The following is a 55,420-nucleotide window of genomic DNA, read 5'->3' as shown; positions in this document are numbered from 1 at the left end:
GGAGTCACGGCAACGCCTGTCACGACTGGTGCAAAAGCTGGAGGAGATGCGCGAGCGCGATCTAAGCCTCAACGTTCAGTTAAAAGATAATATTGCCCAGCTAAATCAGGAAATCGCCGTTCGTGAAAAAGCAGAAGCAGAACTGCAGGAAACCTTCGGTCAGCTGAAAATTGAAATCAAAGAGCGCGAAGAGACGCAAATTCAACTCGAACAACAATCTTCGTTCTTACGTTCCTTCCTTGATGCTTCACCCGATCTGGTTTTTTACCGTAACGAAGATAAAGAGTTTTCCGGCTGTAACCGTGCGATGGAACTGCTGACAGGGAAAAGCGAAAAACAGTTGGTGCATTTGAAACCTGCGGACGTTTACTCGCCGGAAGCCGCAGCGAAAGTCATTGAAACCGACGAGAAGGTGTTCCGTCATAATGTGTCACTGACCTATGAACAGTGGCTGGATTATCCGGATGGACGCAAAGCCTGCTTTGAAATCCGTAAAGTGCCGTACTACGACCGCGTGGGTAAACGCCACGGCTTGATGGGGTTCGGCCGCGACATTACCGAGCGTAAGCGTTATCAGGATGCGCTAGAACGCGCCAGCCGCGACAAAACAACCTTTATCTCCACCATCAGTCATGAGTTGCGTACGCCGCTGAACGGTATCGTCGGCTTAAGCCGAATTCTGCTGGATACAGAGCTCACCGCCGAGCAGGAAAAATATCTCAAAACTATCCATGTTTCCGCCATCACTTTGGGGAATATCTTCAACGATATTATTGATATGGATAAGATGGAGCGACGTAAAGTTCAGCTCGATAACCAGCCGGTTGATTTCACCAGCTTCCTGGCCGATCTGGAAAACCTCTCCGCACTGCAGGCGCAACAAAAAGGTTTGCGCTTTGTTCTTGAACCAACACTGCCGTTGCCGCATCAGGTGATTACCGACGGGACTCGCTTACGCCAGATCCTGTGGAACTTAATCAGTAACGCTGTGAAATTTACCCAGAAGGGCCAGGTGACTGTTCGCGTACGTTATGACGAAGGCGACATGCTGCATTTTGAAGTGGAAGACTCCGGCATCGGTATTCCACAGAATGAACTGGATAAAATTTTCGCCATGTATTACCAGGTGAAAGACAGCCACGGTGGCAAACCTGCAACCGGTACGGGTATTGGCCTGGCGGTTTCTCGTCGACTGGCGAAAAATATGGGCGGTGATATCACAGTCACCAGCGAACAAGGTAAAGGCTCGACCTTTACCCTGACGATCCACGCGCCGTCGGTGGCGGAAGAAGTGGATGACGCGTTTGATGAAGATGATATGCCTTTACCGGCGCTGAATGTGCTGTTGGTAGAAGACATTGAGCTGAACGTCATCGTTGCCCGTTCGGTGCTGGAAAAACTGGGCAACAGCGTTGATGTGGCGATGTCTGGTAAGGCAGCACTGGAGATGTTTAAGCCGGGCGAATACGACCTTGTATTGCTGGATATTCAGTTACCAGATATGACCGGGCTGGATATATCACGCGAACTGACGAAGCGTTATCCGCGGGAAGATTTACCACCGCTGGTGGCCTTAACCGCCAACGTGCTGAAAGACAAACAAGAGTACCTCAATGCTGGAATGAATGATGTGCTGAGTAAGCCGCTTTCTGTTCCGGCGCTAACCGCGATGATCAAGAAATTCTGGGATACCCAGGATGATGAGGAGAGCACGGTGACGACAGAAGAGAGTGGTAAATCAGAAGCATTGCTCGATATTCCCATGCTGGAACAGTATCTCGAACTTGTAGGACCGAAGCTGATTACCGACGGGTTAGCCGTGTTTGAGAAGATGATGCCGGGCTATGTCAGCGTACTGGAGTCGAACCTGACGGCACAGGACAAAAAAGGCATCGTTGAGGAAGGACATAAAATTAAAGGCGCAGCGGGTTCAGTGGGGTTACGCCATCTACAACAGCTGGGTCAGCAAATTCAGTCTCCCGATCTACCTGCGTGGGAAGATAATGTTGGTGAATGGATTGAAGAGATGAAAGAAGAGTGGCGTCACGACGTAGAAGTGCTGAAAGCGTGGGTGGCAAAAGCCGCTAAAAAATGACCCCGGCTAAACCGGGGTGCGCGAATACTGCGCCAACACCAGGGAAATCTTGGCTGCGCCGTAATTTTTTATGATAAGTAACAAAGGCACAGCACTGTTTTTCAGGCCGCATGCAGTTAAGATAGCAAATCTTAAATGATTTGTTACATGAATCAGTTAAATGTGTGATGTGTAGCGTTTTTATTAAAAAAATTAATGTGTTTCAGTCAATTGCGAAAGGATGATCACAATGAAGAAAATTGGCGTAGTTCTGAGCGGATGCGGCGTCTATGACGGTTCTGAAATTCATGAAGCGGTATTGACGTTATTAGCGATATCTCGCAGCGGCGCGCAGGCAGTTTGTTTTGCTCCAGATAAGCAGCAGGTTGATGTCATCAACCATTTAACCGGTGAAGCAATGGCGGAAACGCGCAATGTGTTGATTGAAGCGGCGCGTATTACGCGTGGTGAGATCCGTCCTCTGGCACAGGCTGATGCCGCCGAACTTGATGCGTTAATTGTGCCGGGTGGATTTGGCGCGGCAAAGAATTTAAGCAATTTTGCTAGCCTTGGTAGTGAATGCAGCGTAGACCGTGAGTTAAAGGCGCTGGCGCTGGCAATGCATCAGGCCGGAAAACCGCTTGGCTTTATGTGTATTGCACCGGCAATGTTGCCGAAAATCTTCAATTTCCCGCTGCGTTTGACTATCGGTACAGATATCGATACCGCAGAAGTGCTGGAAGAGATGGGCGCGGAGCATGTGCCATGTCCGGTAGATGATATTGTCGTTGATGAAGACAATAAGATTGTCACCACGCCTGCGTATATGTTGGCACAGAACATTGCGGAAGCAGCAAGTGGCATTGATAAGCTGGTTTCCCGCGTACTGGTTCTGGCGGAATGAGCAAACGCCGCATAACGGCGTTCGGTTTCGTTCGCCGTTTCATTCTGCGGTTACTGATTGTCCTCGTTGTGCTCTGGGGCGGGGGTATAGCGCTGTTTAGTATAGCGCCAGTCCCGTTCTCTGCGGTGATGGCCGAGCGTCAGCTAAGTGCCTGGCTGCATGGCAACTTTCGTTACGTGGCGCATTCTGACTGGGTCAGTATGGATCAAATCTCGCCGTGGATGGGGCTGGCGGTGATTGCCGCAGAAGATCAGAAATTTCCCGAGCACTGGGGTTTTGATGTCGCTTCCATTGAGAAAGCCCTGGCGCACAACGAGCGCAATGAAAACCGCATTCGCGGCGCATCAACAATTTCGCAGCAGACAGCCAAAAATCTCTTTTTGTGGGATGGGCGAAGCTGGGTAAGAAAAGGGCTGGAAGCCGGATTAACACTGGGGATAGAAACGGTCTGGAGCAAAAAGCGCATCCTGGCGGTTTACCTGAATGTCGCCGAATTTGGCGAAGGTGTGTTTGGCGTCGAGGCTGCGGCACAGCGTTATTTCCATAAATCCGCCAGCAAACTTACCCGTTCGGAAGCAGCGTTACTGGCGGCTGTATTACCCAATCCACTTCGTTTCAAAGTTACTGCACCTTCGGGCTACGTGCGTAGCCGTCAGGCGTGGATTTTGCAGCAAATGCATCAGTTAGGCGGTGAGTCGTTTATGCAACAACACCAGCTGTATTAGGCTTCGCGCGAGGAGAGGGCGAGCTTTTTGCTGTCACGCGGTTGCGCCTCTTTTTGCAGAGCAACAGCTAACGCTGGTTGAGTGATAAAACGTCGCCACAACCGCTCTTGCTTACGCAGACAACACCACTTCGACCAGGTCGCCAGTGGAATCAACGTGCTTTCACCAATGTTGTCACAGACGACAGGGATAATTTCTGACTCACTGATGCGGTGGCAGAGGATATTCTGCGGCTTCAGCGACATCGTCACGATGTGGTTATTCTGCAAATAACGCTTTAACTGTTTCAATAACTGACGCAGTTGCGCGATATCTTCTTCGTAATGGCATTGTTTAGCAAATTCGCTCAGTGTAATAGACGGTTTGCCATCAAAATCGGCAATGACATCGTAGACATAACCGGTTCCGCAATCAGTCTCAACCGTACCGTGATAGCGCGGAATACCGCTCCAGTCTTTCAAACGACGACCAAGATGCGCATAGTACTTTAACTCACGGCGGATCTCTTTATCACCACCGTCGCCACGGTGGTAGACAATTTTAATACAGCGTTGGGCATCTTCCGGATGCGCATAACATTTTCGATGTCTTCCGGTGCCCAGGGGACTTTGTTCAGATAAGCGAATCATGCTATCTCCTGGAGGTATTTTCTGACTGTCTCCAGTATGAGGGCTTAACTTAAACAAAACCTAAACAAGCTTTTTTAAGGTTTTCTTAAGGTTTTATACTTACAAAAAAGCGCACGAAATGTACAATTTGCGAGAAATGGGGATATTTGGGGGTTGTGCTTTTTTCGTACGTTAGGGCGGAAGGGGCGTGTCTGGGGGGATTAAGCGTCAGAATGACGAAGATTAATCTTCGTCAAAACCTGAGTTAAAGAGGGCGATGACGGCGGCCAGCGCCTCAACTTCCTGCGGACCGGTCGCTTCGACTTCAATCTGTCGTCCTTTGGCAGAATCCAGCATCAACAGCGCAATAACGCTGTTGGCTTCAGCCTCGGTGCCTTCGTCATTACGTAAAAGCACTTCGGCGTCAAAACCCTGCATTAATTCAAACAGTTTCATAGCAGGCCGGGCATGCATGCCCAGCTTGTTAGTGATTTCGACAGTTTGTTTGACGGTCATGGTTTACGTTTTTCCAGCGTGCGATGACGTGACTGGACGTTTTTACCGCGTGAGCGGAAGTAGTCAGCCAACTGTTCTGCAATATACACCGAACGGTGTTTCCCGCCAGTACAACCAATGGCGACCGTCAGGTAGCTACGGTTGTTGGTTTCCAGCATAGGTAACCATAGCTCAAGATAGCTACGCGTCTGGTAGATAAAATTGTGTACTTCTGTGTGCCTATCGAGGAATGCGGCGACAGGTTTATCAAGGCCCGTCATCGGACGCAGTTTCGGATCCCAGTGTGGGTTCGGCAGGAAACGTACGTCAAAGACGTAATCCGCGTCGATAGGAATACCGTGCTTGAAGCCGAAGGATTCAAAGACCATTGTCAGTTCACGCTCGCGTTTACCCAGCAGGCGGGTACGCAGCATTTCTGCCAGTTCATGAACGGACATTTCAGATGTATCGACAATCAGATCCGCCCGTGAACGCAGCGGTTCCAGCAGATCGCTTTCTTTGTCGATAGCACTTTCCAGCGACAGGTTTTTGCTGGAAAGCGGATGCAGGCGGCGCGTATCGCTGTAACGACGAATCAGCGTGTTACGATCGGCATCGAGAAACAGGAGTTGCGGTGAGAAAGCATCAGGCAGATTGCTCATCGCCTGTTCGAATATTTCTGGCGACTCTGGCATATTGCGGACATCAATGCTGACGGCGGCAGAAATCTCGCGATCGGCCAGAGTCCGAGCCAGATCGGGTAACAGCACTACGGGAAGGTTATCCACGCAGTAAAAACCCATATCTTCCAGCGCCCGCAGGGCGACAGATTTGCCTGACCCTGAACGTCCGCTGACGATCATCAGTACCATGTACTGTTTCTCCTCACAACGTCTAAAAGAGACATTACAGAATAACTACGTTTCATCCGGAGTACCTTCGGTATCCGTAATGATTTGATACAGCTCTTCATCGCTCTGGGCTGCACGTAAACGGCGGCAGATAGTTTTGTCCGCCAGACGTTTCGCGACCAGCGAAAGAGTGTGCAGGTGCGTTTTGGTTTGGTCTGCGGGTACCAACAGGGCAAAAAGTAAGTCTACCGGCTGGTTATCTATGGCATCAAAAGCAATGGGTGTTTCTAGCTGAACGAAAACGCCAACCGCGCGTAGGGTATCTTCTTCCAGTTTGCCGTGCGGAATGGCAATGCCATTACCAATACCGGTACTGCCCATTTTTTCCCGCGTCAGAATAGCTTCAAAAACCACCTGCGGCGGCAGGCTAAGTTGTTTTGCCGCCAGTTCGCTGATGATTTCCAGGGCGCGTTTTTTGCTCTGACAGTGGACGCGGCTTCGCGTACATTCCCTGTTAAGAACACTGCTAAGCTGTAGAGTTGTATCATTATTTGTCATAATTTCACCTAAGAATCTGCCCACTCAAACAGTGGGGCAGATTCGGAGCATTAACCGTACAAATGGCCTGTTGTGCCATACAACAGGCCGCCATGCACTTGCTAATTGCCCGGACAATTAGTGTTGTTTCAATTTATCTTTATGCTTGGTTAGCTGACGTGCCAACTTATCAATTAAGCCATCAATGGCGGCGTACATGTCCTGACCTTCCGCGCTGGCATGAATTTCGCCACCGTTAACATGCAGTGTTGCATCTGAGGTGTGGGTGACTTTCTCCACTTTCAGAACAACATAAACCTGGTTGATTCGGTCAAAATATTGCTCAAGTTTGGCAAACTTTGAGGTGACAAATTCGCGCAGGGCCTCGGTGATCTCGACGTTATTTCCGGTAATGTTGAGCTGCATAGTGTCTTCCTTATCGGTTGGGTCAAACGAGCTGTTTACGCTGGTTTGACGGCGGAATGGATAAAGACTCTCGGTACTTCGCAACAGTGCGGCGTGCCACCATGATACCTTGTTCTGACAACAAAGAGGTTAACTTGCTGTCGCTCAACGGTTTCGCTGGGTTTTCCGCCGCGATTAATTTCTTCACCAGTGCACGAATCGCCGTGGAAGAGGCTTCGCCACCCCCTTCGGTATTGACGTGACTGGAAAAGAAATACTTCAGTTCAAAAATGCCTCGTGGACTATGCAGGTACTTTTGCGTGGTCACGCGAGATATCGTCGATTCATGCATCTCGACGGCCTGGGCGATATCAGCCAGCACCATCGGTTTCATATATTCTTCGCCTTGCTCAAAGAAGGCTTGCTGTTGTTCAACAATACAGCGACTGACGCGCAGCAGCGTATCGTTACGGCTTTCCAGGCTCTTAATCAACCATTTAGCATCCTGCAGATTGCTGCGGATAAACTGACTGTCGCCATCGTTACGTGCGTTATTGCACATTGAGGCGTAATGCTGGTTGATTTGCAGACGTGGAATACTGTCGCTGTTCAGTTCAACCGTCCACTGGCCGTTATGCTTACGCACCAGCACATCAGGGATGACATATTCCGGTTCACCGGTCTGGATCGACTGGCCAGGACGTGGATCGAGTGACTGGATCAGATTGACGGCTTCTTTCAGCACATCTTCTTTCAGACGCGTGACGCGCATTAATGAGCGAAAGTCGTGATTGGCCAGCAGATCGAGATGATCGCTAATGATCAGTCGAGCTTCTTCCAGCCACGGCGTGGTTTTATCGAATTGGGAAAGTTGGATCAGCAGACAGTCACGCAGATCTTTCGCCGCCACACCGACCGGATCAAAACGCTGGATGCGTTTCAGGACTGCTTCAACTTCATCGATGTCGATCTCTTCATCGCCCATACTTTCGAGAATATCTTCCAGCGGGACGGTCAGATAACCGGTGTCATCAACGGCATCGACGATGGAGGTGGCGATAGCGCGGTCAGTGTCGGAAAACGGTGTCAGCTCGACCTGCCACATCAGATAATCCTGCAAGGTCTGCGTCGTTTCGCCCTGATAGACCGGCAGCTCGTCGTCGATGTAGTCACCGCTGGTGCCTGATGGCGTACCGGCGGTGTAGATGGTATCCCAACTGGCATCGAGCGGCAGCTCTTCCGGCATCTCTTTTTGTTCGAGCGCGTCAGCGGTATCCAGCGTTTCGCTGTCTGGCGTTTCGTGAGTGTCGATTTCATCATGAGTGTCGATTTGCTCAAGCAATGGATTACTTTCCAGCGCCTGCTGTAGCTCCTGCTGAAGTTCCAGCGTGGACAACTGCAACAGACGAATCGCCTGTTGTAGCTGAGGCGTCATTGCCAGTTGTTGGCTAAGCCTGAGTTGCAAACCTTGCTTCATGTTCAGAATCGTACTCTCCTGCTAAAACATCGCAAACTTCTACCCTATCAGAGTCTGAAGTCTTCCCCAAGGTATACACGCTTAACATGTTCATCTTGTAAGATTTCTGTCGGCGTGCCATGAGCGATTAAATGCCCCTGACTGACGATATAAGCGCGTTCACAAACAGCCAGCGTTTCACGCACGTTATGGTCGGTGATAAGCACGCCCAGGCCGCTGTCGCGCAGGTGTTCAATGATACGTTTGATGTCGATAACCGAGATCGGGTCAACCCCGGCAAATGGTTCATCGAGGAGGATAAATTTCGGATTCGCAGCCAGTGCGCGCGCAATTTCTACACGACGGCGTTCACCACCGGAGAGCGATTGCCCCATGCTGTCGCGTAAATGCTCAATGTGGAACTCTTCCATCAGCTCGTTCGCGCGATCTTCACGCTGTTCAGCGGATAAGTCGTCACGAATTTGCAGTACCGCCATCAGGTTATCGTAAACGCTGAGGCGACGGAAAATAGAGGCTTCCTGCGGCAAATAGCCGATACCGCGACGCGCACGCGCATGCAGCGGCAGCAGGCTGATATCGTCGTCATCAATAATAATGTTGCCCGCATCGCGCGGCACAATGCCAACGACCATATAGAAAGTGGTCGTCTTACCGGCACCGTTTGGCCCCAGCAGACCGACAATCTCCCCGGAGTTGACGGTCAGGCTGACGTCTTCCACCACGCGGCGGCCTTTATAGGCTTTTGCAAGGTTCTTTGCAGTTAAAGTTGCCATAACGAATTAATTACCCTTCTTCTGTGCCGGGGTCTGGCCTTTGTTGTTTTTGTCCTGCAACTGTGACGGCACCAGAACGGTGGTCACACGCTTACCTTTGTCACTGAAAGCCTGCATTTTCTGCTCTTTCACCAGGTAAGTGATCTTATCGCCCTTAATGTTGCTATCGACCTGCTGCAGATAAGCATTACCCGTCAGAACGACAAAATCTTTTGCCAGTTCGTAGTGCATCTGGGAAGCGTGACCTTCAACGGGTTTACCGTTGTCCTGCATCTGGTAGAACGTTGCCGGTTTACCGTAGCCGTCAATCACCTCTTTACCTTGTTCGCCGCCCGGACGGGTAACGACCACTTTATCGGCATTAATTTTAATGGTGCCTTGAGTCACGACGACATTACCGGTAAAGGTAACCACGTTGCCTTGCATATCAAGAGATTGCTGGTCCGACTCAATGTGGATCGGTTGGTCAGTATCTCCGGTAACGGCAAATGCCGGAATGCTGGCGGCCAGAAGTGAGCTGGCAAGCACAAGATTAAGGCTGAGTTTGTTTGTTTTGAATTTCATAGGATGTTCTAACCTTTTCAATCAGCTCGGCATTCTTGCTGCGTAAGTTGCCGCGCATTTTCAGACCGCTGGAGTTAAATGTTGTTCCGTATAACGTGACGAGGTCTTCAGAGGTAACATCCTGCGTCACCAGATTGATCTGCGCGTTATCCGTCGTGATTCTGCGAAGTTGAGAGTCCGGCACGAGTGCGTTGACTTCAACGTGTCCATATAAATAGAGCATCCGGTCATTGGTTAGCTTGGCTTTATCTGCTTTAACCGACCATGTCGGGATTTTATCCTTATCAAACGTGGTAAGTACGGGTTGCGTAAACCACGAAACGGCCTGATCGGAATAATATTCAACGTGTTGAGCAATCAATCGATAGCTTAGGGCTCCTTCTGGGTTATAGACGAGCGTGTCCGTATGCTCGCTTTTATAGGTGGGATCATTGTTGTTGACGACCACCTGGGCGGTATCGTCTTTCTCGGTCATGTTAACGCCGATCATCACCAGAACCGCCAGTGATAGCACAATGATAACCCAACGTCTGGCTTTACTCATATCGATTGCCCTTTGGCTTCATCCAGTTTGCCCTGCGCCAGAAGTAATAAGTCGCAAACTTCACGAACCGCGCCACGACCGCCAGCAATGCGCGTCACGTAATCAGCGCGCGGAATCAATAGCGGATGCGCATCGGCTACGGCCACGCTTAAGCCCACTTTTTCCATCACTGGCCAGTCGATAAGATCATCACCAACGTAAGCCACGTTTTCTGGCGCAATCGCCAGTTTTTCCAGCAGATCGCCAAAGGCGATAAGCTTGTTTGATTGCCCCTGATACAGATGAGTGATCCCTAACGTTGCACACCGATCTTCTACCAGTTTAGCCTTTCGTCCAGTAATGATGGCGACTTCAATATCAGAGGTGAGCGCACAGCGGATACCGTAACCGTCACGAACATTGAACGCTTTCAGCTCTTCGCCATTGTTACCCATATAAATCAGACCATCTGACAATACGCCATCAACGTCGAGGATCAGCAGACGAATGTTCTCTGCTTTTGCCATCACATCGGCGCTAACAGGGCCGTAACAGGTCGCAAGCGACGCACCTGCTTTACTCATTGTTGTTTATCCTTGAATCTTTACACTACGCCAGCACGCAATAAATCGTGCATATGTAACACACCGAGTAAATGGTCGCCATCGGCAACCATTACGGAAGTGATATGGCGGGACTGCATTAAGTTCAGCGCCTCAACGGCCAGAATGCCAGGACGTACACGAATTCCCCCCGGCGTCATCACATCGGCAATACCTAACTGACGGACATCCACGCCCATATCGAAGACACGGCGTAAATCACCGTCGGTAAAGATGCCTTCAATCATCATATTGTCATCGCAAATGACGGTCATACCAAGATTTTTGCGGGTGACTTCCAGCAGCGCATCGCGCAGGCTGGCCGTTTTCTTGACATGCGGGATCTCGTCGCCCGTATGCATAATATCGCTGACGCGAAGCAGAAGTTTACGACCAAGTGCGCCGCCTGGATGCGAAAGTGCAAAATCTTCGGCGGTAAAGCCGCGCGCTTTCAACAAGGCGACGGCGAGCGCATCTCCCATGACCAGCGTCGCGGTAGTACTGCTGGTTGGCGCCAGCCCTAACGGACAAGCTTCTTTTGCTACTTTAACACACAGATGCACGTCTGCTGCGCGTGCCATGCTGCTCTCCGGACGACCGGTGATGCAAATTAACGGTACATGCAGGCGTTTGAGTACCGGGATTAAGGCCGTGATTTCGCTGGATTCACCTGAGTTAGAAATCGCAATGACCACGTCCTGCGGGGTGACCATGCCTAAATCGCCATGTGCGGCCTCACCGGGATGGACGAAAAATGACGGAGTACCGGTGCTGGCAAAGGTTGCTGCCATTTTGCGCCCAATGTGTCCCGATTTACCCATTCCCATGACCACGACTTTACCTTTACACCAGAACATCTTTTCACAGGCGAGCGTGAAATTCTGATTGATGTATTGATCAAGCTCTGCCAGGCATTCACGTTCAATCGCCAGGACTTCTTTACCTGCTTGCTGAAAGTCAAAACCCGGTTGCAACTCTACGTGCGACATAATGCGTTTCCAGTTATTCAACGAGTATTGGCGATAACCAGTACAACATCGCCAGCCATACGACAAATCCGCCTGTTAATAATACCCCAACACTACGGCCAGATTGCCGGGAGCGTCGCCAGCATAGCAACGCAAAAATAATACTGACCAACAGCATCACGCTGCAGTCACGGCTGTACGCCAGTGGGTTAACCTCCCCGGGCGTTATCAGCGCGGGTAAACCCAGCACGATGACAATATTAAAAATGTTTGCGCCAATGATATTACCGACAGCAATGTCGTTTTCACCTTTGCGAAAACCTGCTATCGCGGTTGCCAGTTCCGGCAGACTAGTGCCGATAGCGATTGCCGTCAGACCAATGGTCAATTCGCTGATGGCAAAGTAATTCGCCAGTACGGTGGCGTTGTCAATCACCATCCGCGTTGCTACCGGCATGATAATCAATGCAATGCCGAGCCATAAAAACGCGACAGGTAAACCGCCTTCGCGCGGTAGCTCTGCAAGCTGTTCTCTGGTCAGGCTGTCAGTCCCCTGACGTTCTGCCTGACGTGCAAGTTTAACAATGAACAGCAGCCATAGCACAGCCAGAAAGAGGAGAAAGATACCATCGCTGCGACCAAGTTGTCCGTCATAGAGTACGGAACCGGCCACCACACTGACTAATAACATTAATGGTAATTCACGGCGCAGAACATCGGAATGGACGGTAAAAGGGCGCACCAGCGCAGCCAGACCGAGGATCAGTAAAATATTGATTATGTTTGAGCCGAGTGCTGTGCCGACGGCTAAATCTCGTTGTTCATGCAGCGACGCGGCAAGCGAAACGATTATTTCTGGAAGTGACGTACCAATACTGACCACCGTCATGCCGATGATCAGCGGTGGGATGCCAAAAGTGCGGCAAAGAATAGAGGCGGCAAATACCAGACGGTCGGCACTGTAAACGACCAAAAGTAAACCAACAATTAACAGTGCCGTAGCTAAAAGCATCTAACGTCCTTTCTTCAGGTATACTCGCCGGTCCGCTGAAGATTTTCAGAAAGCCGTAATGAATTCTTAATTTTGACTTTATGCGGCTAAAAAGTAAAACAAATGCCAGCTTTCGCTAACCGCGGCGGGTAATATTCTGTAAATATGTTGGGTTCAAGGTTAAATTGAGCGCCATGCTTAGAAAATCAACGCAAGACAAAGGGTGAATTATGGAGCAGTCTGTGGCGAATTTAGTCGATATGCGCGATGTCAGTTTTACGCGTGGCAATCGCTGCATCTTCGATAATATTTCCCTGACCGTGCCGCGAGGGAAGATCACGGCGATTATGGGGCCATCAGGCATCGGTAAAACGACGCTACTCCGTCTGATTGGTGGGCAAATCGCGCCAGATCACGGCGAGATCCTTTTTGATGGCGAAAATATTCCGGCGATGTCTCGTTCGCGCCTGTATACCGTGCGTAAACGGATGAGCATGTTGTTTCAGTCCGGAGCGCTGTTCACCGATATGAACGTTTTTGACAACGTCGCCTATCCACTGCGTGAACATACCCAACTTCCCGCGCCATTGTTGCATAGTACGGTGATGATGAAGCTGGAAGCCGTGGGGCTGCGCGGAGCGGCTAAACTTATGCCATCGGAGCTTTCAGGCGGGATGGCGCGTCGTGCGGCGCTGGCGCGTGCAATTGCGCTGGAGCCGGATCTCATCATGTTTGATGAGCCGTTTGTTGGGCAAGATCCCATCACTATGGGCGTCCTGGTGAAGCTGATTTCCGAGCTGAACAGCGCGCTGGGCGTAACCTGTGTGGTGGTTTCTCACGATGTGCCGGAAGTCTTAAGTATTGCGGATCACGCCTGGATCCTGGCAGACAAAAAGATTGTCGCTCACGGTAGCGCCCAGGCGTTGCAGGCGAATCCTGATCCTCGCGTACGTCAGTTTCTGGACGGGATTGCTGACGGACCAGTTCCGTTCCGCTATCCTGCCGGCGATTATCACGCTGATCTTTTACCAGGGAGTTAAGCCACTCATGCTGTTAAATGCGCTGGCGTCGCTCGGACATAAAGGGATTAAAACCCTGAGAACGTTCGGGCGGGCCGGGTTAATGTTATTCAATGCGCTGGTCGGCAAACCGGAATTTCGCAAACATGCGCCGCTGTTGGTGCGTCAGCTCTATAATGTCGGCGTCCTGTCGATGCTGATTATTGTGGTTTCTGGCGTGTTCATCGGAATGGTGCTGGGTCTGCAAGGTTATCTGGTGCTGACCACTTATAGTGCGGAAACCAGTCTGGGGATGCTAGTGGCCTTGTCGCTGCTGCGCGAACTGGGGCCGGTGGTCGCAGCACTGCTGTTTGCCGGACGTGCCGGTTCGGCGTTAACTGCGGAAATCGGTTTGATGCGCGCCACAGAGCAGCTCTCCAGCATGGAGATGATGGCCGTGGACCCACTGCGCCGCGTCATTTCCCCACGTTTCTGGGCTGGGGTAATTTCACTACCGCTGCTGACGATAATTTTCGTCGCCGTGGGGATCTGGGGCGGATCGCTGGTTGGCGTCAGTTGGAAAGGCATTGATAGTGGGTTCTTCTGGTCGGCAATGCAAAACGCCGTCGACTGGCGTATGGATCTGGTCAACTGTCTGATTAAGAGCGTGGTGTTCGCTATTACGGTGACGTGGATTTCGTTGTTTAACGGTTATGACGCCATCCCGACCTCTGCCGGGATTAGCCGGGCAACCACTCGTACCGTTGTCCACTCGTCTCTGGCCGTTCTGGGGCTGGATTTTGTGCTGACCGCATTGATGTTTGGGAATTGAGTTCATGCAAACGAAAAAAAATGAAATTTGGGTGGGTATCTTTTTATTAGCAGCACTGCTGGCGGCGCTGTTTGTTTGCCTGAAGGCGGCAAACGTGACGTCAATGCGAACTGAACCGACCTACACGCTTTATGCGACGTTCGATAATATCGGCGGCCTGAAAGCGCGCTCTCCGGTCAGTATTGGTGGTGTTGTCGTAGGCCGGGTTGCAGATATTACGCTGGACCCGAAAACCTATCTACCGCGCGTGACGCTGGAAATTGAACAACGTTATAACCACATTCCTGATACCAGTTCGTTGAGCATTCGTACTTCCGGTTTGCTTGGGGAACAATATCTGGCATTAAACGTCGGTTTTGAAGACCCGGAACTGGGGACTGCTATTCTGAAAGAGGGGGATACGATTCAGGACACCAAATCTGCGATGGTTCTGGAAGATCTCATTGGTCAGTTCCTTTACGGCAGTAAAGGTGATGACAATAAGAATAGTGGCGATGCGCCAGCCGCTGTGCCAGGTAATAATGAAACCACTGAACCTGTGGGTACAACGAAATAATTTCAGGAGAACCGACGCATGTTTAAACGTTTAATGATGGTCGCTTTGCTAATGATTGCACCGCTGAGTGCGGCAACCGCGGCAGATCAGACCAATCCGTATAAGCTGATGGACGAGGCGGCACAGAAAACGTTCGATCGCCTGAAGAATGAACAATCGCAAATTCGGGCTAATCCGGATTACCTGCGTACCATCGTCGATCAGGAACTGCTACCGTACGTACAGATAAAATACGCCGGTGCGCTGGTACTGGGTCAGTACTACAAAAGCGCGACCCCAGCCCAGCGTGAAGCCTACTTTGCCGCTTTCCATGAGTATCTGAAGCAGGCTTACGGTCAGGCGCTGGCGATGTATCACGGTCAGACCTATCAGATTGCGCCAGAACAGCCGTTGGGTGATAAAACCATTGTGCCTATCCGTGTCACCATTATTGACCCGAATGGCCGTCCACCGGTACGTCTCGATTTCCAGTGGCGTAAAAACTCTCAGACTGGCAAGTGGCAGGCTTATGACATGATTGCCGAAGGCGTCAGCATGATCACCACGAAACAAAATGAGTGGGGGACTTTACTGCGCACGAAAGGCATCGATGGTCTGACCGCACAACTGAAGTCTATTTCTCAACAGAAAATCACCCTGGAAGAGAAAAAATAATGAGCGAGTCACTGAGCTGGATGCAGACGGGTGACACCCTGGTATTGACCGGAGAGCTGGATCAGGACGTTCTGCTGCCGCTGTGGGAAATGCGTGACGAAGCGGTGAGGGGGATTACCCGCATCGATCTTAGTCGAGTGTCCCGCGTTGATACGGGTGGACTGGCGTTGCTGCTCCATCTGATCGATCTGGCGAAAAAGCAAGGCAACAGCGTGACGCTTCAGGGGGTAAACGACAAGGTGTATACCCTGGCAAAATTGTATAATTTGCCGTCTGATGTCCTGCCTCGTTAATTTTTTTCAGGCTGAATAAGGCGTTACCCGCCAGTCCGGCAAACCTACCAGTAAGTCGAGCCTTGTCTGATTAATCAGCAAGGCTTTTTGCTTATTTATGACAGCGCAACTTTGCTCTAAGATGTTTCGCTGGTTTATTAACTGATGAATGAAGATCCCATGGAAAATAATGAAATTCAGAGCGTGCTGATGAACGCTCTTTCCCTCCAGGAAGTCCACGTTTCCGGCGATGGTAGCCACTTTCAGGTTATTGCCGTGGGTGAGATGTTTGATGGCATGAGCCGGGTTAAAAAACAGCAGACGGTTTACGGTCCGCTGATGGAATATATTGCGGATAACCGCATTCATGCTGTGTCGATCAAAGCGTATACCCCTGCGGAGTGGGCGCGCGATCGCAAACTGAACGGCTTTTGAGCTATGGGCGATACGCCGGTAGCGGATATGAATTGTTAACTGAGAACATACTAAATGGATAAATTTCGTGTTCAGGGGCCAACGAAGCTCCAGGGCGAAGTCACAATTTCCGGCGCTAAAAATGCTGCTCTGCCTATCCTTTTCGCTGCACTGCTGGCGGAAGATCCGGTGGAGATCCAGAACGTCCCGAAACTGAAAGACGTCGATACATCAATGAAGCTGCTTAGCCAGCTTGGCGCCAAAGTAGAACGTAATGGTTCTGTGCATATCGATGCCCGTGACGTTAATGTCTTCTGCGCGCCTTACGATCTGGTTAAAACCATGCGTGCCTCTATCTGGGCGCTTGGGCCGCTGGTGGCTCGTTTTGGTCAGGGGCAGGTTTCTCTGCCTGGTGGTTGTACGATTGGTGCTCGTCCGGTTGATTTACATATTTCCGGCCTTGAGCAATTAGGCGCGACCATCAAACTGGAAGAAGGTTACGTTAAAGCTTCCGTCGATGGCCGTCTGAAAGGCGCGCACATCGTGATGGATAAAGTCAGTGTTGGTGCAACCGTGACCATCATGTGTGCTGCAACCCTGGCGGAAGGCACCACAATTATTGAAAACGCGGCGCGTGAACCGGAAATCGTCGATACCGCGAACTTCCTGGTTACGCTGGGCGCGAAAATTAGCGGCCAGGGTACCGATCGTATTGTCATCGAAGGGGTAGAACGTTTAGGTGGCGGCGTTTACCGCGTCCTGCCGGATCGAATTGAAACCGGTACTTTCCTGGTTGCTGCGGCGATCTCTCGCGGCAAAATCGTCTGCCATAACGCCCAGCCAGATACCCTTGACGCTGTGCTGGCGAAACTGCGTGACGCCGGGGCGGACATTGAAGTGGGGGAAGACTGGATTAGCCTGGATATGCACGGCAAACGTCCGAAGGCCGTTAACGTACGTACTGCGCCGCATCCGGCGTTCCCGACCGATATGCAGGCCCAGTTCACGCTGCTGAACCTGGTGGCAGAAGGAACCGGATTTATCACCGAAACGGTCTTTGAAAACCGCTTTATGCACGTACCTGAGCTAAGCCGTATGGGCGCGCATGCCGAAATTGAAAGCAATACCGTTATTTGTCACGGTGTTGAAAAACTTTCCGGTGCACAGGTAATGGCAACCGATCTGCGTGCTTCAGCAAGTCTGGTGCTGGCTGGCTGCATTGCAGAAGGTACTACGGTTGTTGATCGTATTTATCACATCGATCGTGGCTACGAGCGCATTGAAGACAAACTTCGCGCGCTTGGTGCTAACATTGAGCGTGTGAAAGGCGAGTAATCGTCTGATAGCTGGCAGCCCCGTTCGCGGGGCTACCGCCAGGCTACTCATTTTTGCGGTTTGGTGTAGCTGCGCATCAACTGCGATCTGTCGATAAACTCATGGGTCAGCGGGTCATGATAGCGTGATGGCCAGATAACCCAGGGATCAGTTCCTAATGCTTTCGCAATAATCATCTCTCCTTTCGGCCAGGGACGCGATAATGCATTCGCCAGTGTCGAGGAACTCAAACCATTTCTGCGAGATTCCGCCGCCATTGACGTTCCTCTTTTCCGCAAACCCGCAATGATATCGGCGGGATGCCAGTCAATAAAATTATTCTCCATCTTTCCTCACTCCTTAAGTTAGTCGCTTACTTTCAGAACATGCACTCCGGGTAACGCCACTATACTCCTGATGGCGCATTGTTCTAAAAAGTTCCTGTAAGGAGTGTGAATATTCAGAATATATTAAGATAAGTTATCTGTATTTCAGACAATTTTGCGATTGATTGAGGTTTTTTTGGAGTTTATTAGAATTATCCCGCGCAGTACGCGGGATAACAGGAAGGGATTAACGATCGCGTTGAACAGCGATGTGTGCGAGGCCGATTAACGCCTCTCGCCATGGGGTATCCGGCAACACTTGCAATGCAGCAATGGCTTTGTCTGCTTCTTCTTCCGCACGCTGACGTGTCCATTCCAGAGAGCCGCAAGCGTTCATTGCTTCCAGAACCGGTTCCAGAAGATGTCGACCGTTCCCTTGTTCGATGGCGGAACGGATCATCTGTGCCTGTTCTGGTGTGCCATGATGCATCGCATGCAGCAGCGGCAGCGTCGGTTTACCTTCGTTCAGATCATCACCGACATTTTTGCCCAACTGTTCGCCATCGGCATTGTAATCGAGCAAATCGTCGATCAGCTGGAAAGCCGTGCCGAGGTAACGACCATAATCTTGCAGGCCTTTTTCCTCTTCCGGCGTACAGCCTGCCAGAATACCGGAACACTGAGCAGCAGCCTCGAACAGACGTGCGGTTTTGCTGTAAATAACACGCATGTAGTTCTCTTCGGTGATGTCCGGATCATTAACGTTCATCAGTTGCAAAACTTCACCTTCCGCGATGACGTTTACAGCCTCTGACATCACTTCCAGCACTTTGAGCGAGCCGAGGCTGGTCATCATCTGGAACGCACGGGTATAAATAAAATCGCCTACCAGCACGCTGGCAGCGTTACCAAAGGCGGCGTTGGCGGTAGCTTTACCTCGGCGCATATCTGATTCATCCACAACGTCGTCGTGTAGCAGGGTCGCCGTGTGGATAAACTCAATTAGGGCAGCAATGGTGACATGTGCATTCCCCTCATAACCAACAGCTCGTGCAGCCAGTACAGCAATCATCGGACGAATACGTTTACCGCCGCCGCTGACGATGTAATAGCCTAACTGATTGATCAGTTGGACGTCGGAATTAAGCTGCTCGAGAATTGCTGCATTAACACCCGCCATATCTTGCGCGGTTAACTCATTGATTTTTTCTAAATTCATCGCAAAAGCCGGGCTTTTCGCCCCGATTACCTTACTGTGAACAGAGGCAACTTAGGGTTTATGGTTAGGAATATAGAGTGATTGTACTGAAAAAATGGCACAGATAAACGTTACCGTACAAGTTGTGTTTTTTTTCTTCGTGTATTGACTGTAGCACTTGTCAAAGGCGTGCGTTTTGCGTAATATTCGCGCCCTATTGTGAATATTTATAGCGCACTCTGAATCATTGAAAAGGTGTGCGCGGAAGCGGAGTTTTATATGTACGCGGTTTTCCAAAGTGGTGGTAAACAACACCGAGTAAGCGAAGGTCAGACCGTTCGCCTGGAAAAGCTGGACATCGCAACTGGCGAAACTGTTGAGTTCGCTGAAGTGCTGATGATCGCAAACGGTGAAGAAGTCAAAATCGGCGTTCCTTTCGTTGATGGCGGCGTAATCAAAGCTGAAGTTGTTGCTCACGGTCGTGGCGAGAAAGTTAAAATCGTTAAGTTTCGCCGTCGTAAACACTATCGTAAGCAGCAGGGCCATCGTCAGTGGTTCACTGATGTGAAAATTACTGGCATCAGCGCCTAAGACCTGAGGAGAGATTTCAAATGGCACATAAAAAGGCTGGCGGCTCCACACGTAACGGTCGCGATTCAGAAGCTAAACGCCTGGGCGTTAAGCGTTTCGGTGGCGAATCCGTTCTGGCGGGTAGCATCATCGTTCGTCAACGTGGTACCAAATTCCACGCTGGCGCTAACGTAGGTTGCGGTCGTGACCACACTCTGTTTGCTAAAGCAGACGGTAAAGTGAAATTCGAAGTTAAAGGCCCGAAAAACCGTAAATTTATCAGCATCGAAGCTGAATAAGTTTTTCGCGTCCCGGTAACGGATGAAAGCCCCGCAACACGTTGCGGGGCTTTTTACATTCGATAACCGGTAAAATGCGCATGGTGCGGCGTTAATCCGCAAATGCGCTTTGCAGGGAATACGGTATGAAGCAGCAGGCAGGCATTGGCATTCTTTTGGCGCTCACCACAGCAATTTGCTGGGGGGCGTTGCCAATCGCAATGAAGCAGGTGCTGGAGGTGATGGAGCCTCCGACAATCGTGTTTTACCGTTTCTTGATGGCGAGTATTGGTCTTGGTGCCATTCTTGCGGTGAAGAAGAGGTTGCCGCCATTACGCGTGTTTCGTAAGCCACGCTGGTTGATTTTGTTGGCAGTGGCGACCGCTGGGCTGTTTGGGAACTTCATCCTGTTCAGCTCATCCTTGCAATACCTGAGTCCGACCGCTTCGCAGGTGATTGGGCAACTCTCGCCAGTTGGCATGATGGTTGCCAGCGTATTTATCCTGAAAGAGAAAATGCGCAGCACTCAGGTTGTGGGGGCATTGATGCTCCTGAGCGGCCTGGTGATGTTTTTTAACACCAGTCTGGTCGAGATATTTACAAAGCTCACCGATTATACCTGGGGAGTTATCTTTGGGGTCGGTGCGGCGACGGTCTGGGTGAGTTATGGCGTGGCGCAAAAGGTTTTATTGCGTCGGCTGGCCTCACCGCAGATCCTGTTTTTACTGTACACTTTATGTACAATTGCGCTCTTCCCTCTGGCAAAGCCAGGGGTGATAGCGCAGCTTAGCCACTGGCAGCTCGCATGTTTAATTTTTTGCGGACTGAATACCTTGGTAGGATATGGCGCCCTGGCGGAAGCGATGGCTCGCTGGCAGGCAGCGCAGGTGAGTGCGATCATCACGCTCACCCCACTGTTTACGCTGTTTTTTTCAGATCTTTTATCACTGGCCTGGCCCGATTTCTTCGCCAGACCGATGTTAAACCTTTTAGGTTATCTCGGTGCGTTTGTCGTGGTTGCGGGCGCGATGTATTCCGCCATTGGTCATCGTATTTGGGGCGGATTACGTAAGCATACAACGGTGGTATCGCAACCCCGCGCAGGCGAATGATTTACGGAGAATAAAATGAAGTTTGTTGATGAAGCATCGATTCTGGTCGTTGCAGGTGATGGCGGTAATGGTTGCGTGAGCTTCCGCCGCGAAAAATATATTCCGAAAGGCGGCCCGGATGGCGGCGACGGCGGTGACGGTGGTGACGTATGGATGGAAGCCGACGAGAACCTGAACACGCTTATCGATTATCGTTTTGAAAAATCTTTCCGTGCAGAGCGCGGTCAGAACGGCGCAAGCCGCGATTGTACCGGTAAGCGCGGTAAAGACGTGACGATTAAAGTGCCGGTAGGTACGCGTGTTATCGATCAGGGCACTGGTGAAACCATGGGCGATATGACCAAACACGGTCAGCGTCTGCTGGTTGCCAAGGGCGGCTGGCACGGTCTGGGCAATACCCGTTTCAAATCGTCCGTTAACCGTACACCACGGCAGAAAACCAACGGTACGCCGGGCGATAAGCGCGAGCTGCTGCTGGAGCTGATGCTGCTGGCTGATGTCGGTATGCTGGGAATGCCAAATGCCGGTAAATCGACATTTATCCGCGCTGTCTCGGCGGCTAAACCGAAAGTAGCGGACTATCCGTTTACTACGCTCGTACCAAGCCTTGGCGTGGTACGTATGGACAACGAGAAGAGCTTCGTTGTTGCTGATATCCCGGGGTTGATTGAAGGCGCAGCGGAAGGCGCAGGTCTGGGCATTCGCTTCCTGAAGCACCTGGAACGTTGCCGCGTCCTGTTGCACCTCATCGATATCGATCCGATTGACGGCACCGATCCGGTTGAAAACGCGCGTATTATTATCAGCGAGCTGGAAAAATACAGCCAGGATCTGGCGGCGAAACCACGCTGGTTAGTCTTCAACAAGATCGACCTGCTGGATAAAGCAGAAGCTGAAGAGAAAGCGAAAGCGATCGCTGAGGCGCTGGGCTGGGAAGATAAATATTATCTGATCTCTGCGGCGAGCGGACTGGGCGTGAAAGATCTCTGCTGGGATGTGATGACCTTTATCATTGAAAACCCGGTCGTGCAGGCAGAAGAAGCGAAACAGCCAGAGAAAGTCGAATTCATGTGGGATGATTATCACCGCCAGCAGCTTGAAGAGATTGCTGAAGAGGATGATGAAGACTGGGATGACGATTGGGACGAAGACGACGAAGAAGGCGTTGAGTTCATTTACAAGCGTTAATCACTGATGACAAACGCCAAATAAGCCTGATGCGCTACACTTATCAGGTCAGGCCTACAAGATGATTGCAATATATTGAATTTGCACGATTTTGTAGGGCGGGTAAGGCGTTCACGGCGCATCCGACATAAACAAAGCGCGCTTTGTCAATAATCTGAAACCCCGGCCATGTGCCGGGGTTTCTTTTTGACTAATTGTTCTGATAAATATCTTTATACAAACGGCTTTCAAAACGTACCAACGGAATACGGCGATTACGCTGATCCGCGGGTTCTACTGCATAACCAGAAAGATATTGTACGAACGCCATTCGTTGCCCACTTGCTGTGGTGATGAATCCTGCCAGGTTATACACGCCCTGCAACGAACCTGTTTTCGCTGAAACTTTACCATCTACTCCCGCTTGATGCAGACCTGCACGGTACTGCAACGAACCATCGTAGCCTGCCAAAGGTAGCATTGAGATAAAGTTAAGCTCATTGTCGTGTTGGGCAATGTATTGCAGCACCTGCATCATGGTGGCTGGTGCAATCAGGTTATGCCGTGAAAGCCCGGAACCATCTGCAATAATCGTGTTGCCAATATCCACACCCGCCTGCTTACGCAGGATCTGACGCACGGCGTCCGACCCGGCCCGCCATGTCCCAGGGACATTAAAGCGCGCATGACCAATCATGCGAAAGACGGTATCGGCGATCATGTTGTCGGACTTTTTCAGCATAATCTTAAGCAGATCGTGCAAAGGGGCCGACTGTTTACTGGCAACCACCGTTCCTGGGTCGTTAACCTGCGTTTGTCGCAGTAGCGTGCCGGAATAGGTAATGCCTGCCTGTTTTAACTCATCTTTCAGAATCGCTCCGGCGTAGCTGGCGCCATCCTGTACGGCAAAAGCCAACGGGAGCGGCTCTGAACGTTGTGGTAGGCATCCGGTTAACGTAAAGCGGTTAAGGTCGCCTGGCACCACATCCAGCTCGCAATATTGCGCTTCGGCTGAACCTCGGGGGAGAGTGCGTACCTGGCTGAACATCGTTACAGGATAATAAGAGGCCACGCGAACAAAGGCTATATCACCGGGTTTTTGGGCACTGTAGAGCGAGACGGAAAAGCAATTGCGGTCAACAATGGCGGCGGCAGGCGGGGCGCTAAAGCATTGTGTCATATCGTTCCAGGGCCAGCCGGGGGCTTTATCGTGACTGGCAAAAATGGACGTGTCTATGAACACATTGCCCTCGATTTGGGAGACGCCTGATTTTTTCAGGGTCGCCACCATATTACGAATATCCTGACGTTTTAGCGTCGGATCGGCACCAAATCGCGCCACTAAGTCACCCTTGAGTACGCCGTTTTCCACATTGCCTTTGGTTTCAAGCGTCGTGGTAAAACGAAAATCGGGGCCAAGTTGAATCAACGCCGCCAGCGCAGTGATCACCTTCTGCGTACTGGCGGGCAGCGCCATTTGCTGACTATGATAATCAATAGCAGGGGCAGACGCGCCGACTTTTTGCACCATCAGGGCAAGGTTGGCGCCAGCGGGGAGTTGAGTAATGTACTCATCTACATTCGCGGCCTGAACACTGAACGCTATACAGCTGGTCAATCCGATGATAAATCTGGAAAATCGCATAATCTCGCGCTAACAACCTGGAATCGAGCCGTCATACTACGGCGCAACGCCCTATAAAGTAAACGATGACCCTTCGGGAACTTCAGGGTAAAATGACTATCAAAATGTGAATTATTGCTGGCCTGGGACCTGTTCCCGGGTCGGTATTTTTTTGCTTCTGGCCCCGACGAGGAGTTGTGCCGGGCATGCCGAACAGCCGGGGCGAGTGGAGACTCTCCCCATCAGGAATATTCAAGAGGTATAACAAATGCAAGCTATTCCGATGACCTTACGCGGCGCTGAAAAATTACGCGAAGAGCTGGATTTTCTGAAATCTGTGCGCCGTCCTGAAATCATTGCTGCTATCGCGGAAGCGCGTGAGCATGGCGACCTGAAAGAAAACGCCGAATACCACGCAGCGCGTGAACAGCAGGGCTTCTGCGAAGGCCGTATCAAAGATATCGAAGCTAAGCTGTCGAACGCGCAAGTGATTGATGTCACCAAAATGCCCAACAATGGGCGCGTTATTTTTGGTGCTACCGTAACGGTTTTGAATCTGGATTCTGACGAAGAACAGACTTATCGCATCGTTGGCGATGACGAAGCTGACTTTAAACAAAACCTGATTTCTGTAAACTCGCCTATTGCTCGTGGCCTGATTGGCAAAGAAGAAGATGATGTCGTGGTCATCAAAACGCCGGGCGGCGATGTAGAATTTGAAGTAATTAAGGTGGAATACCTGTAAGAATTACCCAATACTCAAAATGTTGATGTATTGTAAAGAAAGGAAAAAGGCCGCTATGCGGCCTTTTATCAACGAACAGAGCGTGGCATTTTGCTCTCCTGCTTGCGGAAAATCCCTCGTTTTACACAGCAAATGTGTGTAACTTTAGGATAATCTTAGCGTGGCAGCGAGATTTTACGTTCTTTAGTTGGACGATAAAGCACCAGCGTTTTACCGATGACCTGTACATTACAGGCGCCGGTTTCGCGCACGATAGCTTCCACGATCAAGGTTTTAGTTTCGCGATCTTCAGTGGCGATTTTCACCTTGATGAGTTCATGGTGCTCTAACGCTTGTTCAATCTCGGCCAGCACCCCTTCGGTCAAACCATTACTGCCAAGCAGAACAACTGGCTTGAGCGGATGTGCCAGACCTTTCAGGTGCTGTTTTTGTTTAGTACTCAGATTCATCGTATTTTTTTGCTTACGTTGGGATTGAAAACGGGTCATTCTACCGCCATCTCCCATATATCGCCAAATAGGTGCGTAAAAATTTACGCAATTGGTTACGATGAGTTATCCCAATGGGAAAGTTAAATGACAGGTAAGAAGCGTTCTGCCAGCTCCAGTCGCTGGCTTCAGGAACACTTTAGCGATAAATATGTTCAACAGGCACAGAAAAAGGGGTTACGTTCCCGTGCCTGGTTTAAACTTGATGAAATACAGCAAAGTGACAAACTCTTTAAACCGGGAATGACGGTTGTCGACCTTGGTGCTGCGCCAGGTGGTTGGTCACAATATGTGGTCACCCAAATTGGCGGCAAAGGCCGTATCATCGCTTGCGATCTTTTACCTATGGATCCTATCGTTGGTGTGGACTTTCTTCAGGGCGATTTTCGTGATGAACTGGTGATGAAAGCACTGCTGGAGCGCGTAGGCGACAGCAAAGTCCAGGTTGTCATGTCCGATATGGCACCAAACATGAGCGGAACACCGGCGGTGGATATCCCCCGTGCCATGTATCTGGTGGAACTGGCGCTAGAAATGTGTCGTGATGTATTAGCGCCAGGTGGCAGTTTTGTAGTGAAGGTGTTCCAGGGCGAAGGTTTCGATGAGTATCTAAGGGAAATTCGCTCCCTGTTTACGAAGGTCAAAGTTCGTAAGCCGGACTCTTCTCGTGCACGTTCGCGGGAAGTGTATATTGTAGCGACCGGGCGTAAACCCTAACCGGGAGATTTCAGACGAAAGTTTGAAAGATGCTGGATATAGAGTATCCTGACGCTGTTTTTAACACAGTTGTAATAAGAGGTTAATCCCTTGAGTGACATGGCGAAAAACCTAATACTCTGGCTGGTCATTGCCGTTGTGCTGATGTCAGTATTCCAGAGCTTTGGGCCCAGCGAGTCTAATGGACGTAAGGTGGATTACTCTACCTTCCTACAAGAGGTCAATAACGACCAGGTTCGTGAAGCGCGTATCAACGGACGTGAAATCAACGTTACCAAGAAAGATAGTAACCGTTATACCACTTACATTCCGGTTCAGGATCCGAAGTTACTGGATAACCTGCTGACCAAGAACGTCAAGGTTGTCGGTGAACCGCCTGAAGAGCCAAGCCTGCTGGCTTCTATCTTCATCTCCTGGTTCCCGATGCTGTTGCTGATTGGTGTCTGGATCTTCTTCATGCGTCAAATGCAGGGCGGCGGTGGCAAAGGTGCCATGTCGTTCGGTAAGAGCAAAGCGCGCATGCTGACGGAAGATCAGATCAAAACGACCTTTGCTGACGTTGCGGGCTGCGACGAAGCAAAAGAAGAAGTTGCTGAACTGGTTGAGTATCTGCGCGAGCCAAGCCGCTTCCAGAAACTCGGCGGTAAGATCCCGAAAGGCGTCCTGATGGTCGGTCCTCCGGGTACCGGTAAAACGCTGCTGGCGAAAGCGATTGCAGGCGAAGCGAAAGTTCCGTTCTTTACTATCTCCGGTTCTGACTTCGTAGAAATGTTCGTCGGTGTGGGTGCATCCCGTGTTCGTGACATGTTCGAACAGGCGAAGAAAGCGGCACCGTGCATCATCTTTATCGATGAAATCGACGCCGTCGGCCGCCAGCGTGGCGCAGGTCTTGGCGGTGGTCACGATGAACGTGAACAGACTCTGAACCAGATGCTGGTTGAGATGGATGGCTTCGAAGGTAACGAAGGTATCATCGTTATCGCCGCGACTAACCGTCCGGACGTTCTGGACCCGGCACTGCTGCGTCCTGGCCGTTTCGACCGTCAGGTTGTGGTTGGTCTGCCAGATGTTCGCGGTCGTGAGCAGATCCTGAAAGTTCACATGCGTCGCGTACCATTGGCACCCGATATCGACGCGGCAATCATTGCCCGTGGTACTCCTGGTTTCTCCGGTGCTGACCTGGCGAACCTGGTGAACGAAGCGGCACTGTTCGCTGCTCGTGGCAACAAACGCGTTGTGTCGATGGTTGAGTTCGAGAAAGCGAAAGACAAAATCATGATGGGTGCGGAACGTCGCTCCATGGTGATGACGGAAGCGCAGAAAGAATCGACGGCATACCACGAAGCAGGCCATGCGATTATCGGTCGCCTGGTTCCGGAACACGATCCGGTGCACAAAGTGACGATTATTCCGCGCGGACGTGCATTGGGTGTGACCTTCTTCCTGCCTGAAGGCGACGCAATCAGTGCCAGCCGTCAGAAACTGGAAAGCCAGATTTCTACGCTGTACGGTGGTCGTCTGGCAGAAGAGATCATCTACGGGCCGGAACATGTTTCTACCGGGGCGTCCAACGATATTAAAGTTGCGACCAACCTGGCACGTAACATGGTGACTCAGTGGGGCTTCTCCGAAAAACTTGGTCCGCTGCTGTACGCGGAAGAAGAAGGTGAAGTGTTCCTCGGTCGTAGCGTGGCGAAAGCGAAACATATGTCCGATGAAACTGCGCGTATCATCGACCAGGAAGTGAAGTTACTGATTGAGCGTAACTACAATCGTGCGCGTCAGTTGTTGAACGACAACCTGGATATTCTGCATGCGATGAAAGATGCGCTCATGAAATATGAAACCATCGATGCACCGCAGATTGACGACCTGATGGCACGTCGCGATGTACGCCCGCCAGCGGGCTGGGAAGAACCAGGTGCTTCTAATAATTCTGGCGACAATGGTAGTCCAAAGGCTCCGCGTCCGGTTGATGAACCGCGTACGCCGAACCCGGGTAACACCATGTCAGAGCAGTTAGGCGACAAGTAAGTTCCCGCATCAGATGACTGTATTTGTACCGAAAACCCCGGGGCGTGCTCCGGGGTTTTTTCTTATCAATTCATACCAGGGATAACACCATGAAACTCTTTGCCCAGGGCACTTCACTGGACCTTAGCCATCCTCACGTAATGGGGATCCTCAACGTCACGCCTGATTCTTTCTCCGATGGCGGCACGCATAATTCGCTGATTGATGCGGTGAAACATGCGAATCTGATGATCAATGCTGGCGCAACGATCATTGACGTTGGCGGCGAGTCCACACGTCCAGGGGCTGCGGAAGTGAGCGTTGAAGAAGAGTTGCAACGTGTTATTCCTGTGGTTGAGGCAATTGCTCAACGCTTCGAAGTCTGGATCTCGGTAGATACATCCAAACCAGAAGTGATCCGTGAGTCAGCGAAAGCAGGCGCTCACATCATTAATGATATCCGCTCCCTTTCCGAACCCGGCGCCCTGGAAGCTGCCGCTGAAACTGGTTTGCCAGTTTGCCTGATGCATATGCAGGGAAACCCAAAGACCATGCAGGAAGCACCAAAGTATGACGATGTCTTTGCCGAGGTAAATCGCTACTTTATTGAGCAAATAGCACGTTGTGAACGGGCGGGTATCGCAAAAGAGAAATTGTTGCTCGACCCCGGATTCGGTTTCGGTAAAAATCTCTCCCATAACTATTCATTACTGGCGCGCCTGGCTGAATTTCACCATTTCAACCTGCCGCTATTGGTGGGCATGTCTCGAAAATCGATGATTGGGCAGCTGCTGAACGTTGGGCCATCTGAGCGTCTGAGCGGTAGTCTGGCCTGTGCGGTCATTGCCGCAATGCAAGGCGCGCACATTATTCGTGTTCATGACGTCAAAGAAACCGTAGAAGCGATGCGAGTGGTGGAAGCCACTCTGTCTGCAAAGGAAAACAAACGCTATGAGTAATCGTAAATATTTCGGTACCGATGGGATTCGTGGTCGTGTTGGGGATGCGCCGATCACGCCTGATTTTGTGCTTAAGCTGGGGTGGGCTGCGGGTAAAGTGCTGGCGCGCCACGGCTCCCGTAAGATCATTATTGGTAAAGACACGCGTATTTCTGGCTATATGCTGGAGTCGGCGCTGGAGGCGGGTCTGGCGGCTGCCGGTCTTTCCGCACTCTTCACTGGCCCGATGCCAACACCGGCCGTGGCTTATCTGACGCGTACCTTCCGCGCCGAAGCTGGGATTGTAATTTCTGCATCACATAACCCATTTTATGATAACGGGATCAAATTCTTTTCTATTGACGGCACCAAGCTGCCGGATGCAGTTGAAGAAGCCATTGAAGCTGAAATGGAAAAAGAGATTAGCTGCGTTGATTCGGCAGAACTGGGTAAAGCCAGCCGTATCGTTGATGCCGCGGGTCGCTATATCGAGTTTTGCAAAGCCACGTTCCCGAACGAACTTAGCCTCAGTGAACTGAAGATTGTGGTGGATTGTGCAAACGGTGCGACTTATCACATTGCGCCGAACGTGCTGCGCGAGCTGGGAGCGAATGTTATCGCTATCGGTTGTGAGCCGAACGGCGTAAACATCAATGCCGAAGTGGGCGCAACTGATGTTCGTGCGTTACAGGCGCGTGTGCTGGCTGAAAAAGCGGATCTCGGTATCGCCTTTGACGGTGACGGCGACCGCGTGATTATGGTTGACCATGAAGGCAATAAAGTCGATGGCGATCAGATCATGTATATCATCGCGCGTGAAGGTCTTCGTCAGGGCCAGCTGCGTGGTGGCGCTGTGGGTACATTGATGAGCAATATGGGGCTGGAACTGGCGCTGAAACAGTTAGGTATTCCATTTGCTCGTGCGAAAGTGGGCGACCGCTACGTACTGGAAAAAATGCAGGAGAAAGGCTGGCGCATCGGTGCCGAGAACTCCGGTCATGTGATCCTGCTGGATAAAACCACTACCGGTGACGGCATCGTTGCTGGTTTGCAGGTGCTGGCGGCGATGGCGCGTAACCATATGAGCCTGCACGACCTTTGCAGTGGCATGAAAATGTTCCCGCAGATTCTGGTTAATGTGCGTTACACCGCAGGTAGCGGCGATCCGCTTGAGCATGAGTCAGTTAAAGCCGTGACCGCAGAGGTTGAAGCTGCGCTGGGCAACCGTGGACGCGTGTTGCTGCGTAAATCTGGCACCGAGCCGTTAATTCGCGTGATGGTAGAAGGTGAAGACGAAGCGCAGGTAACCGAATTTGCGCATCGCATCGCTGACGCGGTAAAAGCAGTTTGATTCGATAGCTAACTGGCTAAAAAGGCGGCGATTGTCGCCTTTGTTCTTCTTAAGCACATCGGTTTTGCTGTTTTTTTCCGCAGTTGATACAATGCGATAAAATTGCCCTTGCGAAGGTCATTCGCTTTGGTTAGTATTCACACCCGCTTCAGTGGGAAAGATTAAAAACTCCCGCTTTATTGGTTGAAGCATTGGTACGCGGCAACTCCGCAAGGAACAGGTTGATTATGTACGAAGCTCTTTTAGTAGTTTTCCTTATTGTAGCAATTGGCCTTGTAGGTCTGATCATGCTGCAGCAAGGTAAAGGCGCTGATATGGGAGCCTCCTTCGGAGCAGGCGCTTCTGCTACGCTGTTTGGTTCAAGTGGTTCTGGTAACTTCATGACCCGCATGACGGCGCTGCTGGCAACGTTATTCTTCATCATCAGTCTGGTGCTGGGTAACATCAATAGCAACAAAACCAATAAAGGTAGCGAATGGGAAAACCTGAGTGCGCCGGCGAAAACCGAACAAACTCAGCCAGCTGCTCCGGCTAAGCCGACCAGCGATATCCCGAACTAAAAAGTAGTATCCGTGCCGAGGTGGTGGAATTGGTAGACACGCTACCTTGAGGTGGTAGTGCCCAATAGGGCTTACGGGTTCAAGTCCCGTCCTCGGTACCAAATTCCAAAAAAGAGACGCTGAAAAGCGTCTTTTTCGTTTTTATTGATCCATCCTGAATGTCATCAACTTGATCAATTTCCGTTGTCTTTCGAACGTCAAAACGAATCGGCGCACAATAGTGCGTTTAGCTTCAGTTTGCATGCGACAAGCGATATTAATGAACTCATGATATTGCCCAGCTTTGCTGGAACAGACATCTAAATCGTTATGCACAATCAGATTTTATTGGTCGTAAAAAAGGCCGCATCGGCGGCCTTTAGCACGAAAGCTATGATATTACTTAACTTTATTTTCCAGATTCTCCACCTGCGGCACACCTGAAGTGGCAGAAGATGAGAGCAGACCTGTTTTGGCATAACCGAACAGCTTCTCGCGGGTATCGGTAATATCCAGGTTACGCATGGTCAGTTGACCAATTCGATCTTCAGCCGTAAACATAGAGTCGCCTTTCTCCATGGTCAAGCGCTCTGCTTTATAGGTCAGGTTGTCAGAGACGGTATTGAGGATCGAGTAGTCGTTCCCGCGACGCAGTTCCAGCGTCACTTCACCTGTTATCTGGCTGGCAACCCAGCGTTGCAGGGAGTCACGCAGCATCAGCGCCTGGGAATCAAACCAACGCCCCTGGTACAGCAGACGTCCCAACTGACGACCATGCGCGTGATACTGCTCAATGGTGTCTTCATTGTGAATACCGGTCAGCAGACGTTCATACGCAATGTGCAGCAGTGCCATCCCCGGGGCTTCATAAATGCCCCGGCTTTTCGCTTCGATGATACGGTTTTCGATCTGGTCGCTCATGCCCAGGCCGTGACGTCCGCCGATGCGGTTGGCTTCCAGCATCATTTCTACGTCGTCGCTAAAGGTTTTACCGTTCAGCGCCACCGGATGACCTTGCTCAAAGCGTACTGTGACTTCTTCTGCCGGGATCTTCACACTCTCATCCCAGAACTTCACGCCCATAATTGGGTTGACGATTTTGACGCTGGAGTTGAGATATTCCAGATCCTTCGCTTCATGCGTTGCACCAAGCATGTTGGAGTCCGTGGAGTAGGCTTTTTCGACAGACATTTTGTAGTCGAAACCGCAGGCAATCATAAATTCAGACATTTCATGACGGCCTCCCAGTTCATCGATAAAGTCGCTGTCGAGCCACGGTTTGTAAATCTGCAGTTCAGCATTGGTCAGCAGACCGTAACGATAGAAACGCTCGATATCGTTGCCTTTATAGGTGCTGCCATCTCCCCAAATGTTTACGCCATCTTCTTTCATGGCAGCAACCAGCATGGTGCCGGTCACGGCGCGACCCAGCGGGGTGGTGTTGAAATAGGTCAGGCCGCCGGTGGTGTTATGAAATGCGCCACATTGAATAGCGGCAATACCTTCAGCCACCAGTTGTTTGCGGCAGTCGATCAGACGTGCGTTCTCCGCGCCGTATTCCATGGCACGACGAGGGATCGCATCGTAATCCTCTTCGTCTGGCTGGCCCAGGTTTGCAGTATATGCATAAGGAACCGCTCCCTTTTTTCGCATCCACAGCAGTGCGGCACTGGTGTCCAGACCGCCAGAGAAAGCGATACCAATACGTTGACCTACCGGGAGATGCTTGAGAATCGTCGTCATAAAATAACACCCTGCTTAATTAACTGATGATGAGCCTGGATTTCCGCTCTAACTGAATTTTTATGCAAAATAAATGAGTTTTCATTTAATCATCTTTTATCGGAGACAGGAAGAGTTTAGTGTGTTTTTTGTAAAATAATGCGCTTAAGGGAGAGCAGGAGAAGGCAAAAGTATTCAACAAATGAAAGTGAACTGGATATTCATTCACATGATTAGCAATAAATGTTGACAAAATGTGGCGTGGATCACTATAATGCTTGCAGATTTTACGTCCCGTCTCGGTACACCAAATCCCAGCAGTATTTGCATTTTTTACCCAAAACGAGTAGAATTTGCCACGTTTCAGGCGCGGGGTGGAGCAGCCTGGTAGCTCGTCGGGCTCATAACCCGAAGGTCGTCGGTTCAAATCCGGCCCCCGCAACCACTTTCCCTTAGAGTTCTTTTTCAAATATACTGTGAAGACTTCGGCCTTCGTAGTGGGATTTGAAAAAATCCTTCTGGAAAGTGCTCCAGACCGCAGTTGCGGTTATAGGGTTCAGTTATATAAAGCCCCGATTTATCGGGGTTTTTTGTTATCTGACTACAGAATAACTGGGCTTTAGGCCCTTTTTTTATGTCTTGGGGGTGGGCTTGTCCACATTAGAGCAAAAATTAACAGAGATGATTACTGCGCCAGTTGAGGCCCTGGGTTTTGAGCTGGTTGGCATCGAGTTTATTCGCGGTCGCACATCCACACTGCGCATCTATATTGATAGTGAAGATGGCATCAATGTTGATGATTGTGCTGATGTGAGCCACCAGGTAAGTGCTGTGCTGGATGTTGAAGATCCCATCACCGTTGCTTATAACCTGGAAGTCTCCTCACCGGGTCTCGATCGCCCACTGTTCACGGCTGAACACTACGCCCGTTTTGTCGGAGAAGAGGTGACTCTGGTTCTCCGTATGGCGGTACAAAACCGTCGTAAATGGCAGGGCGTTATCAAAGCGGTAGACGGTGAAATGATCACAGTTACCGTCGAAGGTAAAGATGAAGTGTTCGCGCTGAGTAATATCCAGAAGGCGAACCTGGTTCCCCACTTTTAATAGTCTGGATGAGGTGAAAAGCCCGCGATGAACAAAGAAATTTTGGCTGTAGTTGAAGCCGTATCCAATGAAAAGGCGCTACCTCGCGAGAAGATTTTCGAAGCATTGGAAAGCGCGCTGGCGACAGCAACAAAGAAAAAATATGAACAAGAGATCGACGTCCGCGTACAGATCGATCGCAAAAGCGGTGATTTTGACACCTTCCGTCGCTGGTTAGTTGTTGATGAAGTCACCCAGCCGACCAAGGAAATCACCCTTGAAGCCGCACGTTATGAAGATGAAAGCCTGAACCTGGGCGATTACGTTGAAGATCAGATTGAGTCTGTTACCTTTGACCGTATCACCACCCAGACGGCAAAACAGGTTATCGTGCAGAAAGTGCGTGAAGCCGAACGTGCGATGGTGGTTGATCAGTTCCGTGAACACGAAGGTGAAATCATCACCGGCGTGGTGAAAAAAGTAAACCGCGACAACATCTCTCTGGATCTGGGCAACAACGCTGAAGCCGTGATCCTGCGCGAAGATATGCTGCCGCGTGAAAACTTCCGCCCTGGCGACCGCGTTCGTGGCGTGCTTTATTCCGTTCGCCCGGAAGCGCGTGGCGCGCAACTGTTCGTTACCCGTTCCAAGCCGGAAATGCTGATCGAACTGTTCCGCATTGAAGTGCCAGAAATCGGCGAAGAAGTGATTGAAATTAAAGCAGCGGCTCGCGACCCGGGTTCTCGTGCGAAAATCGCGGTGAAAACCAACGATAAACGTATCGATCCGGTAGGTGCTTGCGTAGGTATGCGTGGCGCGCGTGTTCAGGCGGTTTCTACTGAACTGGGCGGCGAGCGTATCGATATCGTCCTGTGGGATGATAACCCGGCGCAGTTCGTGATTAATGCGATGGCACCGGCAGACGTTGCTTCTATCGTGGTGGATGAAGATAAACACACCATGGATATCGCCGTTGAAGCCGGTAACCTGGCGCAGGCGATTGGCCGTAACGGTCAGAACGTGCGTCTGGCTTCGCAGCTCAGCGGTTGGGAACTCAACGTGATGACCGTTGACGACCTGCAGGCTAAGCATCAGGCGGAAGCGCATGCAGCGATTGACACCTTCACCCGTTATCTCGACATTGACGAAGACTTCGCGACTGTCCTGGTAGAAGAAGGTTTCTCGACGCTGGAAGAACTGGCCTATGTGCCGATGAAAGAGCTGTTGGAAATCGAAGGCCTTGATGAGCCGACCGTTGAAGCACTGCGTGAGCGTGCTAAAAATGCACTGGCCACCATTGCACAGGCCCAGGAAGAAAGCCTCGGTGATAACAAACCGGCTGACGATCTGCTGAACCTTGAAGGGATAGATCGTGATTTGGCATTCAAACTGGCCGCCCGTGGCGTTTGTACGCTGGAAGATCTCGCCGAACAGGGCATTGATGATCTGGCTGATATCGAAGGGTTGACCGACGAAAAAGCCGGAGCACTGATTATGGCTGCCCGTAATATTTGCTGGTTCGGTGACGAAGCGTAATAAACTGTAGCAGGAAGGAACAGCATGACAGATGTAACGATTAAAACGCTGGCCGCAGAGCGACAGACCTCCGTGGAACGCCTGGTACAGCAGTTTGCTGATGCAGGTATCCGGAAGTCTGCTGACGACTCTGTGTCCGCACAAGAGAAACAGGCTTTAATTGACCACCTGAATCAGAAAAATTCAGGGCCGGACAAATTAACGCTGCAGCGTAAAACACGCAGCACCCTTAACATTCCTGGTACCGGTGGAAAAAGCAAATCGGTACAAATCGAAGTCCGCAAGAAACGCACCTTTGTGAAACGTGACCCGCAAGAGGCCGAGCGCCTTGCGGCGGAAGAGCAAGCGCAGCGTGAAGCGGAAGAGCAAGCCCGTCGTGAGGCAGAAGAATCGGCCAAACGCGAGGCGCAACAAAAAGCTGAACGTGAGGCCGCAGAACAAGCTAAACGTGAAGCCGCTGAACAAGCGAAACGTGAAGCTGCGGAAAAAGACAAAGTGAGCAATCAACAAGACGATATGACTAAAACCGCCCAGGCTGAAAAAGCCCGCCGTGAGCAGGAAGCTGCAGAGCTCAAGCGTAAAGCTGAAGAAGAAGCGCGTCGTAAACTCGAAGAAGAAGCACGTCGCGTTGCTGAAGAAGCACGTCGTATGGCGGAAGAAAACAAATGGACTGATAACGCGGAACCGACTGAAGATTCCAGCGATTATCACGTCACTACCTCTCAACATGCCCGTCAGGCAGAAGACGAAAGCGATCGTGAAGTCGAAGGCGGCCGTGGCCGTGGTCGTAACGCGAAAGCAGCGCGTCCGAAGAAAGGCAACAAACACGCTGAATCAAAAGCTGATCGCGAAGAAGCGCGTGCAGCGGTACGTGGCGGTAAAGGCGGAAAACGTAAAGGTTCTTCGCTGCAGCAGGGCTTCCAGAAGCCAGCTCAGGCCGTTAACCGTGACGTTGTGATCGGCGAAACCATCACCGTTGGCGAACTGGCTAACAAGATGGCGGTTAAAGGCTCTCAGGTCATCAAAGCGATGATGAAACTGGGCGCAATGGCAACCATCAACCAGGTTATCGACCAGGAAACCGCACAGCTGGTAGCCGAAGAGATGGGCCACAAAGTTATCCTGCGTCGTGAAAACGAGCTGGAAGAAGCGGTAATGAGCGACCGTGACACGGGCGCTGCGGCTGAACCACGCGCACCGGTTGTGACCATCATGGGTCACGTTGACCACGGTAAAACCTCTCTGCTGGACTACATTCGTTCAACGAAAGTGGCCTCTGGCGAAGCGGGCGGCATTACCCAGCACATTGGTGCATACCACGTTGAAACTGAAAACGGCATGATCACCTTCCTGGACACCCCGGGGCACGCCGCGTTTACTTCAATGCGTGCACGTGGTGCGCAGGCAACGGACATCGTAGTCCTGGTTGTTGCTGCAGACGACGGCGTAATGCCGCAGACCATCGAAGCTATCCAGCACGCGAAAGCGGCGGGTGTTCCGGTGGTGGTTGCTGTGAACAAAATCGATAAACCAGAAGCCGATCCGGATCGCGTTAAGAACGAACTCTCTCAGTACGGCATCCTGCCAGAAGAGTGGGGCGGCGAAAGCCAGTTCGTACACGTATCTGCAAAAGCGGGTACCGGTATTGATGAACTGCTGGATGCTATCCTGCTGCAGGCTGAAGTCCTTGAACTGAAAGCCGTGCGTAACGGGATGGCGAGCGGTGCGGTTATCGAATCCTTCCTCGATAAAGGTCGTGGTCCGGTTGCTACTGTACTGGTACGCGAAGGTACTCTGCATAAGGGCGATATCGTTCTGTGTGGCTTCGAATACGGTCGTGTTCGTGCGATGCGTAACGAACTGGGTCAGGAAGTGCTGGAAGCGGGTCCGTCCATTCCGGTGGAAATCCTCGGCTTGTCCGGTGTTCCGGCTGCGGGTGATGAAGTTACCGTTGTACGTGACGAGAAGAAAGCACGTGAAGTTGCACTGTACCGTCAGGGCAAATTCCGCGAAGTTAAACTGGCTCGTCAGCAGAAATCTAAACTCGAGAACATGTTCGCCAACATGACCGAAGGCGAAGTTCACGAAGTGAATATCGTCCTGAAGGCAGACGTACAGGGTTCTGTGGAAGCGATCTCCGACTCCTTGCTGAAACTGTCTACTGACGAAGTTAAAGTGAAGATCATCGGTTCTGGTGTAGGTGGTATCACCGAAACCGACGCCACCCTGGCTGCGGCGTCCAACGCCATCCTGGTTGGCTTTAACGTTCGTGCTGATGCCTCTGCACGTAAAGTGATTGAAGCGGAAAGCCTGGATCTGCGTTACTACTCCGTCATCTATAACCTGATCGACGAAGTGAAAGCGGCGATGAGCGGTATGCTGTCTCCGGAACTGAAACAGCAGATTATCGGTCTGGCGGAAGTTCGTGACGTGTTCAAATCGCCGAAATTTGGTGCCATCGCAGGCTGTATGGTTACTGAAGGTGTGGTTAAACGTCACAACCCGATCCGCGTCCTGCGCGACAACGTGGTTATCTACGAAGGTGAGCTGGAGTCCCTGCGCCGCTTCAAAGATGACGTTAACGAAGTCCGTAACGGTATGGAATGTGGTATCGGCGTTAAGAACTACAACGACGTCCGCACTGGCGATGTGATCGAAGTATTCGAAATCATCGAGATCCAACGTACCATCGCTTAAGGTTTTTAGGGTTCCATGCCGGATAAGGCGTTTATGCCGCATCCGGCATGGATTGCCTGATAAGACGCTGGCGCGTCTTATCAGGCCAACGTGAACAGCCCTTCCACCTGAAATTAATTTTTAAAAAGGGGCTAACAGCCCCTTTTTTGTCAGGAGAATTTATTATGGCGAAAGAATTTGGTCGCCCGCAGCGCGTAGCGCAGGAAATGCAAAAAGAGATCGCTCTCATCCTGCAGCGTGAAATTAAAGATCCTCGTCTGGGCATGATGACCACCGTTTCCGGTGTCGAAATGTCTCGTGACCTGGCGTATGCCAAAGTATATGTGACGTTCCTTAACGACAAAGATGAAGACGCGGTTAAAGCGGGCATCAAAGCGTTGCAGGAAGCTTCTGGTTTCATCCGCAGCCTGCTGGGTAAAGCGATGCGCCTGCGTATCGTGCCGGAACTGACCTTCTTCTACGACAACTCGCTGGTTGAAGGGATGCGTATGTCAAACCTGGTGACCAGCGTGGTCAAACATGACGAAGAGCGTCGTGTTAACCCGGACGACAGCAAGGAGGACTAATGAGTCGTCCTCGTCGTCGCGGTCGCGACATTAACGGCGTTTTGTTGCTGGATAAACCGCAGGGTATGTCCAGCAACGATGCGCTGCAAAAAGTGAAACGTATATATAACGCCAACCGTGCCGGACACACCGGCGCGCTGGACCCGCTGGCGACCGGCATGTTGCCGATTTGCCTCGGGGAAGCGACGAAGTTTTCCCAGTATCTGCTGGACTCCGACAAACGCTATCGGGTGATTGCGCGTCTTGGACAGCGTACCGATACTTCCGATGCCGATGGACAAATCGTTGAAGAACGTCCGGTAACCTTTAGTGCAGAGCAACTGGCGGCGGCGCTGGATACCTTCCGTGGCGATATCGAACAGATCCCTTCAATGTATTCAGCACTGAAATATCAGGGCAAAAAACTGTACGAATACGCGCGTCAGGGCATTGAAGTTCCGCGTGAAGCGCGTCCGATTACCGTTTATGAATTGCTGTTTATTCGCCATGAAGGCAATGAGCTGGAGCTGGAAATTCACTGCTCAAAAGGCACTTATATCCGCACCATCATTGATGACCTGGGTGAAAAACTCGGCTGTGGCGCGCATGTTATTTACCTGCGCCGTCTGGCGGTAAGTAAATATCCGGTTGAACGGATGGTGACCCTGGAGCACCTGCGTGAACTTGTTGAGCAAGCTGAACAGCAGGATATTCCGGCTGCGGAGTTACTTGATCCATTACTGATGCCAATGGACAGTCCAGCTTCGGACTATCCGGTGGTGAATCTTCCGTTAACGTCTTCTGTTTACTTCAAAAATGGTAACCCAGTTCGTACATCTGGTGCGCCGCTGGAAGGACTGGTTCGTGTTACAGAAGGTGAGAATGGCAAGTTTATCGGTATGGGTGAAATTGACGATGAAGGCCGCGTTGCGCCTCGTCGCCTGGTGGTTGAATATCCGGCGTAATGTTAACCGTCTTGCGATAACAGGTCGCTACGAGTAGAATACTGCCGCTTAACGTCGCGTAAATTGTTTAACACTTTGCGTAACGTACACTGGGATCGCTGAATTAGAGATCGGCGTCCTTTCATTCTATATACTTTGGAGTTTTAAAATGTCTCTAAGTACTGAAGCAACAGCTAAAATCGTTTCTGAGTTTGGTCGTGGTGAAAACGACACCGGTTCTACCGAAGTTCAGGTAGCACTGCTGACTGCACAGATCAACCACCTGCAGGGTCACTTTGCAGAGCACAAAAAAGATCACCACAGCCGTCGTGGTCTGCTGCGCATGGTTTCTCAGCGTCGTAAACTGCTCGACTACCTGAAACGTAAAGACGTAGCACGTTACACCCAGCTCATCGAGCGCCTGGGTCTGCGTCGCTAATTCTTGCGAGTTTCAGAAAAGGGGCCTGAGTGGCCCCTTTTTTCAAACTGACGGCAGCAATTCACTGGAAACTAATGTATTGTTGCTATGAATGATCTTCCGTTGCAGAGGTTCGCGCGGCTAATGAGAGGCTTTACCCACATTTGGCTGGGTTAGGGTTGTCATTAGTCGCGAGGATGCGCAGAAGATCGGGTATTAACACCAGTACCGTAAGGTGCTGTCTAAGAAAGAAAAGGGTATTACATTGCTTAATCCGATCGTTCGTAAATTCCAGTACGGCCAACACACCGTGACTCTGGAAACCGGCATGATGGCGCGTCAAGCCACTGCCGCTGTTATGGTTAGCATGGATGACACCGCGGTATTTGTTACCGTTGTCGGCCAGAAAAAAGCCAAACCAGGTCAGGACTTCTTCCCTCTGACCGTTAACTATCAGGAGCGTACCTACGCTGCTGGTCGTATCCCGGGTAGCTTCTTCCGTCGTGAAGGCCGCCCAAGCGAAGGCGAAACCCTGATCGCGCGTCTGATTGACCGCCCGATTCGCCCGCTGTTCCCGGAAGGCTTCGTCAACGAAGTTCAGGTTATCGCCACCGTGGTTTCTGTTAACCCGCAGGTTAACCCGGATATCGTCGCGATGATTGGTGCTTCCGCAGCACTGTCTCTGTCTGGTATTCCGTTCAATGGCCCGATTGGTGCTGCCCGCGTAGGTTACATCAATGACCAGTACGTACTGAACCCGACTCAGGACGAGCTGAAAGAGAGCAAACTGGATCTGGTTGTTGCGGGTACTGAAGCCGCTGTACTGATGGTTGAATCTGAAGCTGAACTGCTGAGCGAAGACCAGATGCTGGGCGCAGTAGTGTTCGGTCATGAACAACAGCAGGTTGTTATTCAGAACATCAATGAACTGGTGAAAGAAGCCGGCAAACCGCGTTGGGACTGGCAGCCGGAGCCGGTAAACGAAGCGCTGAACGCGCGCGTTGCTGCACTGGCTGAAGCTCGTCTGAGCGATGCTTACCGCATCACCGACAAACAAGAGCGTTATGCGCAGGTTGATGTCATCAAATCTGAAACCATCGCTACGCTGCTTGCTGAAGATGAAACCCTGGACGAAAACGAACTGGGTGAAATTCTGCACGCTATCGAGAAAAACGTTGTTCGTAGCCGCGTACTGGCAGGCGAACCGCGTATCGACGGTCGTGAAAAAGATATGATCCGTGGTCTGGATGTGCGTACTGGCGTGCTGCCGCGTACTCACGGTTCTGCGCTGTTCACCCGTGGTGAAACGCAGGCGCTGGTTACCGCAACGCTGGGTACTGCACGTGACGCGCAAGTTCTTGATGAACTGATGGGCGAACGTACTGACACCTTCCTGTTCCACTACAACTTCCCTCCGTACTCCGTAGGCGAAACTGGCATGGTCGGTTCTCCGAAGCGTCGTGAAATTGGTCACGGTCGTCTGGCGAAGCGCGGCGTGCTGGCAGTAATGCCGGATATGGACAAATTCCCGTACACCGTACGTGTTGTGTCTGAAATCACCGAATCCAACGGTTCTTCTTCTATGGCTTCCGTGTGCGGCGCGTCTCTGGCGCTGATGGACGCAGGTGTGCCAATCAAAGCCGCTGTTGCGGGTATCGCAATGGGTCTGGTGAAAGAAGGCGACAACTACGTTGTACTGTCTGACATTTTGGGTGACGAAGATCACCTGGGCGATATGGACTTCAAAGTTGCGGGTTCCCGCGACGGTATCTCTGCACTGCAGATGGATATCAAAATTGAAGGTATCACGAAAGAGATCATGCAGGTTGCACTGAACCAGGCTAAAGGTGCGCGTCTGCACATCCTGGGTGTAATGGAACAGGCGATCAACGCGCCACGTGGTGATATCTCTGAGTTCGCTCCGCGTATCCATACCATCAAGATCAACCCGGACAAGATCAAAGACGTTATCGGTAAAGGCGGTTCTGTAATCCGTGCTCTGACCGAAGAAACTGGCACCACCATCGAAATCGAAGATGACGGTACTGTGAAGATCGCAGCGACCGACGGCGAGAAAGCGAAACACGCTATTCGTCGTATCGAAGAGATCACTGCAGAAATCGAAGTGGGCCGCGTCTACAATGGTAAAGTGACCCGTATCGTTGACTTTGGCGCATTTGTTGCCATCGGCGGCGGTAAAGAAGGTCTGGTACACATCTCTCAAATCGCTGACAAACGCGTTGAGAAAGTGACCGATTACCTGCAGATGGGTCAGGAAGTACCGGTGAAAGTTCTGGAAGTTGATCGCCAGGGCCGTATCCGTCTGAGCATTAAAGAAGCGACTGAGCAGTCTCAACCTGCTGCAGCACCGGAAGCTCCGGCTGCTGAACAGGGCGAGTAAGGTTGCCATTTGCCCTCCGCTGCGGCGGGGGGCTTTTAACCGGGCAGGACGCCTTGTTAGCAACCGGGAACAGGACGTTCATTCAACCGTGGTCTTCGGGAGTGGGAAATGAAGCCTTTTTTGCGCTGGTGTTTCGTTGCGACAGCACTTACGCTTGCAGGATGCAGTAATACTTCCTGGCGTAAAAGTGAAGTCCTCGCGGTACCATTGCAACCGACTTTACAGCAGGAAGTGATTCTGGCACGTATGGAACAAATCCTTGCCAGTCGGGCTTTAACCGATGACGAACGCGCACAGCTTTTATATGAGCGCGGAGTGTTGTATGATAGTCTCGGTCTGAGGGCATTAGCGCGTAACGATTTTTCGCAAGCGCTGGCAATCCGACCGGATATGCCTGAAGTATTCAATTACTTAGGCATATATTTAACGCAGGCAGGCAATTTTGATGCTGCCTATGAAGCGTTTGATTCTGTACTTGAGCTTGATCCAACTTACAACTACGCGCACTTGAATCGCGGGATCGCATTATATTACGGCGGTCGTGACAAGTTAGCGCAAGATGATCTGCTGGCGTTTTATCAAGACGATCCCAATGATCCTTTCCGTAGTCTGTGGCTTTATCTCGCCGAGCAGAAGCTCGATGAGAAGCAGGCTAAAGAAGTGTTGAAACAGCACTTCGAAAAATCGGACAAGGAACAGTGGGGATGGAACATTGTCGAGTTCTACCTGGGCAACATTAGCGAACAAACGTTAATGGAAAGGCTCAAGGCGGACGCAACGGATAACACCTCGCTCGCTGAGCATCTCAGTGAAACCAACTTCTATTTAGGTAAGTACTACCTAAGTCTGGGGGATTTGGACAGCGCCACGGCACTGTTCAAACTGGCGGTTGCCAACAACGTTCATAACTTTGTTGAGCACCGATACGCATTGTTGGAATTATCGCTCCTGGGCCAGGACCAAGATGACCTGGCAGAATCGGACCAGCAATAGCTGACGTACACATCAGCCCGTAATCTTTTTTGATTGCCATCACCTTAACGGGTGAGGGCGTTGTTGTTCGTTAATACACCTACTTTGAGCCGGTTCACACTTTTCAATGAAAATTGCTGATCAATTTCATGATGAGTTATGTAGACTGGCCGCCATTAATTTTGAGGCACACGTACTACATGGCTGAATTCGAAACCACTTTTGCAGATCTGGGCCTGAAGGCTCCTATCCTTGAAGCCCTTAACGATCTGGGTTACGAAAAACCATCTCCAATTCAGGCAGAGTGTATTCCACATCTGCTGAATGGCCGCGACGTTCTGGGTATGGCCCAGACGGGGAGCGGAAAAACTGCAGCATTCTCTTTACCTCTGCTGCAGAATCTTGATCCTGAGCTGAAAGCACCACAGATTCTGGTGCTGGCACCGACCCGCGAACTGGCGGTACAGGTTGCTGAAGCAATGACGGATTTCTCTAAACACATGCGCGGCGTAAACGTGGTTGCCCTGTACGGCGGCCAGCGTTATGACGTGCAATTACGCGCCCTGCGTCAGGGGCCGCAGATCGTTGTCGGTACTCCGGGCCGTCTGCTGGACCACCTGAAACGTGGCACTCTGGACCTCTCTAAACTGAGCGGTCTGGTTCTGGATGAAGCTGACGAAATGCTGCGCATGGGCTTCATCGAAGACGTTGAAACTATTATGGCGCAGATCCCGGAAGGTCATCAGACCGCTCTGTTCTCTGCAACCATGCCGGAAGCGATTCGTCGCATTACCCGCCGCTTTATGAAAGAGCCGCAGGAAGTGCGCATTCAGTCCAGCGTGACTACCCGTCCTGACATCAGCCAGAGCTACTGGACTGTCTGGGGTATGCGTAAAAACGAAGCACTGGTACGTTTCCTGGAAGCGGAAGATTTTGATGCAGCGATTATCTTCGTTCGTACCAAAAATGCGACTCTGGAAGTGGCAGAAGCTCTTGAGCGTAACGGCTACAACAGCGCCGCGCTGAACGGTGACATGAACCAGGCGCTGCGTGAGCAGACTCTGGAACGCCTGAAAGATGGTCGTCTGGACATCCTGATTGCGACCGACGTTGCGGCCCGTGGCCTGGACGTTGAGCGTATCAGCCTGGTAGTTAACTACGATATCCCGATGGATTCTGAGTCTTACGTTCACCGTATCGGTCGTACCGGTCGTGCGGGTCGTGCTGGCCGCGCGCTGCTGTTCGTTGAGAACCGCGAGCGTCGTCTGCTGCGCAACATTGAACGTACTATGAAGCTGACTATTCCGGAAGTAGAACTGCCGAACGCAGAACTGCTGGGCAAACGCCGTCTGGAAAAATTCGCCGCTAAAGTACAGCAGCAGCTGGAAAGCAGCGATCTGGATCAATACCGCGCACTGCTGAGCAAAATTCAGCCGACTGCAGAAGGTGAAGAACTGGATCTCGAAACTCTGGCCGCCGCACTGCTGAAAATGGCACAGGGTGAACGTACTCTGATTGTTCCGCCAGATGCGCCGATGCGTCCGAAACGTGAATTCCGTGACCGTGATGATCGTGGTCCGCGCGATCGTAACGACCGTGGCCCGCGCGGCGACCGTGAAGATCGTCCGCGTCGTGAACGTCGTGACGTTGGCGATATGCAGCTGTACCGCATTGAAGTGGGCCGTGATGATGGTGTTGAAGTTCGTCATATCGTTGGCGCGATTGCTAACGAAGGCGACATCAGCAGCCGTTACATCGGTAACATCAAGCTGTTTGCTTCTCACTCCACCATCGAACTGCCGAAAGGTATGCCGGGTGAAGTGCTGCAACACTTTACGCGCACTCGCATTCTCAACAAGCCAATGAACATGCAGTTACTGGGCGATGCGCAGCCGCATACTGGTGGTGAGCGTCGTGGCGGTGGTCGTGGTTTCAGTGGCGAGCGTCGTGAAGGTGGTCGTGAAGGCGGTCGTAACTTCAGCGGTGAACGCCGTGAAGGTGGTCGTGGTGATGGTCGTCGTTTTAGCGGCGAACGTCGTGAAGGCCGCGCACCGCGTCGTGATGACTCTACCGGTCGTCGTCGTTTCGGTGGCGATGCGTAATCATCGCTGAACAGCGAACACAGTCTGTAAAATAATATATACAGCCCCGATTTTAACAATCGGGGCTTTTTTTCTGTCTTTTGTACTCATGTACTGGTACAGTGCAATGCATAACAACGCAGTCGCACTATTTTTCACTGGAGAGAAGCCCTCATGGCAACACTAACCACCACCCAAACGTCACCGTCGCTGCTTGGCGGCGTGGTGATTATCGGCGGCACCATTATTGGCGCAGGGATGTTTTCTCTGCCAGTGGTCATGTCCGGGGCGTGGTTCTTCTGGTCAATGGCGGCGCTGATCTTCACCTGGTTCTGTATGCTGCATTCCGGCTTGATGATTCTGGAAGCTAACCTGAATTACCGAATCGGTTCGAGTTTTGACACCATCACCAAAGATTTGCTGGGCAAAGGCTGGAACGTGGTCAACGGCATTTCCATTGCCTTTGTGCTCTATATCCTGACCTATGCCTATATTTCTGCCAGTGGTTCGATTCTGCATCACACCTTCGCAGAGATGTCACTAAACGTCCCGGCACGGGCGGCGGGTTTTGGTTTTGCATTGCTGGTAGCGTTTGTGGTGTGGTTGAGCACCAAAGCGGTCAGCCGGATGACGGCGATTGTGCTGGGGGCGAAAGTTATTACCTTCTTCCTCACTTTCGGTAGCCTGCTGGGGCATGTGCAGCCTGCGACATTGTTCAACGTCGCCGAAAGCAATGCGTCTTATGCGCCGTATCTGCTGATGACCCTGCCGTTCTGTCTGGCATCATTTGGTTATCACGGTAACGTGCCGAGCCTGATGAAGTACTACGGCAAAGATCCGAAAACCATCGTGAAATGCCTGGTGTACGGTACGCTGATGGCGCTGGCGCTGTATACCATCTGGTTGCTGGCGACGATGGGTAACATCCCGCGTCCGGAGTTTATCGGCATCGCTGAGAAGGGCGGCAATATTGATGTGCTGGTACAGGCGTTAAGCGGCGTGCTGAACAGCCGTAGTCTGGACCTTCTGCTGGTCGTGTTCTCAAACTTTGCGGTAGCGAGTTCGTTCCTTGGCGTAACGCTGGGTTTGTTTGACTATCTGGCAGATCTGTTTGGTTTCGACGACTCGGCTATGGGCCGTTTGAAAACAGCGTTGCTGACCTTTGCCCCGCCTGTTGTGGGTGGCCTGCTGTTCCCGAACGGATTCCTGTACGCCATTGGTTATGCTGGTTTAGCGGCTACCATCTGGGCGGCAATAGTTCCGGCGCTGTTGGCCCGCGCATCGCGTAAACGCTTTGGCAGCCCGAAATTCCGCGTCTGGGGCGGCAAACCGATGATCGTGCTGATTCTGGTGTTTGGCGTTGGTAACGCACTGATCCATATTTTATCGAGCTTTAATTTACTGCCGGTGTATCAGTAATTGCACGAGCCGGATGAGTTGTTTTCATCCGGCAATATTGAACAAATACGCGAGATCGTATCAAATAAAACCCTGTTTATTATAAAGTTCTTCAGCGAGTGCTTCCCCGTTTTCATCAAAAAAAGCATCGGCGATAGTTAAATTTTCTGCCTTAGGATTTGCCGTTATTCTGCTACCATTGGCATCAAATTCGAGCGCGATAGCTGTCTCCGAACCCCACCAGTAATAATAAATTAGCGCAAAATTACTTTCACCCGGCGTAATAAATTTCTCGATTCCCCGCACACAGGCCATGAGTGGCATGAAGATTTCATAGCTCTCTGAGAGAAATATGTGATCCATAGTGACTATCTGTGTTTCTTTATTAAAGTTGATATGTTCGGCATAAATATTCTTTACACTGTCACCAGAATTACAAGCTGCAAGATTGTTAAGCATTTTTGCAGGATCGCCGTACAACCGCTGCTTCTCGATAAACCATGGCAACCAGTCGTCATAGTCTTTGATATTTGTTGCTGGTGAATGGAAAAACTTCTCGAGGTTACTCTCAGTAATATGTGCGTGAAGAAAAAAGGAAGCAGGTTCACTCATGATTATTTTCTCTGGTAATAAGTCGATTTATTCATATCCCTGTTCGGTGATGATAAAACGATTACTATTTTATAAAAGTACAGAACTGGACCTTTCCTCTATTTCATATCATAGGAAAATATATACTTGAACTTGGTCAGAATAAGCGGAATACGAAAATGGGGCAAAGGACTACTCGCTATTGTATTGTTGAGCCTGTTTATCGCTTTGATTTTAAAATTTTTCTGGCCCACCCCGCACGATGAACATGTTTTCCTACCCGTTGAACAACCTGTCATATCATCTTTAAAAATCATTCACCCCAGCGACCAGTTATTTATCCGTATTTTGAAAGCGGAAGATAAGCTGGAACTGTGGGCAAGCTCCAATAACAAGCCCTACGAACTCTACAAAACCTGGATTATATGTGCGTGGTCTGGTGGCTTAGGGCCAAAACACAAACAGGGGGATGGTAAAAGCCCGGAAGGTTTTTATGCCACCAACAAAGGGTTACTTAACCCAAACAGCCGCTACCATCTGGCATTTAATATTGGCTATCCGAATGCTTACGATCGGGCAAACGGCTACACCGGTGATTTCATTATGGTTCACGGGAATTGTGTTTCGGCGGGCTGCTATGCCATGACCGATGCCGGTATTGAAGAGATTTATCAACTGGTGGCGCAGGCGCTAAAGAGCGGGCAGAAGAGCGTGCCTGTCCATATATTCCCATTTACGATGAACGACGAAAATATGCGCCAGGCGCAAGCATGGCCGGAATATAATTTCTGGCGTATGTTGAAGCCCGGCTATGATTACTTCGAAAAAAATCACCGATTGCCAAGCATCACCGTTGAAAATCGGCGTTATAAAATTAGCCCAACAACTCTTCCTTAACATCCATCGCCAGCTCAAACGAATGCAGGCGCGCCTGGTGGTCAAAAATCTGCCCGTTAACCATAATCTCATCGGCGTCGGTTTCGCGCAGGATCGACTGCAAGCCATGACGCACTTTCGCTTTATCACCTACCAACGACATACTCAGCGCCTGCTGCACGCCATACTGCTCAGACGGTGACCAGAACTGATCCATATTTTGAATAGGCGGCGGCAGTTGCCCGGTTTCGCCACGGCGCAGCTTCACAAAGGCTTGCTGCATTGAGGTAAACAGAAATTCAGCGTCGCGGTTGCTGTCAGCAGCGATAATATTGATGCACACCATCGCGTATGGTTTTTCCAGTCGTGCCGACGGTTTGAAGTTGCTGCGATAAAGATGCAGCGCCTGGAACAACATATCCGGCGCGAAGTGTGAGGCAAACGCAAACGGCAGACCAAGCTGCGCCGCCAGTTGCGCGCTGTAAAGGCTGGAGCCTAGCAACCACACGGGGATTTTCTCGCCATAGCCTGGTACCGGGCGCACATGCGGATTGGGATCGCGGGCGTCAAACCAGTCCACCAGCTCCGCGACATCGCGGGGGAAATTATCAATATCGCCACTCATATGACGACGTAGCGCCATCATTGTCCGTTGGTCACTACCCGGAGCACGACCCAGCCCCAAATCGATTCGCCCCGGATAGAGCGTATTGAGCGTGCCGAACTGTTCGGCAATGACCAACGGTGAGTGGTTAGGCAACATCACGCCGCCAGACCCCAGATGCAGCGTGGTGGTATTCGCCGCCAGATAGCCAATCAATACCGATGTTGCAGCACTGGCAATGCCGGTCATATTGTGGTGTTCTGCCAGCCAGTAGCGATGATAGCCGCGCTTTTCAGCCAGACGGGCGAGATCGAGAGAGTGGGAGAATGCTTCTCGCGCCGAAGAACCTTCGGGAATGGGGGCCAGATCGAGTAGCGAAAACGGAATGGTTTTATCAGTCATAACAGCTCACTTTGTTACCGATTAATCTTTAATACTGCATTAAAGAGTAGTTAAAGTTGTTAACAAAGTGAGCTATTTGCTTAGGCTTGCAGCTCCAGCCCCGCCAACCGTCTCCAGTAGCCGTTACAATCGCTGTTTGTCGTCAACGGCAGTGGCGCAGCGCCATTTTCATTGGCGCGGAAGGCGTCGAGCATCGCGAAAGTGTCAGTACCCTGCGGTGACAGGCGGACCACATCGACCAGCCCCTGCATGGATGCCAGCTCGTTACCGAGGTTGTAAACGTAGCCGCTCATGGTCTGAATGCCATTGAGTACAAACACTTGCTGATTCTCCTGCGACAGCACGTTGCGCCCGTTCGGATACTTAATGCAGCAGGTTTCACACTCATCTTTCGGGCGGTCTTCCGAACGCGCGGTAAAGCAGCGGGCGGAGTAGGCCAGCGGCAGATGACCGTAGCTCAAGACTTCCACTTCAAACTGGTTACGAATGCCCAGTTCATCGCACTGATTAAGCAGATTCACCAGCCAGTCGCGGGAAAGCTCCACCGGCATACACCAGCGCATCATGCCCTGTTTAAGCAATATTTTCAGCGTCACCGCGTTGTAGCAGTTCAGCGCATGTCCGGCGACGAACGGCAGTTTGCGCTCAGCGCACATATTCACCACGCCGAGATCGCTGGCTTCAATCAGAAACTCACCGTTCTCAACATAGCGTTTCAGTTCGCCCAGTTCGGAGGATGCCTGCACCAGCGCCAGCGTGGCGAGCACAATCTGCTTGCCACTTCCGGCGAGCGATTTTGCCATCTCCAGCCAGTCACCAACTTTAGTTGCCCGGCGCTTGCTGCATACTGCTTCACCAAGATAAATCACGTCGGCGCTGCTGGCGGCGGCCTGCTGATAAAATTCTTCCAGCGTCTCTTTTGGCCAGTACCACAGCACTGGCCCTAAGGAATATTTCATTGCTTTTCTCACTGCCATTTACGGTGATACGCGCCAAGAGTGGTTTGCGTGCCTTCGGACATCGACCCGAGCGTTTCCATCCACGCGCTTTGCGGTATGAAGTTTTGCGGATCGGCCTTACAACGGTCGATAGCCTGACGCCAGACTTTCGCCACCTGGCTGACATACGCCGGGCTACGCTGGCGGCCTTCAATTTTCACCGAAGCAATATTCGCCGCCATTAACTCCGGCAGCAGTTCCAGGGTATTGAGACTGGTTGGTTCTTCAAGCGCGTGATAACGCTCGCCGTCCACCAGATAACGCCCTTTACACAACGTCGGATAACCTGCGTTTTCGCCGTCCTGATAACGGTCGATCAGCACTTCGTTCAGGCGGGATTCCAGCCCCTGCGGCGTTTGTTGCCAGCGCACGAAGCGGGCCGGAGAACACGCGCCCACGGTGTTGGGCGATTCCCCCGTCAGATACGACGACAGATAGCAACGCCCTTCCGACATAATGCACAGGCTGCCGAAAGCGAACACTTCCAGCGGTACAGGGGTAACACGCGCCAGTTGTTTTACCTGATGAATCGACAACACGCGCGGCAGCACCACGCGAGCAACGTCAAAATGGCGATGATAAAAGTTAATCGCCTCTTCATTGGTCGCCGAAGCCTGCACCGATACGTGACGCTCAATATGCGGGTATCGCTCGGCGGCGTACTCCAGCATGGCGAGGTCGGCGAGGATCAGCGCGTCGGCACCCAGCTGCGCCGCCATATCCACGGCGCGCTGCCAACGGGCGTAACCGTTCGGATGCGCAAAAGTGTTAATTGCGATGTGAAGTTTGCGGTGATGTTGATGAACAAAACTCACCGCTTCCTGCAATTTTTTCTCGGTAAAGTTAAGGCCGGCGAAGTGGCGGGCATTAGTATCATCTTTTAGCCCGATATAAACAGCATCTGCGCCGTTTTCGATGGCCGCCTTAAGCGCCGGGAGATTTCCGGCAGGGCAGAGCAGCTCCATAATTTTTCCTGAAGGTTGCGCAGTCAAAGCGCAAAAATGTTAACGAACTGGGATTTTAGTTAACCCTGCTGCGACAATTTTTGATTTAAGGCAGTTAAAGTTGTATTGGTGGTAGCTGCAATTTCATATGGAATTGTTGATTTATACCGCTATGTTATTTTTCCAATATGGCAAAATAGGATGATTGTTGAAGCAGGGAGTAAAACTCGTGTTGGATAAACTGCGTTCCCGCATTGTGCATTTGGGGCCATCTCTGTTGAGTGTACCGGTAAAACTGACGCCATTTGCGCTTAAACGCCAGGTTCTTGAGCAGGTCTTAAGCTGGCAATTCCGTCAGGCGCTGGACGACGGCGAGCTGGAGTTTCTTGAAGGCCGCTGGTTAAGTATTCATGTGCGTGATATTGACCTGCAATGGTTTACCTCGGTGGTGAATGGCAAACTGGTGGTCAGCCAGAACGCGCAAGCTGATGTGAGTTTTAGTGCCGACGCCAGCGATCTGCTGATGATTGCGGCGCGTAAACAAGATCCAGACACGCTCTTCTTCCAGCGTCGGCTGATGATTGAAGGCGATACGGAGCTGGGGCTGTATGTGAAAAACCTGATGGACGCCATTGAACTGGAGCAGATGCCGAAAGCCTTACGTATGATGCTGCTGCAACTGGCGGATTTTGTTGAGGCGGGAATGAAAACCGCGCCTGAAACCAAACAGACATCGGTAGGTGAACCATGCTAATTCGAGTAGAAATTCCCATTGATGCGCCGGGTATTGATGCCCTGCTGCGTCGTTCATTCGAAAGTGATGCGGAAGCGAAGCTGGTTCACGATCTGCGTGAAGATGGCTTTCTGACGCTGGGGCTGGTGGCGACAGATGACGAAGGTCAGGTCATTGGCTATGTGGCATTTAGTCCGGTTGATGTGCAGGGCGAAGACCTGCAATGGGTCGGCATGGCTCCGTTGGCGGTTGATGAAAAATACCGTGGACAGGGGCTGGCACGCCAACTGGTCTATGAAGGACTCGATTCGCTTAATGAGTTTGGCTATGCCGCAGTGGTGACGCTGGGCGATCCGGCGCTGTACAGCCGTTTTGGCTTTGAACTGGCGGCGCATCACGATCTGCGTTGCCGCTGGCCGGGCACTGAAAGCGCCTTCCAGGTACATCGTTTAGCGGATGACGCGCTGAATGGCGTAACCGGTCTGGTTGAGTATCACGAGCATTTCAATCGCTTTTAATCTTTGGGGTTTGCAGGCTGCTCAACAGTTCTGCAAACCCTGCGCCTTCCGCTACCAGACGCTCTTTTTGCCGTTTGGTCAGTTGCTTAACGCGATATTCCGCCCGTAACGCCAGCGAACGATCGCCCACTGGCGCGGAAAACGCCAGCGTTAGTTCACCTTTCCCGCGCAGTGCTTTCGCCCCTTTGCCGCTTTGGTGCTGCTGATAGCGGCGTTCGACATCCGTGGTGATCCCGGTATAAAGCTTATTGTCGGCGGTACGGATCAAGTAAAGAAACCAGGGTGTCATCGTCTGCGTCACATGTTAAGGTCTGGCCCACAGTATAAAAGAGAACAGCAATGGAAACACTCACCGCCATCAGCCGTTGGCTGGCAAAACAACATGTTGTCACCTGGTGTGTGCAGCAGGAAGGGGAACTGTGGTGCGCCAATGCCTTTTATCTTTTTGATGCGCAGAAAGTCGCCTTCTACATTTTGACGGAAGAAAAAACGCGTCATGCGCAGATGAGCGGGCCGCAGGCGGCGGTGGCCGGAACGGTAAACGGTCAGCCGAAAACGGTAGCGTTAATTCGCGGTGTGCAGTTTAAAGGCGAGATCCGCAGGCTGGAAGGTGAGGAAAGCGACCTTGCGCGCAAGGCGTACAATCGTCGCTTTCCGGTTGCCAGAATGCTGTCGGCCCCGGTGTGGGAAATCCGGCTCGATGAAATCAAATTCACCGACAACACGCTGGGCTTTGGTAAAAAACTGGTCTGGCTACGCGGCTCAGGCACCGAGCAGGCGTAACGCCTCGCGGTTAAACGCTGGCAGATCGTCCGGCGTCCGGCTGGTAACCAGCTGATCTTTATCGACCACCACTTCCTGATCGTAAAATTCCGCGCCCGCGTTTTTAACATCAATAATAATCGGTTTTACTGCGGTCAGTTTGCGTCCCCGAATTACATCGGCGCTGATCAGCAACTGCGGGCCGTGACAGATGGCGAAAACAGGTTTGCCGCTATTCACAAAATCTCGGGTAAAGGTGACAAAACGGTTGTCGCCACGCAGATAATCTGGTGAATGACCGCCCGGTAGCAGCAGGGCATCAAACTCCGCTGGCGTCACTTCATCGATGGATTTATCGATGGTCACGCTGGCTTCTCCTTTTTTGCCTTTCACCGTTTTACCCGCTTGTTTTTCAATGGTAATCACTTCGTGTCCGGCTTTGCGGAACTCGTCTGCGGGTGAAGTGAATTCTGAATCCTCAAATTCATCAGTGATTAAAACGGCAATCTTCTTACTCATGTTTCCTCCGCGTTGTTGCATTGGATGAGGCGAATTTCTCACGATCGGGGATAATTACCTCGTAGACTATTAAGCCTGGTGCATGTACCAGGGAGCGCAAGGCGGACAATTCTGTAAAGGAGCGAAGATGAGTCAGGTACTGATTACAGGCGCAACGGGGCTGGTGGGCGGTCACCTGCTGCGGATGTTGATTAACGAACCGAAAGTTAACGCCATAGCCGCGCCGACGCGACGTCCGTTGGGCGATATGCCAGGGGTGTTTAATCCCCATGACCCGCAACTGACCGACGCGCTGGCGCAGGTCACCGATCCCATTGACATTGTGTTTTGTTGTCTCGGCACCACGCGGCGAGAAGCGGGGAGCAAAGAGGCGTTTATTCATGCCGATTACACGCTGGTAGTGGATACCGCATTAACCGGGCGGCGACTGGGCGCGCAGCATATGCTGGTGGTTAGTGCTATGGGCGCTAATCCCCACTCGCCGTTTTTCTATAACCGCGTCAAAGGGGAGATGGAAGAAGCATTAATCGCCCAGAACTGGCCGAAATTGACCATTGCTCGCCCGTCGATGTTACTGGGCGATCGTAGCAAACAGCGGATGAACGAAACGCTTTTTGCGCCGCTGTTCCGTTTGTTACCCGGTAACTGGAAATCCATTGATGCGAGAGACGTGGCGCGGGTCATGCTGGCAGAGGCGATGCGGCCCGAGCATGAAGGTGTGACTATTTTAAGCTCTTCAGAATTACGCAAAAGAGCTGAATAATTATTCCCAAGAATTGATAGTGAGCGTAATATTCACGCGCTCAATTATCATAACTTATTCCTGGGGAATGCTATGACTGGTCAGTCTTCATCTCAGGCGGCAACGCCCATTCAGTGGTGGAAACCCGCGCTTTTCTTTCTCGTTGTCATTGCCGGTCTCTGGTATGTGAAATGGCAACCTTACTACGGCAAAGCCTTTACTGCCGCTGAAACCCACAGTATCGGTAAATCTATCCTTGCGCAGGCGGATGCTAATCCGTGGCAGGCGGCGTGGGATTACGCGATGATCTATTTCCTCGCGGTATGGAAAGCGGCGGTGCTGGGGGTGATCCTCGGCTCGTTGATTCAGGTGCTGATCCCGCGTGACTGGCTGCTGCGTACGCTTGGGCAATCGCGCTTTCGCGGCACGCTGCTGGGAACGCTGTTTTCGCTGCCGGGCATGATGTGTACCTGCTGTGCGGCTCCGGTCGCGGCGGGAATGCGTCGCCAACAGGTGTCGATGGGCGGTGCGCTGGCATTCTGGATGGGCAATCCGTTGTTAAACCCGGCGACGCTGGTGTTTATGGGGTTTGTCCTTGGCTGGGGCTTTGCCGCGATTCGTCTGGTGGCGGGGCTGGTGATGGTGTTGCTGATTGCGACGCTGGTGCAAAAATGGGTGCGTGAAACACCGCAAACGCAGATGCCAGTCGAAATTGACATGCCGGAATCGCAGGGCGGGTTTTTTAGCCGCTGGGGCAGGGCGCTATGGACGCTTTTCTGGAGTACGATCCCGGTTTATATCCTTGCAGTACTGGCGTTGGGTGCCGCTCGCGTCTGGTTATTCCCCCATGCCGATGGCGCTGTCGATAACAGCCTGATGTGGGTGGTGGCGATGGCGGTAGCGGGATGCTTGTTTGTCATTCCGACGGCAGCAGAAATTCCGATTGTACAAACGATGATGCTGGCAGGTATGGGAACTGCTCCGGCGCTGGCATTGTTGATGACGCTTCCAGCGGTAAGTTTGCCGTCGTTGATAATGCTGCGCAAAGCGTTCCCGGCGAAAGCCTTATGGCTGACGGGGGCGATGGTGGCAGTGTCAGGCGTGATTGTCGGCGGGCTGGCGCTGTTGTTCTAATTTGAGGGAAAACATGTCGGATGCGGCGTAAACGCCTTATCCGACCTACGGTTTGTATCGTTGTAGGCCTGATAAGACGCGGTAAGCGTCGCATCAGGCAACGGCAGTCGGATGCGGCGTAAACGCCTTATCTGACCTACGTTTGTATCGTTGTAGGCCTGATAAGACGCGGCAAGCGTCGCATCAGGCAACGGCGA

At 51.5% G+C, this 55,420-nt stretch carries 61 protein-coding genes and 2 tRNA genes (1 of these 63 cut by a window edge); 39 read left to right on the top strand and 24 right to left on the bottom strand.

All coding sequences use genetic code 11. The features are described 5' to 3' along the window. The 3 genes from arcB to mtgA form a co-directional block, all read left to right on the top strand. Window positions 1–2,095: the 3' portion of an aerobic respiration two-component sensor histidine kinase ArcB gene (gene arcB, locus FFT88_RS18390; RefSeq protein WP_135403602.1), read on the top strand. 242 nt of this gene lie to the left of the window's left edge; the window shows 2,095 of its 2,337 coding nt (coding positions 243–2,337); its start codon lies beyond the left edge, outside the window; its stop codon occupies window positions 2,093–2,095. A gap of 229 nt (window positions 2,096–2,324) precedes the next feature. Beyond that, the gene (gene elbB, locus FFT88_RS18385) at window positions 2,325–2,978 is read left to right on the top strand and encodes an isoprenoid biosynthesis glyoxalase ElbB (RefSeq protein ID WP_130259108.1); all 654 of its coding nucleotides are present in this window, start codon (window positions 2,325–2,327) and stop codon (window positions 2,976–2,978) included. Continuing rightward, window positions 2,975–3,703, top strand: a complete 729-nt coding sequence (gene mtgA / locus FFT88_RS18380; protein WP_135403601.1) for a monofunctional biosynthetic peptidoglycan transglycosylase — start codon at window positions 2,975–2,977, stop codon at window positions 3,701–3,703. The genes elbB and mtgA overlap by 4 nt, the downstream gene beginning before the upstream one ends. On the opposite strand, the gene yrbL is transcribed toward mtgA, so the two are convergent. From yrbL to FFT88_RS18320, 12 genes are all read right to left on the bottom strand, one after another. Continuing rightward, window positions 3,700–4,332 carry a PhoP regulatory network protein YrbL gene (gene yrbL / locus FFT88_RS18375; RefSeq protein WP_135403600.1) on the bottom strand — a complete coding sequence of 211 codons (633 nt, stop codon included), beginning with the start codon at window positions 4,330–4,332 and terminating at the stop codon, window positions 3,700–3,702. The genes mtgA and yrbL overlap by 4 nt on opposite strands. A 222-nt stretch (window positions 4,333–4,554) precedes the next feature. Further along, entirely contained in the window at window positions 4,555–4,827 is a 273-nt protein-coding gene (gene npr / locus FFT88_RS18370; protein WP_000216792.1) for a PTS phosphocarrier protein NPr, read from the bottom strand. After that, the gene (gene rapZ / locus FFT88_RS18365) at window positions 4,824–5,678 is read right to left on the bottom strand and encodes an RNase adapter RapZ (protein WP_000243741.1); all 855 of its coding nucleotides are present in this window, start codon (window positions 5,676–5,678) and stop codon (window positions 4,824–4,826) included. The genes npr and rapZ overlap by 4 nt, the downstream gene beginning before the upstream one ends. 45 nt (window positions 5,679–5,723) lie before the next feature. Further along, window positions 5,724–6,215, bottom strand: coding sequence for a PTS IIA-like nitrogen regulatory protein PtsN (ptsN, locus tag FFT88_RS18360; protein ID WP_000183677.1), 492 nt, complete (start codon window positions 6,213–6,215; stop codon window positions 5,724–5,726). A 117-nt stretch (window positions 6,216–6,332) separates the two neighbouring features. Continuing rightward, complete coding sequence (gene hpf, locus FFT88_RS18355) at window positions 6,333–6,620, bottom strand: ribosome hibernation promoting factor (RefSeq protein ID WP_001176602.1); 288 nt, start codon at window positions 6,618–6,620, stop codon at window positions 6,333–6,335. Window positions 6,621–6,642: 22 nt separating this feature from the next. Continuing rightward, window positions 6,643–8,076, bottom strand: coding sequence for an RNA polymerase factor sigma-54 (gene rpoN / locus FFT88_RS18350; protein WP_105281056.1), 1,434 nt, complete (start codon window positions 8,074–8,076; stop codon window positions 6,643–6,645). A gap of 47 nt (window positions 8,077–8,123) precedes the next feature. Next, on the bottom strand, window positions 8,124–8,849 hold the full coding sequence (gene lptB / locus FFT88_RS18345; protein ID WP_000224099.1) for an LPS export ABC transporter ATP-binding protein: 726 nt from the start codon (window positions 8,847–8,849) through the stop codon (window positions 8,124–8,126). 6 nt (window positions 8,850–8,855) lie between these two features. Further along, entirely contained in the window at window positions 8,856–9,413 is a 558-nt protein-coding gene (gene lptA, locus FFT88_RS18340) for a lipopolysaccharide ABC transporter substrate-binding protein LptA (RefSeq protein WP_130219197.1), read from the bottom strand. After that, window positions 9,382–9,957, bottom strand: a complete 576-nt coding sequence (gene lptC, locus FFT88_RS18335; RefSeq protein ID WP_064529518.1) for an LPS export ABC transporter periplasmic protein LptC — start codon at window positions 9,955–9,957, stop codon at window positions 9,382–9,384. Before lptC ends, lptA begins: the two co-directional genes overlap by 32 nt. Then, window positions 9,954–10,520, bottom strand: coding sequence for a 3-deoxy-manno-octulosonate-8-phosphatase KdsC (gene kdsC, locus FFT88_RS18330; RefSeq protein WP_064529519.1), 567 nt, complete (start codon window positions 10,518–10,520; stop codon window positions 9,954–9,956). Before kdsC ends, lptC begins: the two co-directional genes overlap by 4 nt. Before the next feature lie 20 nt (window positions 10,521–10,540). Further along, on the bottom strand, window positions 10,541–11,527 hold the full coding sequence (kdsD, locus tag FFT88_RS18325) for an arabinose-5-phosphate isomerase KdsD (RefSeq protein ID WP_130204572.1): 987 nt from the start codon (window positions 11,525–11,527) through the stop codon (window positions 10,541–10,543). A 13-nt stretch (window positions 11,528–11,540) separates the two neighbouring features. Next, window positions 11,541–12,518 carry a calcium/sodium antiporter gene (locus FFT88_RS18320; protein ID WP_135403599.1) on the bottom strand — a complete coding sequence of 326 codons (978 nt, stop codon included), beginning with the start codon at window positions 12,516–12,518 and terminating at the stop codon, window positions 11,541–11,543. Window positions 12,519–12,727: 209 nt separating this feature from the next. On the opposite strand from FFT88_RS18320, the gene mlaF reads away from it, so the two are divergent. The 7 genes from mlaF to murA all read left to right on the top strand — a co-directional run bounded on the left by mlaF (window position 12,728) and on the right by murA (window position 17,558). Further along, window positions 12,728–13,537 carry a phospholipid ABC transporter ATP-binding protein MlaF gene (mlaF, locus tag FFT88_RS18315; RefSeq protein ID WP_000438245.1) on the top strand — a complete coding sequence of 270 codons (810 nt, stop codon included), beginning with the start codon at window positions 12,728–12,730 and terminating at the stop codon, window positions 13,535–13,537. Between the two features lie 7 nt (window positions 13,538–13,544). Beyond that, entirely contained in the window at window positions 13,545–14,327 is a 783-nt protein-coding gene (mlaE, locus tag FFT88_RS18310) for a lipid asymmetry maintenance ABC transporter permease subunit MlaE (protein ID WP_000925792.1), read from the top strand. A 4-nt stretch (window positions 14,328–14,331) separates the two neighbouring features. Next, a complete protein-coding gene (gene mlaD, locus FFT88_RS18305) occupies window positions 14,332–14,883 on the top strand; it encodes an outer membrane lipid asymmetry maintenance protein MlaD (RefSeq protein WP_130204578.1) in 552 nt (183 codons plus the stop codon). 18 nt (window positions 14,884–14,901) lie between these two features. Next, complete coding sequence (gene mlaC / locus FFT88_RS18300) at window positions 14,902–15,537, top strand: phospholipid-binding protein MlaC (RefSeq protein WP_130204580.1); 636 nt, start codon at window positions 14,902–14,904, stop codon at window positions 15,535–15,537. Further along, a complete protein-coding gene (gene mlaB / locus FFT88_RS18295) occupies window positions 15,537–15,830 on the top strand; it encodes a lipid asymmetry maintenance protein MlaB (protein WP_130204582.1) in 294 nt (97 codons plus the stop codon). Before mlaC ends, mlaB begins: the two co-directional genes overlap by 1 nt. Before the next feature lie 159 nt (window positions 15,831–15,989). Next, window positions 15,990–16,244 carry a BolA family iron metabolism protein IbaG gene (gene ibaG / locus FFT88_RS18290; protein WP_010379217.1) on the top strand — a complete coding sequence of 85 codons (255 nt, stop codon included), beginning with the start codon at window positions 15,990–15,992 and terminating at the stop codon, window positions 16,242–16,244. Between the two features lie 54 nt (window positions 16,245–16,298). Further along, window positions 16,299–17,558, top strand: coding sequence for a UDP-N-acetylglucosamine 1-carboxyvinyltransferase (gene murA / locus FFT88_RS18285; protein ID WP_130219201.1), 1,260 nt, complete (start codon window positions 16,299–16,301; stop codon window positions 17,556–17,558). A 47-nt stretch (window positions 17,559–17,605) separates the two neighbouring features. Here murA and sfsB read toward each other — a convergent pair whose 3' ends face one another. Further along, window positions 17,606–17,884: a DNA-binding transcriptional regulator SfsB gene (sfsB, locus tag FFT88_RS18280; RefSeq protein ID WP_064529526.1), complete on the bottom strand. Its 279-nt coding sequence runs from the start codon at window positions 17,882–17,884 to the stop codon at window positions 17,606–17,608. A gap of 226 nt (window positions 17,885–18,110) precedes the next feature. Then, window positions 18,111–19,082, bottom strand: coding sequence for an octaprenyl diphosphate synthase (gene ispB, locus FFT88_RS18275; RefSeq protein WP_130204586.1), 972 nt, complete (start codon window positions 19,080–19,082; stop codon window positions 18,111–18,113). Between the two features lie 258 nt (window positions 19,083–19,340). On the opposite strand from ispB, the gene rplU reads away from it, so the two are divergent. The 4 genes from rplU (at window position 19,341) to cgtA (ending at window position 22,209) form a co-directional block, all read left to right on the top strand. Continuing rightward, on the top strand, window positions 19,341–19,652 hold the full coding sequence (gene rplU / locus FFT88_RS18270) for a 50S ribosomal protein L21 (RefSeq protein ID WP_000271401.1): 312 nt from the start codon (window positions 19,341–19,343) through the stop codon (window positions 19,650–19,652). A gap of 20 nt (window positions 19,653–19,672) precedes the next feature. Then, window positions 19,673–19,930 carry a 50S ribosomal protein L27 gene (rpmA, locus tag FFT88_RS18265; RefSeq protein ID WP_000940595.1) on the top strand — a complete coding sequence of 86 codons (258 nt, stop codon included), beginning with the start codon at window positions 19,673–19,675 and terminating at the stop codon, window positions 19,928–19,930. Between the two features lie 125 nt (window positions 19,931–20,055). Then, the gene (locus FFT88_RS18260; protein ID WP_000813037.1) at window positions 20,056–21,021 is read left to right on the top strand and encodes a DMT family transporter; all 966 of its coding nucleotides are present in this window, start codon (window positions 20,056–20,058) and stop codon (window positions 21,019–21,021) included. A 15-nt stretch (window positions 21,022–21,036) separates the two neighbouring features. Beyond that, the gene (cgtA, locus tag FFT88_RS18255) at window positions 21,037–22,209 is read left to right on the top strand and encodes an Obg family GTPase CgtA (RefSeq protein ID WP_000673561.1); all 1,173 of its coding nucleotides are present in this window, start codon (window positions 21,037–21,039) and stop codon (window positions 22,207–22,209) included. 190 nt (window positions 22,210–22,399) lie between these two features. Here the strand turns inward: cgtA and dacB are convergent, their stop codons facing one another. Further along, window positions 22,400–23,833, bottom strand: a complete 1,434-nt coding sequence (gene dacB / locus FFT88_RS18250; protein ID WP_135403598.1) for a serine-type D-Ala-D-Ala carboxypeptidase — start codon at window positions 23,831–23,833, stop codon at window positions 22,400–22,402. Window positions 23,834–24,080: 247 nt separating this feature from the next. On the opposite strand from dacB, the gene greA reads away from it, so the two are divergent. Then, window positions 24,081–24,557, top strand: coding sequence for a transcription elongation factor GreA (greA, locus tag FFT88_RS18245; protein WP_064529530.1), 477 nt, complete (start codon window positions 24,081–24,083; stop codon window positions 24,555–24,557). A gap of 155 nt (window positions 24,558–24,712) precedes the next feature. On the opposite strand, the gene yhbY is transcribed toward greA, so the two are convergent. Further along, window positions 24,713–25,006: a ribosome assembly RNA-binding protein YhbY gene (gene yhbY / locus FFT88_RS18240; RefSeq protein WP_001054420.1), complete on the bottom strand. Its 294-nt coding sequence runs from the start codon at window positions 25,004–25,006 to the stop codon at window positions 24,713–24,715. Between the two features lie 126 nt (window positions 25,007–25,132). Between yhbY and rlmE the strand changes: the two genes are divergently transcribed. From rlmE to FFT88_RS18210, 6 genes are all read left to right on the top strand, one after another. Then, entirely contained in the window at window positions 25,133–25,762 is a 630-nt protein-coding gene (gene rlmE, locus FFT88_RS18235) for a 23S rRNA (uridine(2552)-2'-O)-methyltransferase RlmE (RefSeq protein ID WP_000145975.1), read from the top strand. A 99-nt stretch (window positions 25,763–25,861) separates the two neighbouring features. Then, complete coding sequence (ftsH, locus tag FFT88_RS18230; RefSeq protein ID WP_064529531.1) at window positions 25,862–27,796, top strand: ATP-dependent zinc metalloprotease FtsH; 1,935 nt, start codon at window positions 25,862–25,864, stop codon at window positions 27,794–27,796. Window positions 27,797–27,885: 89 nt separating this feature from the next. Next, entirely contained in the window at window positions 27,886–28,734 is an 849-nt protein-coding gene (folP, locus tag FFT88_RS18225) for a dihydropteroate synthase (protein ID WP_130219207.1), read from the top strand. Then, entirely contained in the window at window positions 28,727–30,064 is a 1,338-nt protein-coding gene (gene glmM / locus FFT88_RS18220; protein WP_000071134.1) for a phosphoglucosamine mutase, read from the top strand. Before folP ends, glmM begins: the two co-directional genes overlap by 8 nt. Before the next feature lie 227 nt (window positions 30,065–30,291). Beyond that, window positions 30,292–30,624 (top strand): preprotein translocase subunit SecG, encoded by a 333-nt coding sequence (gene secG / locus FFT88_RS18215; protein ID WP_001295556.1) that lies wholly within the window; start codon window positions 30,292–30,294, stop codon window positions 30,622–30,624. A 14-nt stretch (window positions 30,625–30,638) separates the two neighbouring features. After that, window positions 30,639–30,725, top strand: a tRNA-Leu gene (locus FFT88_RS18210). A gap of 277 nt (window positions 30,726–31,002) precedes the next feature. Here FFT88_RS18210 and argG read toward each other — a convergent pair. Next, window positions 31,003–32,346, bottom strand: a complete 1,344-nt coding sequence (argG, locus tag FFT88_RS18205; protein ID WP_135403597.1) for an argininosuccinate synthase — start codon at window positions 32,344–32,346, stop codon at window positions 31,003–31,005. Window positions 32,347–32,693: 347 nt separating this feature from the next. On the opposite strand from argG, the gene FFT88_RS18200 reads away from it, so the two are divergent. The 12 genes from FFT88_RS18200 to mtr all read left to right on the top strand — a co-directional run bounded on the left by FFT88_RS18200 (window position 32,694) and on the right by mtr (window position 46,421). Further along, window positions 32,694–32,770, top strand: a tRNA-Met gene (locus FFT88_RS18200). Between the two features lie 206 nt (window positions 32,771–32,976). After that, window positions 32,977–33,429, top strand: a complete 453-nt coding sequence (gene rimP / locus FFT88_RS18195; protein ID WP_001300397.1) for a ribosome maturation factor RimP — start codon at window positions 32,977–32,979, stop codon at window positions 33,427–33,429. A gap of 27 nt (window positions 33,430–33,456) precedes the next feature. Beyond that, window positions 33,457–34,944: a transcription termination factor NusA gene (nusA, locus tag FFT88_RS18190; protein WP_130204598.1), complete on the top strand. Its 1,488-nt coding sequence runs from the start codon at window positions 33,457–33,459 to the stop codon at window positions 34,942–34,944. A gap of 24 nt (window positions 34,945–34,968) precedes the next feature. After that, window positions 34,969–37,641 carry a translation initiation factor IF-2 gene (infB, locus tag FFT88_RS18185; RefSeq protein WP_130204600.1) on the top strand — a complete coding sequence of 891 codons (2,673 nt, stop codon included), beginning with the start codon at window positions 34,969–34,971 and terminating at the stop codon, window positions 37,639–37,641. Between the two features lie 164 nt (window positions 37,642–37,805). Further along, entirely contained in the window at window positions 37,806–38,207 is a 402-nt protein-coding gene (gene rbfA, locus FFT88_RS18180; protein ID WP_001040205.1) for a 30S ribosome-binding factor RbfA, read from the top strand. Then, complete coding sequence (gene truB, locus FFT88_RS18175; RefSeq protein WP_000089698.1) at window positions 38,207–39,151, top strand: tRNA pseudouridine(55) synthase TruB; 945 nt, start codon at window positions 38,207–38,209, stop codon at window positions 39,149–39,151. The genes rbfA and truB overlap by 1 nt, the downstream gene beginning before the upstream one ends. A 148-nt stretch (window positions 39,152–39,299) precedes the next feature. After that, window positions 39,300–39,569: a 30S ribosomal protein S15 gene (gene rpsO / locus FFT88_RS18170; RefSeq protein ID WP_000059470.1), complete on the top strand. Its 270-nt coding sequence runs from the start codon at window positions 39,300–39,302 to the stop codon at window positions 39,567–39,569. 244 nt (window positions 39,570–39,813) lie between these two features. Next, window positions 39,814–41,949 (top strand): polyribonucleotide nucleotidyltransferase, encoded by a 2,136-nt coding sequence (gene pnp / locus FFT88_RS18165; protein WP_001298330.1) that lies wholly within the window; start codon window positions 39,814–39,816, stop codon window positions 41,947–41,949. Between the two features lie 108 nt (window positions 41,950–42,057). Then, window positions 42,058–42,942 carry a lipoprotein NlpI gene (nlpI, locus tag FFT88_RS18160; RefSeq protein WP_000802080.1) on the top strand — a complete coding sequence of 295 codons (885 nt, stop codon included), beginning with the start codon at window positions 42,058–42,060 and terminating at the stop codon, window positions 42,940–42,942. Between the two features lie 106 nt (window positions 42,943–43,048). Continuing rightward, window positions 43,049–43,129 carry a protein YrbN gene (gene yrbN / locus FFT88_RS18155; protein ID WP_010723222.1) on the top strand — a complete coding sequence of 27 codons (81 nt, stop codon included), beginning with the start codon at window positions 43,049–43,051 and terminating at the stop codon, window positions 43,127–43,129. Further along, window positions 43,122–45,023 carry an ATP-dependent RNA helicase DeaD gene (gene deaD / locus FFT88_RS18150; protein WP_130204606.1) on the top strand — a complete coding sequence of 634 codons (1,902 nt, stop codon included), beginning with the start codon at window positions 43,122–43,124 and terminating at the stop codon, window positions 45,021–45,023. The genes yrbN and deaD overlap by 8 nt, the downstream gene beginning before the upstream one ends. A gap of 153 nt (window positions 45,024–45,176) precedes the next feature. Then, complete coding sequence (mtr, locus tag FFT88_RS18145; protein ID WP_130204608.1) at window positions 45,177–46,421, top strand: tryptophan permease; 1,245 nt, start codon at window positions 45,177–45,179, stop codon at window positions 46,419–46,421. Window positions 46,422–46,481: 60 nt separating this feature from the next. Here the strand turns inward: mtr and FFT88_RS18140 are convergent, their stop codons facing one another. Next, entirely contained in the window at window positions 46,482–47,012 is a 531-nt protein-coding gene (locus FFT88_RS18140; protein WP_135403596.1) for a cytoplasmic protein, read from the bottom strand. 150 nt (window positions 47,013–47,162) lie between these two features. On the opposite strand from FFT88_RS18140, the gene FFT88_RS18135 reads away from it, so the two are divergent. Then, window positions 47,163–47,888: a murein L,D-transpeptidase family protein gene (locus FFT88_RS18135; RefSeq protein WP_135403624.1), complete on the top strand. Its 726-nt coding sequence runs from the start codon at window positions 47,163–47,165 to the stop codon at window positions 47,886–47,888. On the opposite strand, the gene FFT88_RS18130 is transcribed toward FFT88_RS18135, so the two are convergent. The 3 genes from FFT88_RS18130 to FFT88_RS18120 all read right to left on the bottom strand — a co-directional run bounded on the left by FFT88_RS18130 (window position 47,866) and on the right by FFT88_RS18120 (window position 50,836). After that, the gene (locus tag FFT88_RS18130; RefSeq protein ID WP_000130415.1) at window positions 47,866–48,873 is read right to left on the bottom strand and encodes an LLM class flavin-dependent oxidoreductase; all 1,008 of its coding nucleotides are present in this window, start codon (window positions 48,871–48,873) and stop codon (window positions 47,866–47,868) included. The genes FFT88_RS18135 and FFT88_RS18130 overlap by 23 nt on opposite strands. 80 nt (window positions 48,874–48,953) lie before the next feature. Further along, entirely contained in the window at window positions 48,954–49,832 is an 879-nt protein-coding gene (locus FFT88_RS18125; protein WP_135403595.1) for a U32 family peptidase, read from the bottom strand. Between the two features lie 8 nt (window positions 49,833–49,840). Continuing rightward, complete coding sequence (locus FFT88_RS18120) at window positions 49,841–50,836, bottom strand: peptidase U32 family protein (RefSeq protein WP_130223800.1); 996 nt, start codon at window positions 50,834–50,836, stop codon at window positions 49,841–49,843. A gap of 208 nt (window positions 50,837–51,044) precedes the next feature. Here FFT88_RS18120 and FFT88_RS18115 point away from each other — a divergent pair, with 208 nt between their 5' ends. Further along, window positions 51,045–51,569 carry an SCP2 domain-containing protein gene (locus FFT88_RS18115; RefSeq protein ID WP_046081285.1) on the top strand — a complete coding sequence of 175 codons (525 nt, stop codon included), beginning with the start codon at window positions 51,045–51,047 and terminating at the stop codon, window positions 51,567–51,569. Beyond that, window positions 51,563–52,066: an N-acetyltransferase gene (locus FFT88_RS18110; RefSeq protein WP_000908554.1), complete on the top strand. Its 504-nt coding sequence runs from the start codon at window positions 51,563–51,565 to the stop codon at window positions 52,064–52,066. The genes FFT88_RS18115 and FFT88_RS18110 overlap by 7 nt, the downstream gene beginning before the upstream one ends. Here FFT88_RS18110 and yhbQ read toward each other — a convergent pair. Continuing rightward, on the bottom strand, window positions 52,053–52,355 hold the full coding sequence (gene yhbQ, locus FFT88_RS18105) for a DNA damage response exodeoxyribonuclease YhbQ (RefSeq protein ID WP_000189315.1): 303 nt from the start codon (window positions 52,353–52,355) through the stop codon (window positions 52,053–52,055). The two genes, FFT88_RS18110 and yhbQ, sit on opposite strands and share 14 nt — an antisense overlap. A 50-nt stretch (window positions 52,356–52,405) precedes the next feature. Here yhbQ and FFT88_RS18100 point away from each other — a divergent pair, with 50 nt between their 5' ends. After that, window positions 52,406–52,849 carry a YhbP family protein gene (locus FFT88_RS18100; RefSeq protein WP_135403594.1) on the top strand — a complete coding sequence of 148 codons (444 nt, stop codon included), beginning with the start codon at window positions 52,406–52,408 and terminating at the stop codon, window positions 52,847–52,849. Here FFT88_RS18100 and yhbO read toward each other — a convergent pair. Next, the gene (gene yhbO / locus FFT88_RS18095) at window positions 52,829–53,347 is read right to left on the bottom strand and encodes a protein/nucleic acid deglycase (RefSeq protein WP_000037608.1); all 519 of its coding nucleotides are present in this window, start codon (window positions 53,345–53,347) and stop codon (window positions 52,829–52,831) included. The genes FFT88_RS18100 and yhbO overlap by 21 nt on opposite strands. A 127-nt stretch (window positions 53,348–53,474) precedes the next feature. Between yhbO and FFT88_RS18090 the strand changes: the two genes are divergently transcribed. Beyond that, entirely contained in the window at window positions 53,475–54,110 is a 636-nt protein-coding gene (locus tag FFT88_RS18090; protein WP_001352912.1) for an NAD(P)H-binding protein, read from the top strand. A 72-nt stretch (window positions 54,111–54,182) separates the two neighbouring features. Beyond that, the gene (locus tag FFT88_RS18085) at window positions 54,183–55,223 is read left to right on the top strand and encodes a permease (RefSeq protein WP_135403593.1); all 1,041 of its coding nucleotides are present in this window, start codon (window positions 54,183–54,185) and stop codon (window positions 55,221–55,223) included. Here the strand turns inward: FFT88_RS18085 and FFT88_RS25425 are convergent. Further along, window positions 55,220–55,420, bottom strand: a 201-nt coding sequence (locus FFT88_RS25425; protein WP_205714161.1) for a hypothetical protein, incomplete at its 5' end; no start/stop codon positions are given. The two genes, FFT88_RS18085 and FFT88_RS25425, sit on opposite strands and share 4 nt — an antisense overlap.

Source organism: Escherichia sp. E4930 (assembly GCF_005845405.1).
In the GTDB taxonomy this organism is placed as follows: Bacteria; Pseudomonadota; Gammaproteobacteria; order Enterobacterales; family Enterobacteriaceae; genus Escherichia.
This window is presented reverse-complemented; position numbering and strand designations above follow the sequence as displayed.

What these genes read in the sequence shown, in the direction of transcription:
- mtr (WP_130204608.1), top strand. Translation starts at nt 45,177, where the DNA reads ATGGCAACACTAACCACCACCCAAACGTCACCGTCGCTGCTTGGCGGC.
- FFT88_RS18125 (WP_135403595.1), bottom strand. Translation starts at nt 49,832, where the DNA reads ATGAAATATTCCTTAGGGCCAGTGCTGTGGTACTGGCCAAAAGAGACG.
- rbfA (WP_001040205.1), top strand. Translation starts at nt 37,806, where the DNA reads ATGGCGAAAGAATTTGGTCGCCCGCAGCGCGTAGCGCAGGAAATGCAA.
- infB (WP_130204600.1), top strand. Translation starts at nt 34,969, where the DNA reads ATGACAGATGTAACGATTAAAACGCTGGCCGCAGAGCGACAGACCTCC.
- FFT88_RS18260 (WP_000813037.1), top strand. Translation starts at nt 20,056, where the DNA reads ATGAAGCAGCAGGCAGGCATTGGCATTCTTTTGGCGCTCACCACAGCA.
- rplU (WP_000271401.1), top strand. Translation starts at nt 19,341, where the DNA reads ATGTACGCGGTTTTCCAAAGTGGTGGTAAACAACACCGAGTAAGCGAA.
- ftsH (WP_064529531.1), top strand. Translation starts at nt 25,862, where the DNA reads ATGGCGAAAAACCTAATACTCTGGCTGGTCATTGCCGTTGTGCTGATG.
- yrbL (WP_135403600.1), bottom strand. Translation starts at nt 4,332, where the DNA reads ATGATTCGCTTATCTGAACAAAGTCCCCTGGGCACCGGAAGACATCGA.
- mlaE (WP_000925792.1), top strand. Translation starts at nt 13,545, where the DNA reads ATGCTGTTAAATGCGCTGGCGTCGCTCGGACATAAAGGGATTAAAACC.
- secG (WP_001295556.1), top strand. Translation starts at nt 30,292, where the DNA reads ATGTACGAAGCTCTTTTAGTAGTTTTCCTTATTGTAGCAATTGGCCTT.
- FFT88_RS18320 (WP_135403599.1), bottom strand. Translation starts at nt 12,518, where the DNA reads ATGCTTTTAGCTACGGCACTGTTAATTGTTGGTTTACTTTTGGTCGTT.
- mlaF (WP_000438245.1), top strand. Translation starts at nt 12,728, where the DNA reads ATGGAGCAGTCTGTGGCGAATTTAGTCGATATGCGCGATGTCAGTTTT.
- lptC (WP_064529518.1), bottom strand. Translation starts at nt 9,957, where the DNA reads ATGAGTAAAGCCAGACGTTGGGTTATCATTGTGCTATCACTGGCGGTT.
- argG (WP_135403597.1), bottom strand. Translation starts at nt 32,346, where the DNA reads ATGACGACGATTCTCAAGCATCTCCCGGTAGGTCAACGTATTGGTATC.
- ispB (WP_130204586.1), bottom strand. Translation starts at nt 19,082, where the DNA reads ATGAATTTAGAAAAAATCAATGAGTTAACCGCGCAAGATATGGCGGGT.
- FFT88_RS18110 (WP_000908554.1), top strand. Translation starts at nt 51,563, where the DNA reads ATGCTAATTCGAGTAGAAATTCCCATTGATGCGCCGGGTATTGATGCC.
- yrbN (WP_010723222.1), top strand. Translation starts at nt 43,049, where the DNA reads ATGAAAATTGCTGATCAATTTCATGATGAGTTATGTAGACTGGCCGCC.
- npr (WP_000216792.1), bottom strand. Translation starts at nt 4,827, where the DNA reads ATGACCGTCAAACAAACTGTCGAAATCACTAACAAGCTGGGCATGCAT.
- murA (WP_130219201.1), top strand. Translation starts at nt 16,299, where the DNA reads ATGGATAAATTTCGTGTTCAGGGGCCAACGAAGCTCCAGGGCGAAGTC.
- mlaC (WP_130204580.1), top strand. Translation starts at nt 14,902, where the DNA reads ATGTTTAAACGTTTAATGATGGTCGCTTTGCTAATGATTGCACCGCTG.
- rlmE (WP_000145975.1), top strand. Translation starts at nt 25,133, where the DNA reads ATGACAGGTAAGAAGCGTTCTGCCAGCTCCAGTCGCTGGCTTCAGGAA.
- kdsD (WP_130204572.1), bottom strand. Translation starts at nt 11,527, where the DNA reads ATGTCGCACGTAGAGTTGCAACCGGGTTTTGACTTTCAGCAAGCAGGT.
- ibaG (WP_010379217.1), top strand. Translation starts at nt 15,990, where the DNA reads ATGGAAAATAATGAAATTCAGAGCGTGCTGATGAACGCTCTTTCCCTC.
- rpsO (WP_000059470.1), top strand. Translation starts at nt 39,300, where the DNA reads ATGTCTCTAAGTACTGAAGCAACAGCTAAAATCGTTTCTGAGTTTGGT.
- truB (WP_000089698.1), top strand. Translation starts at nt 38,207, where the DNA reads ATGAGTCGTCCTCGTCGTCGCGGTCGCGACATTAACGGCGTTTTGTTG.
- dacB (WP_135403598.1), bottom strand. Translation starts at nt 23,833, where the DNA reads ATGCGATTTTCCAGATTTATCATCGGATTGACCAGCTGTATAGCGTTC.
- elbB (WP_130259108.1), top strand. Translation starts at nt 2,325, where the DNA reads ATGAAGAAAATTGGCGTAGTTCTGAGCGGATGCGGCGTCTATGACGGT.
- rpmA (WP_000940595.1), top strand. Translation starts at nt 19,673, where the DNA reads ATGGCACATAAAAAGGCTGGCGGCTCCACACGTAACGGTCGCGATTCA.
- FFT88_RS18100 (WP_135403594.1), top strand. Translation starts at nt 52,406, where the DNA reads ATGGAAACACTCACCGCCATCAGCCGTTGGCTGGCAAAACAACATGTT.
- hpf (WP_001176602.1), bottom strand. Translation starts at nt 6,620, where the DNA reads ATGCAGCTCAACATTACCGGAAATAACGTCGAGATCACCGAGGCCCTG.
- lptB (WP_000224099.1), bottom strand. Translation starts at nt 8,849, where the DNA reads ATGGCAACTTTAACTGCAAAGAACCTTGCAAAAGCCTATAAAGGCCGC.
- sfsB (WP_064529526.1), bottom strand. Translation starts at nt 17,884, where the DNA reads ATGGAGAATAATTTTATTGACTGGCATCCCGCCGATATCATTGCGGGT.
- greA (WP_064529530.1), top strand. Translation starts at nt 24,081, where the DNA reads ATGCAAGCTATTCCGATGACCTTACGCGGCGCTGAAAAATTACGCGAA.
- rpoN (WP_105281056.1), bottom strand. Translation starts at nt 8,076, where the DNA reads ATGAAGCAAGGTTTGCAACTCAGGCTTAGCCAACAACTGGCAATGACG.
- kdsC (WP_064529519.1), bottom strand. Translation starts at nt 10,520, where the DNA reads ATGAGTAAAGCAGGTGCGTCGCTTGCGACCTGTTACGGCCCTGTTAGC.
- yhbQ (WP_000189315.1), bottom strand. Translation starts at nt 52,355, where the DNA reads ATGACACCCTGGTTTCTTTACTTGATCCGTACCGCCGACAATAAGCTT.
- mtgA (WP_135403601.1), top strand. Translation starts at nt 2,975, where the DNA reads ATGAGCAAACGCCGCATAACGGCGTTCGGTTTCGTTCGCCGTTTCATT.
- yhbO (WP_000037608.1), bottom strand. Translation starts at nt 53,347, where the DNA reads ATGAGTAAGAAGATTGCCGTTTTAATCACTGATGAATTTGAGGATTCA.
- FFT88_RS18130 (WP_000130415.1), bottom strand. Translation starts at nt 48,873, where the DNA reads ATGACTGATAAAACCATTCCGTTTTCGCTACTCGATCTGGCCCCCATT.
- nlpI (WP_000802080.1), top strand. Translation starts at nt 42,058, where the DNA reads ATGAAGCCTTTTTTGCGCTGGTGTTTCGTTGCGACAGCACTTACGCTT.
- cgtA (WP_000673561.1), top strand. Translation starts at nt 21,037, where the DNA reads ATGAAGTTTGTTGATGAAGCATCGATTCTGGTCGTTGCAGGTGATGGC.
- FFT88_RS18090 (WP_001352912.1), top strand. Translation starts at nt 53,475, where the DNA reads ATGAGTCAGGTACTGATTACAGGCGCAACGGGGCTGGTGGGCGGTCAC.
- rapZ (WP_000243741.1), bottom strand. Translation starts at nt 5,678, where the DNA reads ATGGTACTGATGATCGTCAGCGGACGTTCAGGGTCAGGCAAATCTGTC.
- lptA (WP_130219197.1), bottom strand. Translation starts at nt 9,413, where the DNA reads ATGAAATTCAAAACAAACAAACTCAGCCTTAATCTTGTGCTTGCCAGC.
- mlaB (WP_130204582.1), top strand. Translation starts at nt 15,537, where the DNA reads ATGAGCGAGTCACTGAGCTGGATGCAGACGGGTGACACCCTGGTATTG.
- yhbY (WP_001054420.1), bottom strand. Translation starts at nt 25,006, where the DNA reads ATGAATCTGAGTACTAAACAAAAACAGCACCTGAAAGGTCTGGCACAT.
- ptsN (WP_000183677.1), bottom strand. Translation starts at nt 6,215, where the DNA reads ATGACAAATAATGATACAACTCTACAGCTTAGCAGTGTTCTTAACAGG.
- FFT88_RS18085 (WP_135403593.1), top strand. Translation starts at nt 54,183, where the DNA reads ATGACTGGTCAGTCTTCATCTCAGGCGGCAACGCCCATTCAGTGGTGG.
- nusA (WP_130204598.1), top strand. Translation starts at nt 33,457, where the DNA reads ATGAACAAAGAAATTTTGGCTGTAGTTGAAGCCGTATCCAATGAAAAG.
- FFT88_RS18140 (WP_135403596.1), bottom strand. Translation starts at nt 47,012, where the DNA reads ATGAGTGAACCTGCTTCCTTTTTTCTTCACGCACATATTACTGAGAGT.
- folP (WP_130219207.1), top strand. Translation starts at nt 27,886, where the DNA reads ATGAAACTCTTTGCCCAGGGCACTTCACTGGACCTTAGCCATCCTCAC.
- deaD (WP_130204606.1), top strand. Translation starts at nt 43,122, where the DNA reads ATGGCTGAATTCGAAACCACTTTTGCAGATCTGGGCCTGAAGGCTCCT.
- mlaD (WP_130204578.1), top strand. Translation starts at nt 14,332, where the DNA reads ATGCAAACGAAAAAAAATGAAATTTGGGTGGGTATCTTTTTATTAGCA.
- glmM (WP_000071134.1), top strand. Translation starts at nt 28,727, where the DNA reads ATGAGTAATCGTAAATATTTCGGTACCGATGGGATTCGTGGTCGTGTT.
- FFT88_RS18120 (WP_130223800.1), bottom strand. Translation starts at nt 50,836, where the DNA reads ATGGAGCTGCTCTGCCCTGCCGGAAATCTCCCGGCGCTTAAGGCGGCC.